Annotated in this window: 49 protein-coding genes and 3 pseudogenes; 28 read left to right on the top strand and 24 right to left on the bottom strand. The window is 50.9% G+C overall.

Annotated features, from left to right (window positions below; translation table 11 throughout):
* The 7 genes from otnK to NH461_RS25585 all read left to right on the top strand — a co-directional run bounded on the left by otnK (position 1) and on the right by NH461_RS25585 (position 7675).
* Entirely contained in the window at positions 1 to 1260 is a 1260-nt protein-coding gene (gene otnK / locus NH461_RS25615; RefSeq protein WP_261604663.1) for a 3-oxo-tetronate kinase, read from the top strand.
* Entirely contained in the window at positions 1253 to 1885 is a 633-nt protein-coding gene (locus NH461_RS25610; protein ID WP_261604662.1) for an aldolase, read from the top strand. Before otnK ends, NH461_RS25610 begins: the two co-directional genes overlap by 8 nt.
* Positions 1885 to 2661, top strand: coding sequence for a 2-oxo-tetronate isomerase (gene otnI / locus NH461_RS25605; RefSeq protein ID WP_261604661.1), 777 nt, complete (start codon positions 1885 to 1887; stop codon positions 2659 to 2661). The genes NH461_RS25610 and otnI overlap by 1 nt, the downstream gene beginning before the upstream one ends.
* Before the next feature lie 39 nt (positions 2662 to 2700).
* A complete protein-coding gene (gene denD, locus NH461_RS25600; protein ID WP_261604660.1) occupies positions 2701 to 3669 on the top strand; it encodes a D-erythronate dehydrogenase in 969 nt (322 codons plus the stop codon).
* Complete coding sequence (locus NH461_RS25595) at positions 3669 to 5159, top strand: GntP family permease (RefSeq protein WP_261604659.1); 1491 nt, start codon at positions 3669 to 3671, stop codon at positions 5157 to 5159. Before denD ends, NH461_RS25595 begins: the two co-directional genes overlap by 1 nt.
* A 571-nt stretch (positions 5160 to 5730) precedes the next feature.
* Complete coding sequence (locus tag NH461_RS25590) at positions 5731 to 6366, top strand: recombinase family protein (RefSeq protein ID WP_261604658.1); 636 nt, start codon at positions 5731 to 5733, stop codon at positions 6364 to 6366.
* 100 nt (positions 6367 to 6466) lie between these two features.
* Positions 6467 to 7675 carry an IS256 family transposase gene (locus tag NH461_RS25585; RefSeq protein ID WP_261600374.1) on the top strand — a complete coding sequence of 403 codons (1209 nt, stop codon included), beginning with the start codon at positions 6467 to 6469 and terminating at the stop codon, positions 7673 to 7675.
* A 53-nt stretch (positions 7676 to 7728) separates the two neighbouring features.
* On the opposite strand, the gene NH461_RS25580 is transcribed toward NH461_RS25585, so the two are convergent.
* The 4 genes and pseudogenes from NH461_RS25580 to NH461_RS25565 all read right to left on the bottom strand — a co-directional run bounded on the left by NH461_RS25580 (position 7729) and on the right by NH461_RS25565 (position 12419).
* Entirely contained in the window at positions 7729 to 9417 is a 1689-nt protein-coding gene (locus NH461_RS25580; protein ID WP_261604657.1) for an AIPR family protein, read from the bottom strand.
* A 239-nt stretch (positions 9418 to 9656) separates the two neighbouring features.
* A pseudogene (locus NH461_RS25575) lies at positions 9657 to 10052 on the bottom strand (DUF4113 domain-containing protein); the annotation flags it as partial.
* 208 nt (positions 10053 to 10260) lie between these two features.
* Entirely contained in the window at positions 10261 to 10767 is a 507-nt protein-coding gene (locus NH461_RS25570) for a hypothetical protein (RefSeq protein WP_261604656.1), read from the bottom strand.
* 35 nt (positions 10768 to 10802) lie between these two features.
* Positions 10803 to 12419 carry a DUF6035 family protein gene (locus NH461_RS25565; protein ID WP_261604655.1) on the bottom strand — a complete coding sequence of 539 codons (1617 nt, stop codon included), beginning with the start codon at positions 12417 to 12419 and terminating at the stop codon, positions 10803 to 10805.
* Positions 12420 to 12592: 173 nt separating this feature from the next.
* On the opposite strand from NH461_RS25565, the pseudogene NH461_RS25560 reads away from it, so the two are divergent.
* The 3 genes and pseudogenes from NH461_RS25560 to NH461_RS25550 form a co-directional block, all read left to right on the top strand.
* Positions 12593 to 12697 (top strand): annotated as a pseudogene (locus NH461_RS25560) (helix-turn-helix domain-containing protein); the annotation flags it as partial.
* Between the two features lie 234 nt (positions 12698 to 12931).
* Positions 12932 to 13891 carry an Abi family protein gene (locus NH461_RS25555; protein ID WP_261604654.1) on the top strand — a complete coding sequence of 320 codons (960 nt, stop codon included), beginning with the start codon at positions 12932 to 12934 and terminating at the stop codon, positions 13889 to 13891.
* Between the two features lie 18 nt (positions 13892 to 13909).
* Positions 13910 to 14209 (top strand): annotated as a pseudogene (locus NH461_RS25550) (sigma factor-like helix-turn-helix DNA-binding protein); the annotation flags it as partial.
* 40 nt (positions 14210 to 14249) lie between these two features.
* Here NH461_RS25550 and NH461_RS25545 read toward each other — a convergent pair.
* From NH461_RS25545 to NH461_RS25520, 6 genes are all read right to left on the bottom strand, one after another.
* On the bottom strand, positions 14250 to 15281 hold the full coding sequence (locus NH461_RS25545) for an IS630 family transposase (protein WP_261604653.1): 1032 nt from the start codon (positions 15279 to 15281) through the stop codon (positions 14250 to 14252).
* A gap of 100 nt (positions 15282 to 15381) precedes the next feature.
* The gene (locus NH461_RS25540; protein ID WP_261604652.1) at positions 15382 to 15993 is read right to left on the bottom strand and encodes a hypothetical protein; all 612 of its coding nucleotides are present in this window, start codon (positions 15991 to 15993) and stop codon (positions 15382 to 15384) included.
* Positions 15994 to 16384: 391 nt separating this feature from the next.
* Positions 16385 to 17791, bottom strand: coding sequence for a hypothetical protein (locus NH461_RS25535; protein WP_261604651.1), 1407 nt, complete (start codon positions 17789 to 17791; stop codon positions 16385 to 16387).
* Positions 17792 to 18036: 245 nt separating this feature from the next.
* Complete coding sequence (locus NH461_RS25530) at positions 18037 to 18150, bottom strand: DUF4113 domain-containing protein (RefSeq protein ID WP_410000153.1); 114 nt, start codon at positions 18148 to 18150, stop codon at positions 18037 to 18039.
* A 363-nt stretch (positions 18151 to 18513) separates the two neighbouring features.
* Positions 18514 to 19986 (bottom strand): Fic family protein, encoded by a 1473-nt coding sequence (locus tag NH461_RS25525; protein WP_261604650.1) that lies wholly within the window; start codon positions 19984 to 19986, stop codon positions 18514 to 18516.
* A 397-nt stretch (positions 19987 to 20383) separates the two neighbouring features.
* Complete coding sequence (locus NH461_RS25520) at positions 20384 to 20587, bottom strand: hypothetical protein (protein ID WP_261604649.1); 204 nt, start codon at positions 20585 to 20587, stop codon at positions 20384 to 20386.
* Positions 20588 to 21184: 597 nt separating this feature from the next.
* Between NH461_RS25520 and NH461_RS25515 the strand changes: the two genes are divergently transcribed.
* A complete protein-coding gene (locus NH461_RS25515) occupies positions 21185 to 22393 on the top strand; it encodes an IS256 family transposase (protein ID WP_261600374.1) in 1209 nt (402 codons plus the stop codon).
* 134 nt (positions 22394 to 22527) lie between these two features.
* On the opposite strand, the gene NH461_RS25510 is transcribed toward NH461_RS25515, so the two are convergent.
* The 6 genes from NH461_RS25510 to NH461_RS25485 all read right to left on the bottom strand — a co-directional run bounded on the left by NH461_RS25510 (position 22528) and on the right by NH461_RS25485 (position 28107).
* A complete protein-coding gene (locus NH461_RS25510; protein ID WP_261604648.1) occupies positions 22528 to 23592 on the bottom strand; it encodes a DUF6765 family protein in 1065 nt (354 codons plus the stop codon).
* Between the two features lie 9 nt (positions 23593 to 23601).
* Positions 23602 to 23871, bottom strand: coding sequence for a hypothetical protein (locus NH461_RS25505; RefSeq protein WP_261604647.1), 270 nt, complete (start codon positions 23869 to 23871; stop codon positions 23602 to 23604).
* On the bottom strand, positions 23868 to 24533 hold the full coding sequence (locus NH461_RS25500; RefSeq protein ID WP_261604646.1) for a hypothetical protein: 666 nt from the start codon (positions 24531 to 24533) through the stop codon (positions 23868 to 23870). The genes NH461_RS25505 and NH461_RS25500 overlap by 4 nt, the downstream gene beginning before the upstream one ends.
* A 969-nt stretch (positions 24534 to 25502) precedes the next feature.
* Entirely contained in the window at positions 25503 to 26744 is a 1242-nt protein-coding gene (locus tag NH461_RS25495) for a YEATS-associated helix-containing protein (RefSeq protein ID WP_261604645.1), read from the bottom strand.
* Between the two features lie 55 nt (positions 26745 to 26799).
* Positions 26800 to 27339, bottom strand: coding sequence for a M15 family metallopeptidase (locus NH461_RS25490; protein ID WP_261604692.1), 540 nt, complete (start codon positions 27337 to 27339; stop codon positions 26800 to 26802).
* A gap of 171 nt (positions 27340 to 27510) precedes the next feature.
* A complete protein-coding gene (locus NH461_RS25485; protein WP_261604691.1) occupies positions 27511 to 28107 on the bottom strand; it encodes a recombinase family protein in 597 nt (198 codons plus the stop codon).
* Between the two features lie 469 nt (positions 28108 to 28576).
* On the opposite strand from NH461_RS25485, the gene NH461_RS25480 reads away from it, so the two are divergent.
* The 5 genes from NH461_RS25480 to NH461_RS25460 all read left to right on the top strand — a co-directional run bounded on the left by NH461_RS25480 (position 28577) and on the right by NH461_RS25460 (position 33884).
* Positions 28577 to 29269, top strand: a complete 693-nt coding sequence (locus NH461_RS25480) for a hypothetical protein (RefSeq protein WP_261604690.1) — start codon at positions 28577 to 28579, stop codon at positions 29267 to 29269.
* Between the two features lie 1146 nt (positions 29270 to 30415).
* Positions 30416 to 31138, top strand: a complete 723-nt coding sequence (locus NH461_RS25475) for a hypothetical protein (RefSeq protein WP_261604689.1) — start codon at positions 30416 to 30418, stop codon at positions 31136 to 31138.
* A gap of 142 nt (positions 31139 to 31280) precedes the next feature.
* Positions 31281 to 31979 (top strand): hypothetical protein, encoded by a 699-nt coding sequence (locus NH461_RS25470; protein WP_261604693.1) that lies wholly within the window; start codon positions 31281 to 31283, stop codon positions 31977 to 31979.
* Complete coding sequence (locus tag NH461_RS25465) at positions 31976 to 32494, top strand: metal-dependent hydrolase (RefSeq protein WP_261604688.1); 519 nt, start codon at positions 31976 to 31978, stop codon at positions 32492 to 32494. The genes NH461_RS25470 and NH461_RS25465 overlap by 4 nt, the downstream gene beginning before the upstream one ends.
* A gap of 196 nt (positions 32495 to 32690) precedes the next feature.
* Positions 32691 to 33884: a diaminopropionate ammonia-lyase gene (locus tag NH461_RS25460; protein WP_261604687.1), complete on the top strand. Its 1194-nt coding sequence runs from the start codon at positions 32691 to 32693 to the stop codon at positions 33882 to 33884.
* Positions 33885 to 34000: 116 nt separating this feature from the next.
* Here NH461_RS25460 and NH461_RS25455 read toward each other — a convergent pair whose 3' ends face one another.
* Positions 34001 to 34492 (bottom strand): Lrp/AsnC family transcriptional regulator, encoded by a 492-nt coding sequence (locus tag NH461_RS25455; RefSeq protein WP_261604686.1) that lies wholly within the window; start codon positions 34490 to 34492, stop codon positions 34001 to 34003.
* A 331-nt stretch (positions 34493 to 34823) separates the two neighbouring features.
* Here NH461_RS25455 and NH461_RS25450 point away from each other — a divergent pair, with 331 nt between their 5' ends.
* From NH461_RS25450 to NH461_RS25425, 6 genes are all read left to right on the top strand, one after another.
* Positions 34824 to 35630 (top strand): Asp/Glu racemase, encoded by an 807-nt coding sequence (locus tag NH461_RS25450; RefSeq protein ID WP_261604685.1) that lies wholly within the window; start codon positions 34824 to 34826, stop codon positions 35628 to 35630.
* Positions 35631 to 35656: 26 nt separating this feature from the next.
* A complete protein-coding gene (locus NH461_RS25445) occupies positions 35657 to 36838 on the top strand; it encodes a M20 aminoacylase family protein (protein ID WP_261604684.1) in 1182 nt (393 codons plus the stop codon).
* An 86-nt stretch (positions 36839 to 36924) separates the two neighbouring features.
* Positions 36925 to 37962, top strand: a complete 1038-nt coding sequence (gene dctP, locus NH461_RS25440) for a TRAP transporter substrate-binding protein DctP (RefSeq protein ID WP_261604683.1) — start codon at positions 36925 to 36927, stop codon at positions 37960 to 37962.
* A gap of 164 nt (positions 37963 to 38126) precedes the next feature.
* Complete coding sequence (locus NH461_RS25435; protein ID WP_261604682.1) at positions 38127 to 38669, top strand: TRAP transporter small permease; 543 nt, start codon at positions 38127 to 38129, stop codon at positions 38667 to 38669.
* A complete protein-coding gene (locus tag NH461_RS25430; RefSeq protein ID WP_261604681.1) occupies positions 38666 to 40006 on the top strand; it encodes a TRAP transporter large permease in 1341 nt (446 codons plus the stop codon). Before NH461_RS25435 ends, NH461_RS25430 begins: the two co-directional genes overlap by 4 nt.
* Before the next feature lie 78 nt (positions 40007 to 40084).
* Positions 40085 to 41260: a M24 family metallopeptidase gene (locus NH461_RS25425; protein ID WP_261604680.1), complete on the top strand. Its 1176-nt coding sequence runs from the start codon at positions 40085 to 40087 to the stop codon at positions 41258 to 41260.
* A gap of 272 nt (positions 41261 to 41532) precedes the next feature.
* On the opposite strand, the gene NH461_RS25420 is transcribed toward NH461_RS25425, so the two are convergent.
* Entirely contained in the window at positions 41533 to 42552 is a 1020-nt protein-coding gene (locus tag NH461_RS25420; protein WP_261604679.1) for a hypothetical protein, read from the bottom strand.
* A gap of 626 nt (positions 42553 to 43178) precedes the next feature.
* Between NH461_RS25420 and NH461_RS25415 the strand changes: the two genes are divergently transcribed.
* The 5 genes from NH461_RS25415 (at position 43179) to NH461_RS25395 (ending at position 48385) form a co-directional block, all read left to right on the top strand.
* Positions 43179 to 44678, top strand: coding sequence for a tyrosinase family protein (locus NH461_RS25415; RefSeq protein ID WP_261604678.1), 1500 nt, complete (start codon positions 43179 to 43181; stop codon positions 44676 to 44678).
* Positions 44679 to 44729: 51 nt separating this feature from the next.
* Positions 44730 to 45551 carry a DUF2182 domain-containing protein gene (locus tag NH461_RS25410; protein ID WP_261604677.1) on the top strand — a complete coding sequence of 274 codons (822 nt, stop codon included), beginning with the start codon at positions 44730 to 44732 and terminating at the stop codon, positions 45549 to 45551.
* Between the two features lie 483 nt (positions 45552 to 46034).
* Positions 46035 to 46535, top strand: a complete 501-nt coding sequence (locus NH461_RS25405; protein WP_261604676.1) for a hypothetical protein — start codon at positions 46035 to 46037, stop codon at positions 46533 to 46535.
* Positions 46528 to 47265, top strand: a complete 738-nt coding sequence (locus tag NH461_RS25400; RefSeq protein WP_261604675.1) for a hypothetical protein — start codon at positions 46528 to 46530, stop codon at positions 47263 to 47265. The genes NH461_RS25405 and NH461_RS25400 overlap by 8 nt, the downstream gene beginning before the upstream one ends.
* A 157-nt stretch (positions 47266 to 47422) precedes the next feature.
* The gene (locus NH461_RS25395) at positions 47423 to 48385 is read left to right on the top strand and encodes a reverse transcriptase family protein (RefSeq protein WP_261604674.1); all 963 of its coding nucleotides are present in this window, start codon (positions 47423 to 47425) and stop codon (positions 48383 to 48385) included.
* 166 nt (positions 48386 to 48551) lie between these two features.
* Here the strand turns inward: NH461_RS25395 and NH461_RS25390 are convergent, their stop codons facing one another.
* The 3 genes from NH461_RS25390 to NH461_RS25380 all read right to left on the bottom strand — a co-directional run bounded on the left by NH461_RS25390 (position 48552) and on the right by NH461_RS25380 (position 51893).
* The gene (locus tag NH461_RS25390; protein ID WP_261604673.1) at positions 48552 to 49859 is read right to left on the bottom strand and encodes a type II toxin-antitoxin system HipA family toxin; all 1308 of its coding nucleotides are present in this window, start codon (positions 49857 to 49859) and stop codon (positions 48552 to 48554) included.
* Complete coding sequence (locus NH461_RS25385) at positions 49860 to 50111, bottom strand: helix-turn-helix domain-containing protein (RefSeq protein ID WP_261604672.1); 252 nt, start codon at positions 50109 to 50111, stop codon at positions 49860 to 49862. It lies immediately after the preceding gene.
* Between the two features lie 135 nt (positions 50112 to 50246).
* Positions 50247 to 51893, bottom strand: a complete 1647-nt coding sequence (locus NH461_RS25380) for a competence protein CoiA family protein (RefSeq protein WP_261604671.1) — start codon at positions 51891 to 51893, stop codon at positions 50247 to 50249.
* A 545-nt stretch (positions 51894 to 52438) separates the two neighbouring features.
* On the opposite strand from NH461_RS25380, the gene NH461_RS25375 reads away from it, so the two are divergent.
* On the top strand, positions 52439 to 53659 hold the full coding sequence (locus NH461_RS25375; RefSeq protein ID WP_261604670.1) for a PD-(D/E)XK nuclease family protein: 1221 nt from the start codon (positions 52439 to 52441) through the stop codon (positions 53657 to 53659).
* A 66-nt stretch (positions 53660 to 53725) separates the two neighbouring features.
* Here the strand turns inward: NH461_RS25375 and NH461_RS25370 are convergent, their stop codons facing one another.
* From NH461_RS25370 to NH461_RS25360, 3 genes are all read right to left on the bottom strand, one after another.
* Positions 53726 to 54694 (bottom strand): ParB family protein, encoded by a 969-nt coding sequence (locus NH461_RS25370; RefSeq protein ID WP_261604669.1) that lies wholly within the window; start codon positions 54692 to 54694, stop codon positions 53726 to 53728.
* A gap of 8 nt (positions 54695 to 54702) precedes the next feature.
* A complete protein-coding gene (locus NH461_RS25365) occupies positions 54703 to 55902 on the bottom strand; it encodes an AAA family ATPase (protein ID WP_261604668.1) in 1200 nt (399 codons plus the stop codon).
* Positions 55903 to 56591: 689 nt separating this feature from the next.
* Complete coding sequence (locus tag NH461_RS25360) at positions 56592 to 57671, bottom strand: replication initiation protein (protein WP_261604667.1); 1080 nt, start codon at positions 57669 to 57671, stop codon at positions 56592 to 56594.

The raw sequence follows: 57671 nt of genomic DNA, 5'->3' as shown, positions 1-57671 counted from the left end.
ATGTTATTAGGTGTCATCGCGGATGATTTCACAGGCGCCACGGATATTGCAGGTTTCCTGGTCGCCAACGGCATGAAGACCATTCAGCTGAACGGTGTCCCGCAGGCACAAGCTGCGGTTGAGGCGGATGCGGTTGTGATCAGCCTGAAAAGCCGCTCCTGTCCGGTCAACGAGGCCATTGAACAATCGCTCAGTGCCCTGAAATGGTTGCAGGATCAAGGTTGCCGGCAGTTTTACTTCAAATATTGTTCGACCTTCGACAGCACGGCTGAAGGCAATATCGGACCGGTCACCGATGCGCTGCTCGATACGTTGGGGGAGTCATTCACGATTCTCTGCCCGTCGCTGCCGGTCAACGGCCGCACCGTCTATCAGGGCCATCTGTTTGTTCAGGGCTCCCTGCTTAACGAGTCAGGCATGCGCAACCATCCGGTCACGCCGATGAAAGATGCCAACCTGATGCGGCTGATGGATGCCCAGGCAAACGGGAAAACCGGACTGGTCGCGTACCACGACATTGCACAGGGAGCCGCTCAGATCGCCGCCCGCTTTGAGGCGCTCAAGCAGCAGGGCTGTCGTTATGCCGTCGTCGATACGCTCGATAATACCCACCTGGCCTCGATTGGTGAGGCTTGCCGAACACTGAAACTTATCACGGGCGGCTCAGGCCTCGCAGCCGGGATTGCACACAACTGGACGGAGTCGCTGTCTGATCAGTCCGAAGCGATGCAAGCCGGGCAGCCGGCACCCGGGCCTACCGTGATTTTATCCGGCTCCTGCTCGGTGATGACCAACCGTCAGGTGGCAGCCTACCAGTCACAGGCGCCGCATTTTGCGCTGGATGTGCAGTCGTGTCTGAGCGAGCCGCACTATGTCGATACGGTCTATGACTGGGTCGTCTCTCACCTGGGCAGTACACTGGCCCCGATGGTTTATGCCACCGCCGAGCCGGAGATCCTGCACGCTATTCAGGCAGCGTATGGTGCCCAGGCTTCAAGCCAGGCAGTCGAGCAGTTCTTCCATCGCCTGGTCCAGCGCCTGCAACAGCATGGTGTCACCAACTTCATTGTCGCCGGCGGCGAGACATCCGGTGTGGTGACCCAGAGCCTGAACGTCAAAGGCTTCTACATCGGGCCGCAAATTGCACCGGGCGTGCCGTGGGTCAAAGCAACCGATCAGCCGCTCTCGCTGGCACTCAAATCCGGCAACTTTGGCGATGAACAATTCTTTACAACGGCACAAGGGTTTATCCATGACTGAACAACAATTAAGAGCGCAGATGGTGAGCCTGGCACGCTCGATGTTCGAACGGGGCTATGCCACCGGCGGTGCGGGAAACCTGTCGCTGAAACTGCCTGACGGCAACTTCCTGGCCACGCCGACAGGCTCCTCGTTCGGCCGCCTGGATGCCAACACGCTGTCTGTGGTAGACATCGACGGGAACCACCTGTCAGGGGATAAACCGTCGAAAGAAGTCGCGTTCCACCTGGCCATCTACCGCAACAACCCGGCGTGCAACGCCATTGTGCACCTGCACTCGACCTACCTGACTGCGCTGTCCTGCCTGGAAGGGCTGGACCCTGACAATGCGATCCGTCCGTTCACGCCATACTACGTTATGCGGGTGGGGCAGTTGCCGGTCATTCCTTACTTGCGTCCGGGGGATCCGCAAATTGCCACCGAGCTGGCCAACCGTGCCGGGGATTACCGGGCATTCCTGCTGGCCAACCATGGCCCGGTGGTGACCGGGACGGATTTATGTGACGCCGTGGATAACGCCGAGGAGCTCGAAGAGACCGCCAAGCTGGCGCTGATGCTCGACGGCAAAGCAATTCGTTACCTGACGGCGGCTGAAGTAACTGATCTGAAAGGGAGAGGGAAGTAATGGCCCGTTTTGCTGCAAACCTGACCATGCTGTTCACTGAGCAGCCGTTTCCGGCGCGCTTTGCGCTGGCGCGCGAAGCCGGCTTTCAGGCGGTGGAATATCTGTTTCCGTATGCTTATGAAGCCGACGAGCTGGCCGAGCTGCTGCAAGAAAACCAGCTGGAGCAAGCACTGTTTAACATGCCGCCGGGCAACTGGGGCAGCGGCGAACGCGGCATCGCCGCCTTGCCGGGGCGTGAAGCCGAATTTCGCGACAGCGTGGCGACCGCACTCCACTATGCCAGGGTGCTGAAGTGTCCGAAAGTTCACGCCATGGCCGGGATTGTTGACGCGCGCTACAGCGATGAGCAGCACCTGGAAACGTTTGTGGCCAACATCCGTTATGCCGCAGACCAGTTTGCCGAGCATGGGATCACGCTGCTGATCGAGCCGCTCAACAGCCGGGATGTGCCGAACTACTTGATTGCCCATCAGCGTGAAGCAGCAAAGATCATCGCGCGGATTGATCGGCCGAATGTGAAGCTGCAGTTTGATGTCTACCACGCCCAGATCATGGATGGCGATCTGACCACGATGATCGGGGATTTAGCGCAGACCATCGGTCACGTCCAGATTGCTTCTGTACCGGACCGTCATGAGCCGTCAGAAGGAGAGGTGAATTACCCCCATATTTTTGCCGCGCTGGATCAAGCGGGCTACAGCGGCTGGATCGGCTGCGAATACAACCCGAAAACAGGCACCAAAGAAGGCCTGAGCTGGGTAAAACCGTACCTGTAACAGGAAGTACAAATGAGATATCACGACAAGGATAATCCTATGAACATCGTAATTACCGGTGGCGCCGGATTTTTAGGCGCCATGCTGACCCACACCCTACTGGACCGCTACCCGGACATTGCCTCACTGACAGTGGTTGATCGGGTGCCGTTGCCCGAAACCGCCCTCACTGACGCGCGCGTGACCTCTGTGGTTGCCGACATCACCAATGCCGCTGATGTCGAGACCCTTGTGGATGCTGACACCACCCACGTATTTCACCTGGCGGCCATTGTGTCGAGCCACGCAGAAGAAGATTTTGATCTCGGCGTTCAGGTCAACCTCACCGCAACGCAACTGCTGCTGGAAAAATGCCGCCAGGTCAACCCGGCGATCCGTTTTGTCTTCTCCAGCTCACTGGCTGTCTTCGGTGGTGCATTACCGGCTGTGATTGAGCCGATGACCGCCACTCAGCCGAGTTCGTCATACGGCACTCAGAAAGCCATGTGCGAGCTGCTGGTCAATGACTACGGCCGCCGGGGTCTGGTTGATGCCATCTCCGTGCGCCTGCCGACCATCTGCATTCGTCCGGGGACGCCCAACAAAGCTGCCTCTTCTTTTGTCAGCGGGATCATCCGCGAGCCGCTCAAAGGCGAGCGCTCCAACTGTCCGGTGGCGCAGGATCTGCCGCTGTGGATTTCCAGCCCGGCGACGGTGATCAACAACATTATTCACGCCAGCCAGCTACCCGCAGAGTCCATCAAGGGTTTCCGTACCTTCAACCTGCCGGGGATCCAGGTGACACCGGCCACTATGCTGGCAGCGATGGCAGACGCGGTGAGTCCGGCACGGGTGGCGCTGGTCAGCAACGAGCCGGATCCGGCCATTGCGCAGATTGTGGCGAGCTGGCCGCAGGCATTCAACAATGAGAAAGAGCTGGCGCTGGGCTTTCAGGCAGACAGTGATTCTCAATCGGTCCTGGCGATGTATCTGAGCCAGTATCCGGTCTCACAAGCGGAGGCGGTGTAATGTTACCTATTTCAGTGATTGGTTTGATTATTGCGGTATTTGTCCTGATTTTCCTGGTCCTGCGCACCCGAGTCCACGTCCTGATCGCGATGCTGGCGGCTGCCTGTATTGCCGGCCTGATTGGGGGGCTGAGTGTTGATGACACCATGGCCGCGATCAGCAAAGGCTTTGGCGGCACCCTGGGCGGGATCGGGATCGTGATCGGTCTCGGCGTCATGATGGGGGCGATCCTGGAAACCTCCGGCGCCGGTGAATCCATTGCCTACCATTTCATCAAGTGGCTGGGGAAAAAGCGGGAAGAAATGGCGCTGGCCATTACCGGTTATATTGTCAGTATCCCTGTGTTTGTCGACAGCGCACTCATTATTCTGTATCCGATTGCCAAGTCGCTGGCGAAAACCTCACAGCGATCAATCCTGACCCTGACCGTAGCACTGGCCGGTGGTCTGGTGGTGGCGCACCACTGTATTCCGCCAACACCGGGGCCTTTGGGTGTGGCCAGTATTTTCGGCGTCGACATCGCTTCCATGCTGGGTCTGGGCCTGCTGATTGCGCTGCCCTGTATCTACGGCATCGTCCTGTACGCACGCTGGCTGGAAAACCACTTCCCGGAGTACATGACACCGCCGAGCCTGGCGCATGAGTCCGAAGATCTGAAGCAAGTCCATGACAACTACATGGCGTCGAAGGCCTCGAAAACCCTGCCTTCGCTGACCAAATCCATTATGCCGATTGTCGTGCCGATTTTGCTGATCCTGGTGAAGTCGCTGATGTCACTGGCTGAAAAGCAACTGGGCATGGAAGGGCTGTCGGCCAGTGCTGTGGGGGCGACCATCAGCTTCCTGGGTCACCCGGTGATTGCCCTGTCGATCAGTACGCTGCTGGCGGTCTACACGCTGACACCGTACCTGGATAAAGCCACCACAACCCACAAACTGGAAGAAGGGATCTCCACTTCAGGGATCATTCTGCTGGTCACCGGTGCCGGTGGTGCACTGGGCAGTGTCCTGCGCGAATCGGGCGCTGGTGCTGAGATTGCCAACCAGATTGCGGCGCTGTCGATTTCACCGATCATGATCCCGTTTATTATCGCCACTCTGGTGCGCGTCATTCAGGGCAGCGGGACGGTCTCGATGATCACCGCAGCCTCGATTTCTGCCCCGGTACTGGCGGAAATGGAAGGGATCAACATGCTGTTCGCGGCATCAGCCGCCACCATGGGCAGCCTGTTTGCCGGTTACTTCAACGACAGCCTGTTTCACATCGTCAACCGCCTGATGGGTGTCACCGAGGTCCGTAAGCAACTGGTGATCTGGACGGTCCCGACGACGATTGCCTGGGCGATTGGTGGCGCACTGGTGATGATCATGAACCTGATGTTCGGGACACACGGCAGCTGGTTTGATCCGGTGGTCCCGGTGGGGGTCCTGGCAGGTTGCATTTATTTTGTAAAGTCGCAAAGTAAGCCGATGGTGGAGAAAGCTGCATAAGCGTTCAACACACCATGCCTTATCGCGAACATTAAGCAAAGCCCGCCGGTGATACGGCGGGCTTTTTGATGTCAGCACTCGGGATCTCTGTCCTGAAATCAACGCTGGACACATTCCCGGGGCAATCAAGCCAGGCACTCCCATAACACCCCAATCACACACATCCAGCACACAAAATGATGTGTAGATCTTCCAGCAAGGAAGCCGCGGCTGAACCACCTTACCTGTTAGAACAAAATAGGGCCGAAAAAATCGGTAGTACAAAACAGAGCAACCAAAAATCGGTCGTACAAAATAGGGGGCTATTTTGTCCGTCAGTAGACGAGTAAGGAAAAATTTCACGTACCCATTGTGGTCATTTTCACCTTACCGTTCGGCTAGCAAAAACCAGATCAGGGATCAAGCTGATTCGGATTGATTTTAGTAGGCTCAGCTTAACCATTAGGGTATACCCCACTGCGACCACCTAATTACGGCACAAAACCCTTCACGCGACCATTCAAATGCGATAGAATAGTTTGAGACCATCTATATGCGATATTCAGGACATTTTTGACACAAGGACGCGCCGATGTTCATCCGGGCTTACCTGCGGGCCTCCACCGACGAGCAGAATGCCGAGCGGGCCAAAGATACCCTCAACCGCTTTGCCACCGATCACAACCAGCGGATCGCCAGCTACTACATTGAGAATGTAAGCGGCGCCCAGCTCGAGCGCCCGGAGCTGCAACGACTGCTGACCGACACCCAGGACAACGACATCCTACTGGTCGAGAATATCGACCGCCTGACCCGCCTTAACGAGAGCGACTGGAAAAGCCTGAAGCAGAGCATTGAGCAGAAAGGGCTGCGGATTGTCAGCCTGGACGTGCCGACCTCCTGGCAGGCCATCGACAGCGCGCGGATGACCAACAACGATCCGATCATCAAAGCGGTGCTCGATGCCATCAACAACATGCTGATCGACCTGATGGCCGCCATGGCCCGCAAGGACTACCTCACCCGGCGCGATCGCCAGGCCCAAGGGATTGAGCGCGCCAAGGAAGAAGGCAAATACCGCGGCCGGCAGGCCGACCCCGAACGCCACCGCAAAGTGCATTACTACCGCCATGAGAAAGGCCTGAGCCTGAGCGAAGTCGCCGAAGCGACCGGCTACAGCCGATCGCAGGTGTGCCGGATTTTAGCGAAGGGTACGGAAGCGGGGTGAGGTTTCACTCCGTGTTACTAGACGGGGCAAAACCGCTGAGTGGTAGTGTTCAAAGTTTTGTGTCTTTTCCTACACTTACTGAAAAAGGGAGAGACACATCATGGCTGATAAATACGAAATCGATATCCAGGCCTTTGCTAAGGCACTCCAATCCGGTCAAAATCTCAATGGCAAGGATGGCCTGCTCACGCCGCTGATCAAGCAGATCACTGAAGCTGCTCTGGGGGCAGAGCTGGACGAACACCTGACTAAAGAGACCTCGACCAACCGCAGAAATGGCTCATCTAAAAAGACCGTCAAGACATCTTCTGGTGAGTTTGAGTTGGAAACACCGAGAGACCGAAACGGCTCATTCGAGCCGCAGACGGTCAGGAAATACCAGACCCGCCTGACAGACGAAATGGAAGGTAAGATCCTCTCCCTGTTCGCTCTGGGTAACAGCTATCAGAACATCCGAGAGCATCTCTTAGATCTATACGGCATGCGCATCTCAAATGGCACGATCAACGCCATCACCGACCGCCTAGTGCCTGAACTCAGAGCATGGCAGGAAAGGGATCTGGAGCCGCTTTATCCCTTCGTCTGGTTAGATGCAATTCACTATAAAATCAAGGAGAACGGTCGCTTCATCTCCAAAGCTGTATACACCATTTTGGGCCTGACCGTTGAGGGCAAGAAGGAGCTTCTGGGACTGTATCTGTCTGAAAATGAAGGTGCACATTACTGGCTCAGTGTATTGACCGACTTGCAGAACCGCGGCGTTAAAGACATTCTGATCGCCTCAGTTGATGGCCTGAAAGGCTTCCCTGAAGCAATCGAAACCATTTATCCCGAGACAGAGGTGCAGGTCTGTGTCATTCACCAGATCCGCAACTCCATGAAGTACGTCGCTAGCAAAAACCAGAAGGCCTTTATGGCCGATCTCAAGTGTGTCTACAAGGCTGCAACACAGAATGCTGCGGAGCAGGCGCTGGACGAGCTGGAAGCAAAATGGGGCAAGCAGTACCCGTTAGTCATCAAATCCTGGCGCAGCAAGTGGGACAATCTGTCGGTATACTTCAAGTATCCCGAGCAGATCCGGCGGGCCATCTACACTACCAATGCGGTTGAGGCGGTGCACCGGCAGTTCCGCAAGCTGACTAAAACCAAGGGCGGATTCGCCAACGAAACCAGCTTGCTGAAGCTGCTCTATGCGGGGATGTTGAAGGCCTCCGAAAAGTGGACGCATCCGGTTCAGAACTGGAACCTGACACTATCCCAGTTGAGCATCCACTTCCCGGACAGGGTCGATCAATATGTGGATCTGTGACTTACACTGACACAGAACTATGAACACCCTCCGCTGAGTTTAACACGTCATTTTTATATTTTATTTTTTAGCATACTTGTAAATTCTCTACTTCTGCTTGCATCATTGTTACTATAACCACTATCCTTTCTTGTCTTTGCAATTATCTTGCATGCCTCTATACAAAACGTTCTAAATTTATCAATATCATCAAGAATTGGCATAATCAAATCGTGTTTTTTAAATTCCTTTTTCAATATTAAATAGGTCAGGAATGCAACATGATATTTAAATTGCTTGTATTCCTTTTTTAAACTCCTTCGTTTAAACAACAACTCCAATCTATTCATTACTAATGCTGACATATAATATTGATACAAGTTTTTAGTCGAAGCAAACAAAACCTTATTATTACTTTCCATTAACTCACCAAAGTATCTGTGTGTACTTTGCGGTTGTTCTAGTATTATTGCAACATGTGATTTGACAAGACCTGCCAGTGTTACCACTTGGAAAGGTTTAATTTTAGGATTACCAAGATATTCTTTAGATCTCCTTTCATAATAAATAGGTCTTTTTAACTCACCTTCTTTTGCTTTGAAAAACTCTTCTAAGTCCTTATGGAATGGTTTTAATGATTCAAAAGCTTCATCTTTAACTTCAGTCTGTCTGTTTGTTGCTCTAATTATCTTATTGATCACTTCTTGATCATTGGTTTCAATTATTTTTACTACTATATGTGTTTCTTGTGATATATCCTCCTTGTTCTTATAAAGGATATGGCTAGATTGGCAACCATTAACAATTTGGAAATCAGTAAGTTTAAGCTTTGAACCAACTTTATCTACTTTTTTTGCAATTATTGTTATACCATTATTAAGCAATGGCAGAAGAGATTGGAAACTCATGTCCTTCAAAGTTTCGTTTATCTCTTTGTTAACCTTATTTTTTCCTTGGTAGTCCCTAACGTTATCGTAAAACAACCATTTTGACAAATTTCCATCTTTATTTGTTATTAGGTCTATATAATTGTTTACGGGCATACTACCTATAAAAGATTGCCTTACATTTAATTTGTCTGGCATATCTGGCAGAGCCACATGATTGTTAAATGGTACTTCCTTTACAGACTTTCTACTTAGTTCTCTATATGTAGCTTTGAGTCTTTCCGCATCATAGAATTCAACTTCTGCACTATTTCTAAATAAGTGCCTACCATCTAAATCTCTAAGTTCTCTTCGTACTTTACCAATAATTGGTTCTGGTTCTTTCCATTCTCCTTTTGTTACAAAAAACAGTTGTAGTAATGGTGGTTCATCAAAGTCTATAGAACAATTATAAATGTGTTCTTTTAGCTTTCTTATTAATTGAATGTCTTCATTTTCTGGCATTGAAGGTTCTTCATCAAAAAGACTTTTTACACCAAAAATAAAGTTACCGATTTGCTCACCCTTGAACCTTTCAGAATTCTTAGATTGAACCAAAGCAAATACAACATCTAATGTACCATTACGTTCTCTGAGATAGTCAATTTCTTCTACTGTCTTGACAATTGTACCATTTACAATAATTGCAGCACCATCAATAGCAATATCATCTTCCCCCCCTGTAGACAGATCCTCTATATTCAAATCCCTAGGGTAGAGTTTTGATATCACATTAAAGTTTGCAAACTTTTCAAACTTTTCGTCTTCATGTAACTCAGTATATCCATTTGATTCAGAAAATGCGGTTATAAAACCCTTTAAAATTTCATCTTTCATATAATTATTTTCCTAATTCTGCATGATTATATTCAACGCATCCGACTTTTAAACCTATCTACAAAAACAGCGATGAACATTATATCCAGTTATGTTAAATCCATACGATTCAACATTTCCATAAAACCTACCTGTCACGAGCAACAAAAGATACGCAACTGATCACACTTATGCACTTTTGATAGTATCCTTAACAAGCCGTAGATTGTGACAAGGTCACTCAGCAACGATGAGAAAACTCAACACCGTATCACCGGCAGATCCCGCCATTGGGTGGTGTACTGTGGTGACAGGAACTCGCGACGCATCGCCCACTTGGGATTAATACCCTGGGCAGCCAGGAACAGCGTATCTGAGCCGTATTTCTGATTCAGACCATCGAACACCTGCATCAGGGCCGGATCGTTCGGAGCCGGGTTGAACAAATCCGCCTGGGCATGGCGGTCGTCTTCCAAATCAATCAGCCCGACTCCGACCTTGTAATATCGCACACCCGGCACAAACAACTCCTCGACCGCCCGGGCCGCGACCTGAGACAGCAACCGACTGTCATCCGTCGGATACGCAAACCGGTACTGGAACCGCCGGCTCACCGGTTGTTCGTCATAAGGCGAGTTGCCGGCGAAGATCAGCATGTGCGACAAGAAATGGGGTGTGAATTTTCACCGCAGAAAAATCGCAATCTGCGACTGACCGATCCGGTTACAGTCCTGACTCAAACCCATAGTGAACTACAGTCTATAACGACCCGCAGGGGGCTCCGGCCGGACTGGGCTACGCGGGAGATCACCAAGCCCAATAGGAACCGCCAGCGAAAAGAAAATCTTTCGCCACCGATAAAACTCACTCTTCTTGGTACCTTTCTGTCAATTCTCTGAACACAGCGCCGTAATGATTATCAAAATACTCATTCACTTCTTCCCGTTCCTCAGAAGAATTGAAGCACGACAAGTATAATTGCCGGTCTTGCAGCAGTTTAGAAATCACCTGATCCGAAGGATTCTCAATACTCAGTCTCTGAGCCGCCATTCCAAGGGCATCAAAAAAGTCCCCGACCAATGTGCTTGCCTGGTGCACATAGGCAGACCGGATCTGCGGTAAAAGTGACAGTGCCGATTCCTCACAACCCAGCAAGCAAGCTATCGCCGACGGGCTGTCATAAGAAGCCTGGAAAGCATGCGGCAAAATTTCCCGATAATCAGCCTCTTCGTCCCAATTCAGCAAGAATAAAAATTCACGCTGCGCCCGCTGCTGATAACGCCTGGCTAATGTACCCAGTAAACAGTCAGCCTGCTTACTGAGCGCGTTACTAAAGAGTAATTCATGTACTTCCAGCACATTATCAATCATGCCGGCTGGTAACTCCGCCTCACTCAAAACCACCGTCAAATGACAATACTCCCGGTAAAGGCCAACGTTATCCAAAAGCAACAGTATCTCGGCAAGTTGATTTTCCAGCTGCCGTTCGCCATCAGAGCGGCATGCCGAATCAGCGCTAAAAGACGCTCTCTGTCTTCTTGTAATGGTCGGCTTTGAGAATGATTTAGTTCAGTAAGCAGCATATCCCTGAATTCAACCATATAGCGCCGGTGCGCAGCCCGACATACTGAATCAAGGCGCCGGGCTAATTCATCCAACTCATAATGATGTAGCTGCCTGTAGATTTTACGCCCCTGGTGACTAGACTCACTGTCGGGCACCAACGGCCTGCCCCTTACCTGGTCAATATAACCCAGGGCCATTTCCTTTAGCGTTTGCCGGTGTGATTCCCGGGCAGCTTTTTCCCTGAGATAGCGATCAACAGCTGCCCGCATCTTGCTTTCAGCCTTTGCGACCACCAACCCGACCCGTAAAGCCTGCGAGGTTGACAGCTCGTTCAGGTAATTTCCACGGCATTGCCTGATCAGCTTCCGACACCGCTCGGCCAGCACATCAGTCATATGCTCGCTGCGAAGCAAGCACCGGAGCGTGCCGAGCTCCTGCCTGACAGCCTTCATTACGGAGGCTTGCTGCATGCGTTGATGTTCTTCTTCACGCCGGGCAATGGCCTGACGAGCCGCTTCCAGATGATCTTTTGCCTGTTGCAACTGAAGTGCGGTTTTTACCCCGTACGGCAGCCTTGCTTCAGGAGCGAGGGACAGCGAATGCATACTCATGATTTCTCGCTGATAGCTGATATCAATCGAGCCAAGGGAATCATTGACGGCAAAGTGAGGATAAACCACTTCCAAGTGTAAGCTCCCCGCTTTGTCGCTTTGTATCAATGCCGCTTCGGAAAGCTCAAAAGCATTGAACTGGGCCCCGCCTCCCCCCAATGTTTCCGGCGGAGCATCTTCCCGGTAGTTGGCACCGTAAAGCAGCAGGTGAAAAGTTGAACGGTTCTTCTCCTGGCAGTCCGGACTGAACAGCCACACCAGGTTATAACCCAGCCGGCGATAGGCACGCTGGCGTTCCACCGCCGTTTCGGGATGGAGCCACCAACGGGTCAGCTCAAAAACCCAGTGGTTGCCGTCCCAATCGCGACAGTAAATATCCGGCTGCCGGCGGATATTGGTATCGTGATCCTTGCTGAAGATATAGCGCTCCGTTGTTACGGACTCCGCATCAATACGCGGATCGCGGGATAAAATCTCAGCAACCTTTTCCTTGTGGCTCAAATGCCATTGTCCCTCACCGCGAAAGACTTCGCTGTACAGCTTGCGCTGTTCGCTATCAGGATGACAAAAAGGGCAACCTTCGGCCTGTTGCTTATATTCGGGATCTTTAGTGAAATGCCGGAAATGGAGGCATTGTGTTCCTCCATTTCCGCCGGCCAGACGCACCGGTACCCGGCAGTGAGCGCAACGGTAACTACTATTGTCCTCGGCGATCTGATGCCGGATAATACCATTGGTTAAATCCGAACCTTTTTTAATCTGTTCGATTAAACGCCAGGCCAGAACCGGACGGGAATGATTACCCGACAAAATCTCCCAACCGCGATGATACCCGCTTTGCCCCATCGATAATCACTCCCTGTCACGCCTGGTTACTAACCATAACGAACTAGTTTTCAGTTAGTTATAATTACCGCATCCGCCACACAATATGCAACCAGCATCAAACAGACTTCACCGAACTGTGAACAAAGCGTCCTTGACTGGAATCTAATCATTCCCGCACAGGTACTTTCTTGTACCGCCATGAGAAAGGCCTGAGCCTGAGCGAAGTGGCCGAAGCGACCGGTTACAGCCGATCGCAGGTGTGCCGGATCTTGGCGAAGGGTTCGGAAGCGGGGTGAGGGGGTCACACTTCCCCTTTCTCATTCACATCAGCCAACTCGTCCTTTAAGGGCGGGTTAGCGTGTATGAGATGAAGGGTAAGCTTTTGATATGACAGATACAAAAAAGCCCGCTATTCGCGGGCTTTCCTGATAGAATCGTTGCAACTTAGTTCGCAGGGGCTGTCTTTCGAGAGCTTACCTGAAAAGTATTCCAAGTGCTTACATGGCAATTCTAAGAGATCGACCAACATAATGCAAGCTGCAGACTACCAACAACTTCAACATGATATCTCGCTACCGCGGCTATCCAGTTACCAGCATTTCTTTCAGCCCGACGAACCCAAAGCGCTCTATGGTTACTACTGTTGGAACGAAGCCATTTCATCGGCTTTTTTCAGGTTGATTGGTATCGTCGAGATCACGCTCAGGAACAAAATACACCGGGCACTCAGCCAGCACTATCACAATGGCCAGTCTAACGGTTCCGAGCTGAGCAATGACTGGTATAATTTTTTGGATCTGAATGCTCACTCAGAAAAGAAGATTTTGGCTGTCACGCACAGGTTTAAAAAAGGGAAATGGCACCCCAAACAGCCTGCACTCAGCCATGATGATGTTATCTCGCGCATGACCTATGGTTTCTGGCCCAAAGTGTTCGATATCCGACAGGACAAACAAAACAATGCAGTGCCATGGGGGAAGATCATTCCCAATGTCATTCCTCACCACCGCCAAAAAAGTGAAGGGTATTGGAAAAAAATCAAACACCAGGACATTCTTTACGCCCGATTAGAGCTGATTGGTTCACTGCGGAATCGTATTGCACACTTTGAGCCAATATGGAAACAGGGCGATCTGTTCGAGGAAACCCGTGAACGTCAAAACAAAAAGCCCAAATTAATCATACCAGCACCAAGTAACGCAGCTGAAGCCATGGAGCGGCTCATTCTGCTTCACAGCAGAGCCCAAGAGCTACTCGGCTGGCTTTCACAAACACAACTAAAAAGCTATCAGCACAGCTACATCTACCGTCAACTGAACTGGCTATTAAGCCAAGACGGGATGGATATCTATATTCGCCAACATAGCCAAAAGCAGTTGAGCCCAACAGTCTTTAAGCGACAATTTACATCCATCATCAAGCAAGAAAACACGGTGAGCATTGTAAAAAATGGCAAGGTTTCCGGCGTATTTTATCCCTCAACATCCTAAGCTGACACAACGCGGATGACCCACAACGATCCGATCATCAAAGCGGTGCTCGATGCCATCAACAACATGCTGATCGACCTGATGGCCGCCATGGCCCGCAAGGACTACATCACCCGGCGCGACCGCCAGGCCCAGGGGATTGAGCGCGCCAAAGAAGAAGGCAAATACCGCGGCCGGCAGGCCGACCCCGAACGTCACCGCAAGGTGCATTACTACCGCCATGAGAAAGGCCTGAGCCTGAGCGAAGTGGCCGAAGCGACCGGCTACAGCCGATCGCAGGTGTGTCGGATTTTAGCGAAGGGTTCGGAAGCGGGGTGAGGATTCACCCCGTGTTACTAAATAGCTGATCCTAATAGTGCTACATTTTGATAATCCCATGCCCGCCTCCTGGAAATGGTGATACGTTGTCCATGAAGAGCTTCACCTGCCGAAGAAGTTGCCACATATAGCTACATTTGTGGTTCCGTGTGATGGTTTCATGCAGCGCATTCCACAGCCGCTCGATAACATTGACCCAAGGCGAATAAACAGGCTGAAACAGCAAAATGAACTTGGGATTTTGTTTTAGCCAGGCTTGTGTTTTTCGGCTCTTATGAATGATGTAGTTATCCAGGATAAGTGTGATCGTTTTTGCGCCACGATAGTGGCGCTTGAGTTTCTCTAACATCGCGATGAATAACTCTGAGTTTTTGCTACAGCTGCTGACATATAACACCTTGCCTGTTGCCGAATGAAGCGCTCCCGCAAGATAGTGTTTTTCATTTTTTCCCGGTGTCGGGACGCGTTTTTGCTGGCCTTTCATCACCCAATCAGCACCGATTTTAGGGTTTAAATTGATATCAACTTCATCCTCGTAAAAGACAGGATGTCTTGCAGAGCAATTGGCTAAGGCTTGATTGATTTTATCCATCTTTTCAGTGCGATGCGGATCTCTGATACAGAGTGTTGGCGCTGCTCGTCGCCAAACAATGCCAGCTTTAGGTAACCAGCGACGGACAGTTGAGGCGGCAACGGATGAACGAAACAATTTGTTCAATTCCAGTGTCAGCAGCTCGGTACTCCAGCGGCTTCGCTGATATCCTAAATCCTGTGGTGATAGCTGAATCAGAAGTACTAACATAGAAAGCATTTCATTCATGGGTAACAGCGGTGGACGGCCGGTATCCATTGATTTCAACCCGTCCATACCACACTCAGTAAACCAGTTAATCCAGCGTCCGATAGAGGAGCGAGCAGCACCAGTCAGGGCATGAACTTCAACGATAGACTTACCATCATGCAGGGCAAGAAGTGCAATTAATCGACGGGCAAAACCTTTATCTGCTGTTGATTGAATCGCTTTGTGCATTCTTCGACGTTCCGGACGTGGAATCGGTGCTATGATGGCCATTGCTCAGTCCTCTGCGTGGATATGATTTGGTGTGGTAACTGATCAGATCGCACAATTTGGACTGAGTTCCCTTCCCTGAAAGATCTACTATTAGGAACAGCTATTTAGACGGGGTAGATATTTCATTCAAAACATCACGAATACGAGATTCTCTTTGATCTTCTGTTGCAGCAGATTTCAACTCATGCCATGAGTCAAATTTGGTGTGTTTAGAAATGTATAATTTCCATTCATCAGATTCTAAATCAGTTTCTGATGACAATGGTAAATTAGCTGATTCAAAAAGATCACTATGACGAGTAAAAGAAGAATTCCGGGATAAAAAATCGTCGGATATTAAATCTTCTATATCAATAGAAAACTTTAACTTTTTTGATCCAATCCTGTTACATGTAGAACAAAGAGTAAACTCACCAGAGTTTAAAACCCATAAATGCGATTTCATTCTTTTTGTAATTATTTTATTGCAGCAATAGCAATATACTTTTGGGGCGCTTATTTCTTTCATTTTTTTGCCATAACAAGCCTTACAAATAGCGTGTCTGTCATCATCTTCATTTAGGTAATATCGGTTTTGTTTTTTATGACTTATAGTTTTTCTACAAAAATAACAAGATGAGTGTTTTGTAGAAGAATAATAGTAAATCAAAACAATAACAGATATCACACCTAATAAAAGCTTCAACCCTAATTCAAAAGCTTCATAATCCATAGAAAACCTCTAATGAACATTACATCCAGTTATGTTAAATACATACGGTTCAACACCTTCTGAAAACCTACCTTTCAAGTGCCACAAAAGATACGCAACTGATCACATTTATGCATCTTTGATAATCAGCTTAACAATCCGCAGGTTGTGACAAGGTCACTCAGCAACAAAGAGAAAGCTCAACACCGTATTACCGGCCAATCCCGCCATTGGGTAGTGTACTGCGGTGACAGACACTCACCATGTAGGCGACACAAGGACGTAGGGACACCATGAAAAAAACCTGAGTAAAAGGACATAAAATAGATGAATTAGCAAGTTTCACCCCGATATTATTCGGGGCGATTAACTAATATCTTAACTATAAATAAGATGGCTATATTATAAATATCTATTCAGTTACTTCTGTGTTTGAATTTTGTTTTTTTGGAACCTTAGCTTTATTTAATGATTTACCTGAAATTTCCATCTGACTTGAGCCAAAAGGTAGTTTAATCTTTTCAGCGCTACGTACTAAAGCGGAGGCTAGTTGATCTGCTGGGTGGTCTATGACTTGATTATCCTGATTTCTGTCTTGAAACAAGCCATCTGTTAAAGAGTTTAGTAACCGTTCAGGAACGTCTCCATCTTTCTTGTCGTTCCATTCTAAGCACATCTCAACAGCCAGATGAGCACGATTAAGATCACGAACAAACTGCTGATTTTCCAATTCTTGATGAGCTATCTTGTTAGCCCAAGAATTGAACCATTTAATTAAGTATAGAATTGATGAAACGAATAATGTCGAGCCTAGGAAAATCCTAATATACAAAAACCAAATATACTTTTGATCTATTCCTATAGCCAAACTAATTCCAGATTCAACTGATTTTAAATTAGTTGAATCTGGTATTTTTGTTAATATACCATCAATATTTGAAGAAATAACACTCCTCGTTTCTTGTAATTCATATACCGTAAACAACACAGTTAAAAAGCCAACGATAACAAGAATAAATGAAAAAATTAAAGTTCGATTAGTGTATACGCCCACACTGGGTGAGAAATTAAACTGCCTTGCCTTTTCTTGAACATCCTCAAGCATTGAAATTGTCGTTTTTCTTCTAGCCGTAGTATTGTCAGCATCATCAATCTGCTGTTGACGCATATCAAGCTCTTTATTTCGCTCAGAATATTTAGTTTCAAGCTGTTCTTTCTTAGCACGATAATCTGCATCTAGTTTTTCTTTTCTTTCATTAAACTTATCAGATTGTTCATTTATAAAATTTTGCTTATCACTTTCAACTTTTTGAGAGAATTTTTGCTGCTCACAAATAAGTGATGCATTAAGGCCTTCTAATTTAGTTAATACTTGATGATGAGCAGAAAACACATCGGATTGCACATCTCCAGAAGGATTCACTGATATTTTTGAAAGCAGGATTTTTTCAACATGTCTAAGCAACATCAAAACATTTGGTGTTAAAGATTTATTTGGCGTAGCAATCAAATCAATTAAAGTATCTGCTCTTCTACGGTACGATATTGTGCAATTAACAATGCTAGAATCTGATATGGTAATGGTATTAATCGTACTTGAAATGTCCTCCCCATTTTTTATTAATTTCAGAAAATCATCATTTAACGTACCTTTATCATTAAAAGATGATTCACTTATTACAAAGCTAGTGTTGGCTATATTAATCGAAACTTGAGTATTTCCACTAAGTCCAAGTTCTTCTTTTTTTAAAAATGTCTCGTCGATAAACACACGAAGCAAGTAGTTATCACTAACTCTGGGTATTGAAAACTCAGCCATTTAGTTCCCTTTAATTTTAATAAATCTTTATAAATCAACATTATAGGTGTTTATGCTACCTTTCCACTAATATTAAACACCTTCAAAAAACCTACCCGTCATGTGCCACAAAAGATACGCAACTGATCACACTTATGCATTTCTGATAGATTGCTAAGCAATCAGCGTATTGTGACAAGGTCACCCAGCAACAATGAGAAAACTCAACACCGAATCACCGGCCAATCCCGCCATTGAGTGGTGTATTACGGTGACAGGCACTCGCGGCGCATCGCCCACTTGGGATTAATACCCTGGGCAGCCAGAAGCAGCGTATCTGAGCCGTATATCTGGTTCAGGCCGTCGAATACCTGCCTCAAGGCCGGGAAGATGTGTGAGATAAAGCAGGTTACCCACCGGGCGTTTCAGGGGAGTGTTGGTTGAATCACGAAAAGAGGCGTTAAGCGAAGTGCAAGCAAATGCTGGCTTGGTCCCAACTATCCACGGCCTTGGCACCTCAGCCAAGTTATACCGACCCGAAGCGACTGGGCTCAGGCCTGCTATCCACAATTTCCGGGGATAACCCTCAGCGTTTGTAAGAAGTGCCGCCGCAACGGTTATTCCGCCTGAATCACCCATTCTTTGATTCAGAAAGGCATCGCGTTTTTCCCCGGCATATTACAATCCGGACAATATCTGTATCGGGTGCCCGAAAAAGCTCATGGAGCTGGTCGATACGGAGCTCAGTCGCTCAAGACTTCATCGGCGATCTCATTAATCAACGACACTTCCTCAACACTGAGTTCCATTCGCTTGCCTTTGCGACGACTCAATTGACCGTCATTTTGCAGCACAAAGGTGACCACGGCACGCAGCTCATTGGCACTCAAATCCAGCGCCTGATCCAGTTGCTGGTAAAGCTTATCGGCCAGCTGCAGCGTATCAATCTCTTTGGGCAGAATCTCAGTGGTGACCCGGTTGATGACATTGGACAGCCAGGTGGTGTATTCGGTTACATCGAGATCGCGGAAAAAGTCCCGGTTTTCGGTTTCGATGAACAGTTGGTGATTGTCCAGAATATACTGGGTGATCCCCTCGATTTTGGCGGAGATCAGATTCAGGGTGTCATAGTAGCTGTTAATTTCCGCCAAAATACCGTTGGAGACCGGCAGCACCAGCCCTGGCGGCAAAATCTGGTTGCGGGCCAGCGCCTCCTGAATGATATAGCGCGACAGGCGGCCGTTACCGTCCATGAACGGATGGATGTAGACAAAGGTTGCACTTAAGATCCCGGCCTGGACCGTGGCCGGGATTTCCGACTGCGCAAGACACTCATACAACTCGAACCATCCTGCCATCAGCCCTTCGACATATTCAGGCCGGGCGGTCGGCAGCTCGACACTGAACTGACTACCGCCGATCCAGTTCTGCTCCAGACGATAGTCCGTCTCCGGACGGCGCTCTTTGATGATCGCCTGAATGGTGATCAAGTTGTCTTTGGTCAGCGGCGACTTCCCTGCCCGCAACAGCGCCTCGTTAAAGCGAATAAACTTGCTTTTGGAAAACGACTCTTTCTCGATCTCGCCTGATGCCCGGGTCTCCCGCGAGACCAGGTAGCGCGACGCCCGCGCAATCGTCTCGGCATCCCAGGTATTGATCACCGCATTGGTTTTCTCGCCCAGCTGCTCGGGCGTGGCCGCGGACAGTGCCGGCGTTTTGCGCACGATCGCGGTATAGGCTGCCGTACCGATAATGTTGTTCTTTAACCGGTGCCGGGTACTGTTCACCGGCGGGCAGGTATAGTACTCGTCTTCATTGAGGATTTTGACGTAGGGAACCGGGCGGCAGTCTTCCAGCTCCAGCGGCTCACCAGACAGCCATTCACACAGAAACCAGACAATCCGTAACCACTTCGAGGTCGGCTTGTCCCTGACGGCCTGCTCGACATGGGTGCGAAAATCAGGGTTGGCACTGAGCGCCCGAAAATAGGCCACCTCGACCCCTTCCCGCTTCAGGGCCACCACGGCATGCAGGGCAGGATTTTCATTGGCCGGCCGTTCGATATTGAAGTTTTGCAGAACCGTATTGTGGGTGATCCGGGTATCGGCGCCCCGCGTTCCGACCAGCCCGCCGGTGTAGGATTTCAGGTGCCGCTCAATGACAGCCAGACCATAGTGCCGGCGCAGCCACTCGTAGCCGATCGGATTTTCTTTCATGCCTACCCTATCTCAAAATCATTCTATTCCTCCAGATTATACTCATTAATGAATCACATTTGATGCAAAATCATAAATCCTAAGCCATCGATTTATCATTTTATGGATACCAATGGCCAAAATTTAGCATTTTAGGGATGAATAGAATGATTTATGCCAATGGATCCCAGGCCATTAAGATTTGTACGACATCGGACGGCGCTGCGCATGATGGTCGCGAAACATCAGAGGGCAAAAACAGGCGACGCTCTGCAGGGCGGCATGATCCTTGAAGGTGAGGTGTTCTCAGGGTGACCGAAAGATCAGCGATAGACAGCTCATCAGGAGAAGCGAAACAGCAACAACAGAGACTGGCAATACCGGCAAACTTCGTCGACAGTCTCTCAATACGGAAAAGTTAAGTCAGTCGGTTGGTATGCTCAGCTACATAGCGATGAAACGGTCCGTGCTGCACGCGTTTCAGGTTCAATACATATTTTAATTCTTGCCCCATACCGACCAAAATCTCACGGTTGCTTTGAGACTGACTTTTTTCCACTTTTTTAAGGTGGTAATTCAACTCATGGTCTTCTAAAAAATTCACATAATCATGATCATTCATGTTCTGATCCTTCTTTTATGGACATGATTGCCCACTAAAAATTTAGACGTCACTGACCAATCTCTCAATGATAATTCAATCATTAGCGCACAAATTTCGCCGCCTCACATAGTCACTCAGGGTGCTCGGCGCGGCATCGATCAGCCCACCCCGCGCTAAAAAACTGCGAACGCTGAACACACCGCAGCGACGAACATGAGCCAGGCATAGGCTGACCGCCATGTTCTGGCCGGCCAGGGTGCGCAGCGTTCATTTCACCCTTGCCGGGCAGGTTATTGCGGGCAAAGGATCAGAAGGCAGCGGGAAGACGATGCGCAAAAACCGCCGGGAGAAAACCCGGACCATGAAAACAAGGCCACAGTGTTAGCGGCACTTTGCTGCGTACGGCGAAAGCTCTGCCAGCCCTGATTGTGATCCGAAGGGCCGAGACAATTGCGCAGCGCTGTTTTGGCTCGGCCGAACCACCAAGCTCAGGGAGGTATGTGAGATAAAGCAGGTTGCCCGCAGGGCGCTAGAGAAAGAGAGTATTTAAAACGGGGGTAGTGTTCAAAGTTTTGTGTCTTTTCCTACACTTACTGAAAAAGGGAGAGACACATCATGGCTGATAAATACGAAATCGATATCCAGGCCTTTGCTAAGGCACTCCAATCCGGTCAAAATCTCAATGGCAAGGATGGCCTGCTCACGCCGCTGATCAAGCAGATCACTGAAGCTGCTCTGGGGGCAGAGCTGGACGAACACCTGACTAAAGAGACCTCGACCAACCGCAGAAATGGCTCATCTAAAAAGACCGTCAAGACATCTTCTGGTGAGTTTGAGTTGGAAACACCGAGAGACCGAAACGGCTCATTCGAGCCGCAGACGGTCAGGAAATACCAGACCCGCCTGACAGACGAAATGGAAGGTAAGATCCTCTCCCTGTTCGCTCTGGGTAACAGCTATCAGAACATCCGAGAGCATCTCTTAGATCTATACGGCATGCGCATCTCAAATGGCACGATCAACGCCATCACCGACCGCCTAGTGCCTGAACTCAGAGCATGGCAGGAAAGGGATCTGGAGCCGCTTTATCCCTTCGTCTGGTTAGATGCAATTCACTATAAAATCAAGGAGAACGGTCGCTTCATCTCCAAAGCTGTATACACCATTTTGGGCCTGACCGTTGAGGGCAAGAAGGAGCTTCTGGGACTGTATCTGTCTGAAAATGAAGGTGCACATTACTGGCTCAGTGTATTGACCGACTTGCAGAACCGCGGCGTTAAAGACATTCTGATCGCCTCAGTTGATGGCCTGAAAGGCTTCCCTGAAGCAATCGAAACCATTTATCCCGAGACAGAGGTGCAGGTCTGTGTCATTCACCAGATCCGCAACTCCATGAAGTACGTCGCTAGCAAAAACCAGAAGGCCTTTATGGCCGATCTCAAGTGTGTCTACAAGGCTGCAACACAGAATGCTGCGGAGCAGGCGCTGGACGAGCTGGAAGCAAAATGGGGCAAGCAGTACCCGTTAGTCATCAAATCCTGGCGCAGCAAGTGGGACAATCTGTCGGTATACTTCAAGTATCCCGAGCAGATCCGGCGGGCCATCTACACTACCAATGCGGTTGAGGCGGTGCACCGGCAGTTCCGCAAGCTGACTAAAACCAAGGGCGGATTCGCCAACGAAACCAGCTTGCTGAAGCTGCTCTATGCGGGGATGTTGAAGGCCTCCGAAAAGTGGACGCATCCGGTTCAGAACTGGAACCTGACACTATCCCAGTTGAGCATCCACTTCCCGGACAGGGTCGATCAATATGTGGATCTGTGACTTACACTGACACAGAACTATGAACACCCTCAAAACGGGAGGCAAATGCCTCCCGCTCCTTGAACTCGCTCCCCTCTATCGAGTGACAAATTTTTACTGGCCGGATAACCAGAACCACTCACCCAACACTATGATTAAATCACCATCAAACCATGCGCTGGCAGTAACTCACGCAGTACATACCACCGATGATAAGAAGCGGCCTGGTAAAATTGATAAATCGGGTGTGACAGCGCTTGTTCACTCGATTGATATGCAAGCTCGTCAAAGCCATCATTCCAGTTCTGATAATCAGGTATCTCCTCAGCCTGATTCAAGAAATCCCCTAAAGCTACGGCTTGCTGCCAAGATCTGATTCGCGCCTCTTTTTTCCCTTGTACCTGCAGAATACTTCTGACTTTAGGTGCTAAAACTGACCAGGATTGAGCTTGACCAGGCTCACTCCAGTCCCTGTTTTCTTGAGCAACTTGAGTGAACAATTGATGGATTTTCTCTGCATATTCCAAGAAGGTTTCCGTGTTATCTCTCCACCCAGAATTACCATGAGATTCATACTCGAACCGCCAGCGGAGATAAGGACGGTCGGGAAACGTAACTACCCCGCCATGCCCTAAGGCTCCCGAACACTCTTCCGCCAGATGAGATTTAATATTGCGAACAATAGGATTGAAACGAGCAAAAAAAGAATTTTTCTTATCGACGATATATGCCTTTATCTCATCGTCGACTCCTTGAAACTCAAAAGAATCATTCACAACCCGATTCCAGCGCGAGCTGACGCCGGAGAATCCATAATGCGCAAACGTGTCAGCATAGACATGAGACATGATACCTAACAGCGGTAAAAAGTATGGCTTCCCGGTTTGAGTAAGGTGGTTATGACACATTTCCCGAGCAATCGAACTATCTTTACGGCAAACCAGCCGCTCAGTGAAAAGGCGACCTTCATTGCCAGGAAGAAAATGAAACGGAACCCAAACGTGACGCTGAGACTCTCTGTCAATGTTTTCAAAATCAGTTGTGTGGTGAGCCGTGGGCTCCACACGGCAACAAGAAGCGTCCTCCAATTCTATGCCTTGTTGTTGGGCATTATCGTCAACAAACTGCGCAGCTGTCGCTATTGTTCTGGCCGCCTCTCGTTTCAACCCTGCAGCACGAGCCAAGCAGTAGGTTCCATAGTAGTGCATGTCAATTTGCATAGTTCTCTCCTACTTCACAGCATCGACAATATCTTTTGCCAGCTGCCAAGCTTCCAATCCCAGGCTTTTTACCTCAGACTCAAATTTAGCTACATTCCAGTTATTCGCTGTTGCGGAGGAAATCACCTGAACTAGTTCCGGATATAGAGGATGATTCTGGAGGGACGGACTTAATTTTTTCAGGTCCAGGCTGGTATTCAATAGCAACTGTGCTTCACGATCCGAAAACTTCTCATTGGTTCGATTGACCGATTTTTTAATTCTATCTCGCATACTCATTTCAGCTTCTCCAACTTATCTTTAGTTTTGGAATCAAGCTTTCGGACCTCATCAAGGCCTTCGCTTGCTTTTACCGACAAATCACTGAGCTTCTGATTGATGTCACTTCGCAAGCCATCCCACCCAGCTTTTTCCAGTAACTCGTTCTGTACATCCTGAACTTCTCGAATACTATTCAAGTGAGCCGAAATCGTTTGATTGCCGAGGTGCAACAGGTCAAAGCTCCGTTCTATATCTTCAATCAAGCTAGACTCAGCTTCTTCTAATGGTTGTATTAATTCACGGCGCTTGCTTTCTATCGCTTCAACGGCAGCATGAGACCACTCAACGATACTACGCAATTGAGCACGGCGATTCGGAGACGGTGTGGTTATGAAATCACCTGATAGGTCATCATAAATTACCTCTCCTTTTGCCATCGGCACCAATTTCCCTTCTGTAATCCAATCTTCCAACATAGCCGGCACCCACTCATTATTGAGGTAATCTTCACGTTGTTTCTTTAAAACTGAGACGTGTTGCTTTACCAAAGTAATATAGGTTTTCTCAACCCCGACCAAATCCTTTTCCATCTGATAAGACAACTCAACGACTTCTTTCGGAACCGTCGCCGTACAAGCACTCAGCCCAAAACATAGAAGAGCTACCAGAACAAATTTCATATTACGCCTCCAAGCACGCTTATCAGATCGTGATTCACTGTAACCAAACGCATATATTTAAAAGGGAGGTAACTCAAAGTACAGTAAATTAGAGCGTTGCAAGGTGCCTTTATGAGAGATCACTCAAAGTTGCAGATTATGATTGCATGGACCCTTAAAGAGCAGCTACAACACCTCAGACGATAAACACTTACCACCACGACCAGCACACCCGCCCCGCGCTGATGCTGCGAACGCAGAACTTACCGCGACGACGGACATGAGCCAGGCACGGGCCTTTACCCCCACCATTTCGCGGGGCACCAGGGTGGGCGGGGGACGTGGTGGCACCGAGGCGCTTGCGCCAGGTGATTGGCCGGCACGGCCAACATGCCGGAACGACCCGCGATGACAGACGGCCCGGTGTATGCGAACGTGACCGCATGAAAACACGCCGTTTGTGTTTTGATGCGCCGAACAGCCCGGCCGGTGGCTTGCCCACGGGCCGATAAACATCGCCGGCTTGCCGGCAGCCTTACAGCCCGCCGTTCAGGGCTGCGCGATAATTTAACATAATGCTTTTATGCCTGAATTTGCCCAGCCGCCGACAGCTTGCCTGGCGCCAGCAGCGTAGCAAGTTCGCATAAATTTCATTATGTTACAATTTGAGCCATACCCCGAGCTCGGGGGTAGGGTTGGTAACAGAGCTTTTGAAGGCCCTGCAGTCGGCGGTTTTCAGCCCGGGTTTTGCGGCCATGACGTTGCCCTGGCGGTGTGATGCCTGTATGACGTGTGACCGCGAGGGCGATTGAGCGTGATGGCCGCAAAACATCAGAGGGCAAAAACGGGCGACGCTTTGCAGGGCGGCATTATCTTCAGGGAAGGGTTGTGCTCTTAAAACTACCTGAAAACAAGCAAGCAACAATAACGCGCAAAACCTGATTAGCTTTTTGACATAATCTCGATTCAGAAATGTCAGATTCATCATACTTATAATCGGGATGGTTTTGTGTACCGACTAAATGCTGCATTATATGCCACCGTTCTATCAAGGTATTCTTTAATTTCATTATCCTTAAATATAACCTTAATACTTTCTTCATCACCTATTATTGATATTGCATCATTTGTTAACTTTATGATTTCATTCTTATCCTTATTTAGATTTATCGCATAACAGATGATGTTCACATAAATACAAACAAAATCACTATTATCAATTTCAAAATCACCATCATTAATAGACTTCAACAGTTCATCCAAACATTCATATGCTCTAACAAGATATGATTCATCACGAGTAACAATACTTAACTGCCTATAACAGTTACCCTTTAAAATATAAGTATCAACGTTTGTCGGATCAAAATAAGTACTATCCAAAATATCTATAGCCTTCAGCAAGTACGACTTCATTTTAGACTTGGTTGAAGGTGGTAAATCATCTTTAACATCACAACTTAAATCACCACCACCTTTCAAATCCAAGTATCTTTTAAAAAGGTGGTACGCATTTAAATGAGCTACATATCGCTTATCTATTAATGATCTCTCCCTTGCACTTTCTAGTTCTTTTTCCGCCCTTGACAACTTACCCTCTAACTCATTGTTTTTTCTTTGAAAACCCTCAATCTCAGATTCTATTTTTTTGTTTTCGACGATTATTTTAGATTGCGAACTATTTAACTCTTTCATTTTCTCAAAAATTGTTTTATTTCCAATCTTCACAATAAAATTTTTAGAATATATTGCGGCAATCAAACATAGTCCAATCAAAGAAAAAGACTCAATCCATTTCATATCCACAATATGATTTAATGGTTCACCGGTATTATCAGAGTCCACAAATACATTTATACTACCTTGCGACAATAAACCTAAAAAAAGGGGAACTAAATTTGAAGAAATAACTCCGAGAAATATATATGGATTTATTTCATCCACTAAGTTAATCTCATCTGTAAAAATACCATCATTTGATTTTTCATCTAAACTACTTAACTCATAGTGCTTCCGATTTAAGTAGATTAATGAGTAGCCTCCTATCCCTCCCCATATACCACATGTTAAAGTTATGGTCAGAATTATGACAATTGACTTTACACCATTACCTTCATTATTAAGAAGGTGTTCATAATATACCCAATGAAAACCATACATTATTAACATTGAAATAAATACCCAAGACACCACACCTGATAGGCAATATTTCACTTCTGATTTATTAGACATATAACTAACCAACTCATAATATTTAATTGATTTTTAAAAGTCACCTGTTTATATTTCACGATTCAAATCTAAGTTTCATTTGATTATTTATTTCAGATAAACTATACACTCTCCTTGGGTTAGACTCATTTCTCATTTGTAAGTGAGGCCAATCTTTAAATGAACGCCAAAAACCACCGGAATTAATTCCTGCATCTCTCGCACGTGTTGCATAATTAACATATCCATTCATGCCATTTACTTTTTTCCTAGTTGACCATTCAGATTTACCATCAACGAGCCAAAAACAATCTATGGCCTCTCCCCATTGATGCCACGAAAAACCAGGAATAGCATTAGTGACATGCCGTCCAGATTGCGGCCCAACACTCTCAATACAGTGCGCAAGAAAATCTGCGCCTTGACTACGTAACTGATTTATCTTCGAATCAACTTGGAAGGTGCTGCGAGACTGACGCCATAGCTTAGCTTGATCAAATGGGCTACGTATTGTAAAGAATGGTCGCATTGGATAACCCGATAAATCGCAATCATCTAACAATGAAACTACTTTTTCTTTAAACTCAGGAACTAAGTCATTTATATCTCTTGACATATAAACACCAATAATTGAATACATAGAAATGATAAAAAACTCTAAGTATCGATGAATATAAATTAGTACACCAATGCCTGATTTTAAAACATTCCCACTCGATTAAATTATTAGTTTTAAGATTTAACTCTTCCCAATAAAACATATATTAATACTTTTGTGTTATAAAAATCATAACCCTCGCCGTTTCACATAGTCACTCAAGGTGCTCGGCGCGGCGTCAATCAGCCGCGCGGTTTCTCGGATCCCCAACCCCATTCCGAGATATTTCTCGATCTGCTCGCGCCTGGCATCAAGCTTGAGGGTTTTGGCTTCCCCTTTCGGCCGCCCCAATTGATAGCCGGCCGCTTTCCTGGCCGCTAAGGCCTCCTTGGTACGCATGCGGATAAACTCGCGTTCGATCTCGCCGGCTAGGCCGAGCATGGTGGCGATAATTTTCGATTGCAGCGAACCGTCGAGCTGCATGTTCTGCTTGGCAATATACACACGGAGCTGTTTCTCCATGCACAGCTCGAGGATTTCCAGTACCTGCAACGCCGAACGGGCCATCCGGGTCACTTCAGAAAACACGATGGTATCCCCTTCTGTCATGCCTTCGAGCAGCGCACCCAGCTTTCGCTGCCGCCACTTTTTGGCGCCGGACACCGAATCTTCAACAAATACCAAGTCAGCCAACCCGGTTTTGTTGGCATACTCCAGGATCCCGTGTTTCTGGTTCAGCACATCCTGGCTGTCAGTCGAGACCCGTAGATAAGCGTAATTGGCCATGTCACGCCCTTATCAGTCCAATAAATTGTTATACCGAGAGTGGCGGTTCAGAGATAAAGTGCAATGAAGGAGCAAGCAAGATCCGAGAGGGATCATATTTTGGCGGCGGCAACATCGTCATCGTAAGCATGGGAAAGCAGGCTGTATATCGATACTCAGCGCATGTTTTAAGAAGTTACAATCGTCAGTGATGAAATGACCAATCGCTAAATACAGCGATAGATCACACAATGCGCGTGGTAGAAATCCGGATGTGTCGTACGATTATCTATACAGACATGTTTTGACATCCAGGAGCCCTCATGCCCAAACAGCTATCACTCACGCTTTTAGCCGTTTTGCTGGCAATTCCGTTGATTTACTGGCTTCAGGATCTCACCCAAAGCGGTATCGTGTTGGTTGTCCTTGTGGTTTACGCCTGTATTCATTGTGCTGCGTTTCTGCTTGGGAGACTCAGAAGGAGACAACCATGAAAAAGATACTGCCCTTTCTTTTTATCCCGGCTCTATTTTCCTGTTCCGTCAATAAAATGACCCGTGAGCCTGCCAGTAGGATCTCAGGGTTTAACTTCAGCCAGACAAGCCAAGTAATGGCGACTTATGCCCTACTGCCACGAGGCACCAACCCCGAAGCCGGATATGCCGCTTACGGTTTTGTACTGTCGCCTTCCAGTGGTCAAGAAAGTCGGGATAAGCTGGCACAACTTTGTTATCGCATGACCGAAAACCTGAACCCCGATACAGACACGGATTTTCCTCTCCCCTCACGAGTTCCGACCTATTGGCTCGTGAGACAACAGACGGAAAGTCACTCCTTTTGCTCCACGGCAATCCCTGACTACGATTACGAAAGAGCACGAGATTTAACCTCTGCTGCCGGCCTCAAAGGAAGCGGCCCCTTCCTCGTTGCCTGGCAGATCCCTTTCAACTCGCAAAACCAGTTGGAGATTGATCTGGGCGCCCTCACGCCTGAGCAAATGGGTGATGTCGTTGAATGGTGGAAAGATAAAGTCGTGCAAAGCCCTTCAACCTGGCAAGAAGGATACAACTTTGAAATTCTGCGCTGGAAGCTGGTCGCCTTTATCAATACCCGCAGCGACGGAATATTGAAAGCATTCACATTCATTCAGGACGGACAATCCATTCAGTTGGCAGCCCGCTGAATCTATCGGAGATACACTGATAACCCACTTCATCACGAACTCGCCATGAAGACACAGACTTATTGATGTTTAACATGTGATTAAATAACCAAAGTTATAGTGCGCCAAAAGGATCTGATTGATCGACCCACTCTGAAAATAACAAACCCGTCATTTCATCCCCACCCGAGATCACCCGCGCGGTCGGGATTCAAAAAACTGTCACAATTCCAAGCTTGGTATGGTTGAGGGATCGAAAACCGGCCAGAGGAAAGCCTTACGACAGAACGCACTCAGGGACGAGCAGACACGGTGAGCTGTTGACGCAGCGGGCCGTGATCAAGAGATAAGAAATCAGACCTCTTCATTGTGCCGCTTTGCTGCGGTCGCATCAACTCGTCCGCTTTGAACTGACTCTCAGAATTTCAGGAAACCTGTTTTTCCTGGTCGTTGCGGGCAGACCAACGCCAGCGACTTTAAACAAGTGGGCGGCCTCCGGGTTCGGAGAAACCAACAAGCAGGTGACAGCAAGGTGTCCGTCTTGACGGGGACGCGTGCTCCTGTGTGGCGCAGTCACGGGAGCCGATAAGCAGGTACAGGCTGACGGGTGATAACCACAGCAGCCCGGCTGTCAGGTATGACTCAGGAATAACTTACGTAAGTTACATCACTTAAACAACTTGCGTAACATCCGAGCGCAAACCAGTCGGGAAACGGGAGAGAGTAACGCCTCGACCTGCAGCGGTGTTGGCGGACCGTGCGACTATGCCCAGCCCAAACTAATCTGTCGCAGAACAACCGCACCTGATAAAGCACCACGCTGAAAAGCCACACAAGGATCCTTGATGGGAAGGGGGTTGATGCCAACGCAATTGTCTGGCATCACCCAGCCCCCGTCATAGAACCCTGTTCGAGAAAAACGACCGGTATTCTCGAACACATCCCCCTGAGCGATGCCCTATTCCCTCAAAGCAAAACATTTACCCCTATGTGCTGCGCAAAATTTTTTCGCGCTGTACGGAAATAACAGCGGTTGTTCGTACACCTCCCGGCGACCGACAACATAATTACACCGTCACTTGAAGTCACCCGAAAGCTGCAACCCCCGATATGATCCCTTGGCGAAATTTTGCTAATTCTGCTGGCAATACCCCGCAGGAATAAGCAATGCGATTTCTCAAACTCCGGACCGATCACAACCGTACCCGCCGGGACGGCAGCCGCTACGTCACCCCGCTGATCGTGGATGCGCCGCGCCGGTATGCGCCCAGCCACAGCCGCAAAGAAACCAGCCTGCGCCGGACCCGGTGCCAGCTGATCACCGGTGCCCATGACGCCGGCAAAAGCCGCTGGCTCACCCGCCTGCGCGACAACCGCCACGAGATCTGGGGGCGGCAACCGCAGCCGGTGCTGCTCGAGGGGCTGATGCCGCTCTCGAGCTGGGTCGAAATCAAGGGCATCGAAGCCTGGTATGCGACCTTTACCGAAGAAGCTGAAACTCAGACGCCCTGGGCCCGGCTCAACCTGCAGCAGAAAGCCGACTTGCTGGCTGACTACCTGCTCGACACCCAGGCGCTGCTGTTTATCGACGATGCCCACAAGCTCACCGGCCGCAAGGCCCAGATCGCCCGCAAGTGCATGCTCTCGGCCAAATTGTGGCTGATTTCTGCCAGCGAGGAAGGCAGACTACCGCCCTCCATCCGGCCGATCATCGAACGGCGCGATCCGCAACGGACCAACCTCGAGAGCGATGTCAGCTACGACACCACCCGGGCGCTGATCTGGTTCCTGGTCGCAATGTGCATTATTTCCGGCGCCTGGGAAGCCGGCGCGGTGATCGGCGGCCTGCAGATGCTCGGCACCGGGAGGCGTTCGACCCGTGCCGAATAACCACCCGACTCCGCCTCACCCGATCATCCGGGCACTTGCCGTACTGGCTGTCCTGCTTCCCATTACAGCCCAGGCCGCCGAACCTCAGAACCCGGACCGTCCGGCAGCCACGCCACAAACACAAAATCCAAAAGGATGGGGGATCAGCCTGCCCTGGCAGCAGCCCGAAGAAACGCCGCCGGATATCCGCCCGTTCGAGCTGCCGACCCTCAAAGGCACCCCGCCCAACTTCCACACCCCGATCCCGGCGCTCAAGAGCGCGCCGGTGATTGACCCCGATGCCATCTTTACCGTCATCAACCGCTGCTATCCGGAGAAGAGCAAGTTCAACATCGATCTGAAAATCGTCGCCGGGGTCCGCTCCAACGTCGACCAGTACGACCGCAGCGACTGGCCGGAGATCACCGATCACTACATCGGCCTGGTCGGCGAGATGCCGCTTTACTCCAGCACAGAGCAGTCGCGGGAGCGGGAATGGGAGCACAAACGCCGGATCAGCGTAGCCCAGAGCGTCGCCCGTTTTGCCGAAGCCCTGGCGAACCGCAACCATGCCTACCGGGAGATCGGCCTGTACCTGGCACTGGAAGCCCGGTCCCAGGCCCGGGTCAAGCAGGGGATCGCCAACGTCACCGAGCAGGTCAGCTACCTGGAGAAAGTCGCCGCCGCCCAGCGTGATATCCTCAAGTTCGAGGCGCAAATCGTTGAGCAGCGCCTGGCGCTGAGCTCGATGTGCGACAACCAGCGTATCGACCAGGTCAACCGGTACCTGCAGCGCCTGGCTTACCTGCCGCCGCCCTCACCTCCCGAACAGACCCCGCAACCAACGGAGGCCCGGCCGTGAAGTGGTTCAACCATACCCTGATCGCCGGCGCGGCCTGCGCGGTGATCTCCCCGCCCCATGTTGCCGCCTGCGTGGCCGGCGCGACCGCCCCGGACTGGATGGAATACCTGGCCAAAGCCGGCGGGCGCCACATCAAGCACCGCGGGCCGACCCACATTTTTACCCACTGGCTGATCGCCGCGCTGGCCTTCACCTTTGTCTGGGATTACCACGGCCTGCTGACCGCGTTCGCCTGGGGCGGGGTGAGCCATATCCTCACCGATGCGATGACCGTAAGCGGGGTGCCCTTCTCCCCCTACAGCGACCGGCGATTTCATCTGTTCGGCGGCCGCTTTCGCACCGGCGATCCCATCGAGTACGCGATTGCTGCCCTGGTGGTGATCGCCTGCATTGGCCTGAGTCACCTCACCGGCGGCAGCGGGTTTGCGCCGTTCTTCTACGACTGGGGGGGGCTGTACCAGGAAGGGCTGATTGACGGCGCGGAATGGAAGGCGAACCGCTTCCGGTTGATTTAAAGCACACCCTTCAGCGCAGGGGTGAGGAATATCCGCATTCTGCTACCAAATTGCGCAATATCTCCGCCCCATGAGGCTCCAGAAGACACATCTTCTGCAACCATCCTCGATAAACTGAAACTATCTCAAGCCAGAAGGCATGCCTGACCGAAAAACCAATTGCAGGCCATCTCAACCAGACGAAAGGAGCGCCATTATGCAAATCGTGCATGGCACACTGACACATTTTGCCAACCCCGGAGCACACCCGAATAACGTTTATTCCCCTGAGCAACAAGCGGTATTAAGTGTGGCCAGCGCAGCGCAAGCCATTGAGGAGATCCAACGCTGGCCGGGTTACGCGGTGACCCCATTGCATTCATTGTCCCATTTATCTCAAGCCGCAGGGATCGACCGCCTGTGGTACAAAGATGAGTCGCAGCGGTTTGGTCTCAAAAGCTTCAAGGCTCTGGGCGGGGCTTATGCCGTCGCACGGCAACTCCAGGCGGTTCTCAAAGCGCGCTACGGCAAACAACCGACCATTACCGAGTTGTTGAAGGGCCAGTGGCAGTCTGAAGCCGCAGAGGTCGTGGTCAGCTGCGCCACAGACGGCAATCACGGCCGCTCTGTTGCCTGGGGGGCACAGCTGTTCGGCTGCGGCTGTGTGATCTATATTCACCGGGATGTTTCGGAAGGGCGCAAACGGGCCATGGAGCAATACGGCGCAGAGGTGATCCGGATCAGCGGCAACTATGATGAATCGGTTCGCCTCGCCGATGAAGAAGCCAGAAAACACAACCGGGTGATCGTCTCTGATACTTCTTATGAAGGCTATATGGAGATCCCCAAAGACGTTGCCCTCGGCTATACCGTGATGCTTGGCGAAATCGTCGACCAGCTGGCCGGAGCGATCCCGACCCATGTGTTTATCCAGGGCGGTGTCGGGGGGCTGGCCTCGGCGGTGTGTGGCTATTTCTGGGATCTGTGGGGAAAAAAACGCCCGCGCTTGATCATTGTCGAGCCGGAGCAGGCCAATTGCCTGCAGCAAAGTGCCCGCGCAGGCAAACCCGTCGTGGTTGACGGCGATCTCGAAACCTTAATGGCCGGGCTGGCTTGCGGCGAAGTCTCGGCACTGGCCTGGACCATCCTTGCCAACGGTGCCGATGATTTCCTGACACTCAGCGAAGCGGCCATCGGCCAAACCATGCGCCTGCTGGCCTCCGGGTATCACGGCGATCCGGCAATTGAGGCCGGGGAATCCGCTGTGCCGGGTCTGGCTGCCGCGCTCATCGCCCGCGAGAGCAATCAGTTCGCTCAGGCGCTCGGCCTGGATGAATCCAGCCGCGTGCTGGTGATCGGAACGGAAGGGGCGACGGACCCGGCGTTGTATCAGCAACTGATCAGCCAGTAAGCCGCTCCGAATCGACAGAGAGCACGGGGGTCGTGCTCTCTTCACCTCGATTCGCTTCTCTTCAATGCAGCGGCGTGGCAGAACACCACACTGAACTGCATCGAAACAAACCGCAATTAATCACCCTCTTCATCAATCGGGATGGTCAGCCCGACCTTAACCGGATCCATCACCACATTGGTCTGAAAACTCTTGATATTGGCATTGTCAAAAAATGCTTCCCGCGTGAACTTATCATACCCCGCCATATCTGCCGCGGTGACAATCAGGATGAAGTCTGAACTGCCGGTTACGTAATAGCATTGCTGGACCGAGCGGTTCGCCGTCATCTCTTTTTTGAAGTTATGCATCAGATCGACCCGCTCACGTTCAAGCGTTACCTGAACGACAAAGGTCATCGCCTGCCCGACTGATTTGGGATTCACGACCGAGATATCGGCCTGGATGACCTGTTTCTCCCGCATGCGCTTGAGCCGCCGCTGAACCGCAGCCGGCGACAATCCCACACTTTCAGCAATTTGTTCTGAAGTGATGCGGTTAGACAACTGGACAAGATCAAGAATTTTACGGTCGAAGCTATCGACCACGGGTGGAGAAGCGTGCGCCATTTCTGTCAGGATCCTTTGAGCATAAATGTAGTATTGAACGGCGCCAAAGCCCTGGGCACCTGAAGTGCCGGGGATCAGCTTACCGCCTGTTTCCTTGCCAATCTCACGCACTATATCGCAGAAAAACGCGGATTATCATCATTATTCAAAATGTTTTTGAGGAATTCCCTCAATCCAGTCAAGGCATCATGACCTTGTAAACGAAATGTAAAACTTCGTTTCGACACCTTATCGATAGAAGGGTCATCGCGTCAACACGCCAGACAAATGCGTTCAGTCGCGGGCCTTCCGTCACCGGAAAATGTTGTGTTGCTAACCTCACGGGGTGCCTATGAGAAATGAACGGATCGAACCACACTTTGCGTTAGAGCACCTGGCCCCGGCCGGACGCATTGGGGTGATCACCCTGGCGACAGATTTTAATATCGAGCAGGATTTACGCCGGCTGTATCCCGAAACGGTACACATGTTTACCAGCCGCGTTCGCAATGTAAATCCCCTGACGATTGAAAACCTGCGCACCATGGCACCCGGCATCACCGCCGCGGCCGACGCGATCCTGCCGGGCACCCGGCTGGATGCCATGATCTATGCCTGTACCTCGGGCACCATTGCGATCGGGCAAGCCAATATCGCAGCGCGCATCCATCAGGCCTGTCCGGGAACGGCGGTCACGGATCCGGTCACCGCGGTCTTTGCCGCGCTAGCCACACTGCGGGTCAAGCGCCTGTCCATCCTGACCCCTTATACCGACACCGTGAATCACGATGTTGCGGCGTATTTTCATCAGCAGGGGTATGAGGTGACGAACATTGCCGGGTTCGGTTTTGAAGACGACACGGCCATGACCTTTATCGATCCGCGCGACATCAAACGGGCCGCCCTGCGCATCTGTGATCCGAACGCCGATGCCCTGTTCATCTCCTGCACCGCCCTGAGGGCAACCCCGGTGATCGCCCAGATTGAAGCCGCCCTCGGTAAACCCGTGCTCAGCAGCAACCAGGTTCTGGCCTGGCATTCATTAAAACTGGTCGGATACGCCGAGCCGATCCACGGCTTCGGGTCGCTGATGGAAAGGCACCTGGGCGCACCGGCTGAAACGCAGCCATCGTGCGAACACCTAAGCGACGCCCAATAAATCTCTTACCAGACGGAGCTCAGAATATGTTGTTACTCCCTCCACAACTCATCACTGACATGACGGCCTGGCGCCAGCACCTGCACCGCTTTCCCGAATGCGGGTTTGATGTCCATCTGACGGCTGACTTTATCGCGGAGAAACTCCACAGCTTCGGCATTGAAGTGGTCCGCGGGATCGGGCAAAGCGGGCTGGTCGGGATCCTGCGCCAGGGGAGCAGTTCGGCCAGCATCGGTCTGCGGGCGGATATAGATGCCCTGCATATCCGGGAGCAAAATACGTTCTCCCACTGCTCGCAACACGACGGCAAAATGCATGCCTGCGGACACGACGGGCACGCTGCGATGTTGCTGGGTGCCGCTTGTTATCTGGCACAACACCCGACCTTCGACGGCACGATTTATTTTATCTTCCAGCCCGATGAGGAGCATGGCTGCGGGGCCCAGGCGATGATTGACGACGGGCTGTTTGAGCGCTTCGAGATTGACGAAGTGTACGGCATCCATAATTTCCCCGGCCTTGCCGAAGGCGAACTCATGGTCCGCCCGGGCTCCCTCATGGCCAGCGAAAGCAGTTTTGAAATCACCATCACCGGCGTCGGCGGACATGCCGCGCTGCCGCATCAGGGCATTGATCCGCTCGTGGTCGGCGCCCAGGTTGTACTGGGGCTGCAGACCATTGTCTCGCGCAACCTCAGTGCGATTCATGAGACGGCGGTCGTCTCTGCGACTGAATTTATCACCGACGGCACCGTGAATGTGATCCCTTCGACCGTCACCATCAAAGGTGACTGCCGCTGCTTTACCGAAAGCGCCCTGGCCCGGATTGAGCAGAGCATGGCCCGGATCGTGGCCGGGATTTGCCAGGCCGCGGGGGCCGAATACCAGTTCAGCTTTACCAATACCTTTTATCCCACAGTCAACAGCCCGGCGCAGACCCGGTACGCCGTTGAAGCGGCCCGGCAGGTTCTGGGGGAAGATCGGGTACATGCCGATTGCGATCCCCTGACCATCTCCGAAGACTTCTCCAGCATGCTGCGGGTCAAACCGGGCTGCTATGTGCTGCTCGGCAATGGCACGGAGTCCGTGGGCGGCTGCGCCCTGCACAACCCCCGCTATGACTTTAACGACCGCATTCTGGAATTCGGCGCACGGTACTGGATCCAGCTGGTGACCAACCGCCTGAGCCCGATAACCGGTAACCGGTAAACACCACTTTCACCACCGCAGCCGGCACAGCGCATTTGCCTGTCACCGGCTGCCCCATGGCAAGCGACCCAAAAAGGAAGAACAGGATGAAACGCTCTCTCGTTGCACTACTCAGTTTAGGGATGATGTTCAGCGCACAGGCTGAAACGTGGAAGTTCGCTTCGGAAGAAGATAAGAACGATGTTCAGGATGTCTACGCCAAGGCATTTGCCGACACCATCAAACAAGAATCCGATGGTGATATCCGGGTCCGTATTTACTACTACGGCCAGTTAGGGACGGAAAATGATATCGTCGAGCTTGCGGCCAAAGGGACCATCCAGTTTGTCTCGGTCGGCGCCGGTCATCTGGGCTCTTACGTCCCGGAAGTTCAGGCCGTCAGCCTGCCCTATGTGCTGGGCACTAACGAAGCACTCACGCACAAGGTCCTGACCCAGAGCCCGACGATCTACAACCACTTGGCACCGAAGTTTGAAAAGTCCAACCTCAAACTGCTGTCGATGATGTCGGAAGGCGAAATGGTCTGGGGCGGCAACAAGCCGATCCGCTCTCCGGAAGACTTCGCGAACCAGAAAATCCGCACCTTTACCTCGACCATTCCGGTCGAAACCTATAAGGCTTTCGGGGCAACCCCGACCCCGCTCTCCTGGGGGGAAGTGTACGGCTCGCTGCAATTAAAAACCATCGACAGCATGGTGAACCCGATTTACTTCATCTACAACGCCAAGTGGCATGAAGTGCAAGATTACCTCATGTTCCCGGGCCAGCAGTCCTATATCAGCACCGTCTCAACCAACAACCAATGGTTCCACAACCTCTCTGCCGACAAGCAGGCCATGATCAAAAAAGCCATCAAAGCAGCCGATCAGGCCGCCTATGCATACCAGCTGCGGATCAACAAAGAGCACCTCGAGAACATTCTGAAAGAGCGTCCGGACATGCAGATCATTACGCTGACCGAGAGCGAACGCGAGCGCTTCAAGACCCTCAGTCAGCAACTGTTTACCACCTATTATGACGTGGTCGAAAACGCCTATCCGGACGCAGAGAAAGCCGCAGCGCGTCAGGAAGCCGAGGCCATCCTCACCGGCCTGCTCAATGATGTCAAAGTGGCGGCTCGCTGACCAAGGGCCTGCTGAATACGATGTCCCCTCGCGGCCGGCGCCTACCGGGCTGGCCGCGATTCAGACCTTTCCCGTCACTGACGTCCTGCATCAGCAGTCTTGACCAGATCGTGGATATCAAAGCCGAGTCAATCCGGGCCAAAGCGAACAAGGAGCGTATCGATATGAAAGGAATACTCCATCAGATCAGCCAGGTGACAGAAACGCTGGAGCGTGTGCTGATCACCAGTTTTATTCTCATCATGATGATGAACTCAACGGCCAACGCCATCGGCCGTTATGCCTTTAACCAGAGTCTCTTTTTTGCCGAAGAGCTGAACCAGTTTTTAATCGTTGCTGTGACCTTTATCGGGTTTGCCTATGCCGTCCGCAAAGGCCGCAATATCCGCATGACCGCCGTGTATGACGCCCTCGACCCACGGGCCCAGAAACACCTGACCACGCTGATCGCCCTGATCACCTCACTGCTGATGTTTTACCTGGCCTACCAGTCCTTGCTCTATGTCGCTGAGCTGAAAACAATGAACCGCCTCAGCCCGGCGCTGCAACTGCCGGTCTTCTGGGTTTACGCCATCATCCCGGTCGGGTTCGCCATTGCAGGGCTGCAATACCTGATGAGCCTGGCGATGAACCTCATCCACGATGATATTTATCTCTCGTTCGACATGATCGAAAATAAACAGGAACAGGCGAGGGAATACTCATGAGCAGTATCACGCAGTTTTTATCCGATGTGATCGCCGGCGAGCCTGACATTTACGTGATCACCTTCACTCTGGTGGTCGTCATGGTCGTCTTCCTATTCCTCAGCTTCCCGATGATTGTGCCGCTGGCAATCGGGGCGCTGATTGGGCTGATACATTTCTCGCAGGTTGATCCCCAGGTCCTGATCCAGCAAATGGTCACCGGGATCTCGCCGAATGCACTGATCGCGGTCCCCATGTTTATCCTCGCCGCAGACATCATGACCCGCGGCCATACGGCACATAACTTACTGGGGCTGATCCAGGCCTTTGTCGGCCATTTACACGGCGGGCTGCCGATCACCACCTGCATCAGCTGTACCCTCTTTGGCTCGGTGTCCGGCTCCACCCAGGCCACCGTAGTGTCGGTGGGGCAAATCATGCGCCCGAAGTTGCTGCAGGCCGGCTATAAAGACAGCTTTGTCATGGCGCTCATCATCAATGCCAGTGATATTGCTTTTTTGATCCCGCCGAGCATCGGCCTGATCCTGTACGGGACCCTGGCCAACGCCAGCGTGGGCGAACTGTTCATTGCCGGGATCGGCCCCGGGTTAGTGCTGGCGCTGCTGTTTTCACTCTTCAGTTACGGCTACAGCGTGAAGCACAGCGACAGCCTGAGCCTGGTCGAAAAAGCCTGTACGGCCGAAAAGATAGCGGCCATCAAGAAAGCCATGCTGCCGATGGGATTTCCGGCCCTGATCATCGGCGGGATTTACTCCGGCATCGTGACACCGACCGAAGCGGCCTCCTTCGCCGTGCTCTACGCCATCATTATTGAATCGGTGATTTACCACAAACTAACGCTCAGCGATATCTGCGATGCCGCGCTCAATACCGGCTTGATCACCGCCGTCGTCTTTGTGCTGGTTGGGGTCGGCCAGGCTTTTTCCTGGTACATCTCGTTTGAGCAGATCCCGCAAGCGCTGTTGGCACCGCTCAACCTGGAACACGCCTCCCCTGAATATATTTTGTTTGTCATCGCGGTAGCATTTTTCGTCGGCTGCATGTTCGTTGACTCCCTGGTCGTGCTGCTGATCTTAACCCCTATTTTCATGCCCATCATTGAGGCCGCAGGACTGGATCCGGTCCTGGTCGGGGTTATGGTCACCCTGCAGATGGCCATTGGCTCTGCCACCCCGCCGTTCGGCTGTGACATTTTCACCGCCATCGCCATCTTTGAAAAACCATACATGGAAGTGATCAAGGGCACGCTCCCCTTCTTCCTGATCTTGCTCCTGATGTCAGCGCTGCTGATTTATTTTCCGGGTATCGCCCTGATGCCGCGAGATCTCTTGTTCTAACCCCACAGACAGGCGCAGCGGGAAGAGAAAATCTCATCCTCTGCCCGTTGCGCCGGCATGTTCGTAAGGATAAATATCATGCACACCCTGATCGCCCCCCAACGGGGTTTTGAATTTGCAGAATTTGAGCAACGCACCAACCAGCTCCAGGCGCAGATGCACGCGCAGCGGCTTGATGCCGTCTTCTTTACCACCGAGCCGGAGTTCCGCTATTTCAGCGGCTTCAAAAGCCAGTTTTGGGAAAGCCCGACCCGGCCCTGGTTTTTAGTGGTCCCCGCGGCCGGAAAAACCATTGCCGTGGTCCCGGAAATCGGCGTCGCAGGATTTGAGCAGACCTGGCTCGAAGATGTCCGGAGCTGGCCTTCCCCGCGACCGGAAGATGACGGTATCTCGCTGCTGGCAGCCACCTTAAAATCTCTGGCCGGGCGGCACCACCGCATCGGCGCCATGCTCGGGCCGGAAACGCACCTGCGGATGCCTGCCGCCAACTACGCGGCGCTGCAACAGCAGCTGAGTCAGCATCAGATGGTCGATGTGTCCTCAGCCGTGCGCCGCATCCGCAGCATCAAATCCCGCGCGGAAATCGAGAAGATCCGCTTTGCCTGCCAGGTTACCGCCGCCGGGTTTGACTATTTGCGCCGTCACCTCAGCGCCGGGATGACAGAGCGTGACGCATGTAAAGCCATGCACCTGGAAATGCTGCGCCTGGGTGCCGATGCCTGCCCGTACCTGATCTCCGCCTCCGGCCAGGGAGGCTATGACAACATCATCATGGGGCCCACGGATCGGGTCCTGGATGAGGGTGATGTCCTGATCATCGATACCGGGGCCACCTTCGACGGCTACTTCAGCGACTTTGACCGCAACTACGGCTTCGGCCGCATGCCCGCCGAAACCTTACGTGCCTACGACGCAGTCTATGAAGCCACCGAGGCCGGGCTGCATCTTGCCGCGCCCGGCGTGACCACCGGGGAGCTCTGGCAGGCCATGTGGGCCGTGCTGGAAAAATCAGGGGCTCTGGGTAATGACGTCGGACGCATGGGGCACGGACTGGGGATGCAGCTGACCGAATGGCCCTCGCATGTCCCGCAGGGCAATGTGGAGCTGAAGCCGGGCATGGTGATCACCCTGGAGCCGGGCATGGCATTTGCCCCGGGCCGGATGATGGTACATGAAGAAAATATCGTCATCACCGCATCCGGCTGCGAACTGCTGCACGAGCGCACCTGGCGCGACATGCCGGTGATCGCGTAGCGAGGTTACCATGGACACAGGGGCGCATCGGTGTCACCGCAGCGCCCCTGTCGAACACGTGAAACAGCCCTGAAACCGATGGGAATTTCAGGCTGAAATTATCACACAAAGGCAATTTATATCAATAAGTTATACGTAAATCCGGCGTGGGTAATGTCAAGGGATTTAGGGAAGAGAGGGGAAGTGTTGGAGAGCCACGAATCATTACCATGATCATTTAAACGACCACATAGCGTGGTCGTTATACTTAATCGCAGAGAAGAGAATGTAGATTAATCGTTTTTCTCAACAGTCCAAATTTCAGAGTTGCCGCCATCTACAGAGACTACCCAGTATGTGTCACTGATACCAACTGGTTTGACAACAATCGGTGTTGATGCACCGACATCAATACGTAAGTCACCTTTGTCACCCATACCGCTACCGTCCACACCAAGTATCCCCCAGTCATAGCTACTACCATTATTAACTGTCAGGTGACCATTGAAAGCAAAAGTGTAGCCTGTGGTATAACTCTCAGCAAAAGCGTAGGTATCTTTTCCGTTCGTGAGGATTGTCTTGCCTGCGACATCCTCGACCGTGAATGCGCTTGACTCAACCAATTTCCCTAGTGTGCTGCTTAGCTCTGACTTGACGGTACTTTCATCAAGAAAGCCAGGTTGTACAAAATTAAGGTTACTATTGGTGTTAGCCAAAACGATGTTGTTATAAAGTGCGGTGTCTAAAACAGTTGAAGCGGCTGTGCCAGGAGACTCGATTAAATCTTGTATAGTTTTCCGAAGGTCGACACCGTTGCTGTTAAACAGCAAACCTGTTAAATCAATTCTCTCGGAATCACTGCTTCGGTTTATGGTTTTCAGGATTGTGGCGACAGTTATAGGGTCGACACTAACAGTGTTTGTTGATGAAACTTGAAGATGGTATGGCGTTGTATGAGATAGTGGTGTTTCTACCATACCAATCATGATCGCTTGATCAGTTAGCGTAGGTTCATTATTTTCGTCACACTTACCGATATAGAACTCTACTGATTCATCAGGCATCGCTTTGTAATGCCCATCTTCGTCGGTACAGCCCGATTGCGTTGCGGACGCATAATAAAGCCCTTTTACAGGCTCATCTATAAATGTATATGTAGTCGGTGCGGCATTATTCGTGCCTGTGTTAGTGCCTGTGTTAGTGCCTGCCTCAGTACCTGTGTTTGTGGCGACGTCATTACTACCGCTGCTTCCATTACACCCCATTAAAAGCGCTACCGATAGAAAAGAGAAAGCAATTCCAGATTTATTCATTAACGGTTTCCATCCAACTGTTTGTATTTGCTGCAATTGTGCCTTTTTCGACAATATAAATATGTTAAATAAGTTGAGTTTGTCATAAATTGCATTGCGCTTGACTGCATTTACTACCTACATCACATTAAATGTTTGTTGTTTTTAGCTTATTGGCCGTGAGATTCAGGGCAAAGTCTGATGCAACTTTTCTATGTTGAAAATAGGAAATGCTTTACCTTGACCCATACACTCTTTCATCCGAACCTTACCAGTTAGATCAAAAGATCGAACTGGCTTCTGTCCAAAGCTATCCCCAGCCCCCAAAAACTGGCGATTTCACCCTGAAACAGCCAATTTAAACCATTAAAATTCAACAATTTAGCCATGAAATCGGCATGGTGAATTTCAGCCCAGCCGCTGCGCCCGCTTTACCATGCCGGAGAAAATAACTTCACTGATCTCGGCCGGGAAAACGGACAGGGTCAGTCCCTTTGTCCTCCCGGTAACGGCGCTGCCCTCGACACAATATGACTTGATCTGGAAACGATTTGGACTAGCTTTATAGTCACACCCACGTCAGCAGGTAGTGGCTGCAGTTTAGTCGATGGTCGCGACGTCCTTATCCCTATCACGGAGGAATCACCATGTCGCCCAGACTTCGCACTAACGTCGTCGACCAATGCGCCACCAACCCGTCCGATCCGCTTTACTGGTATGAAAAGGCCGTCAGCCTGATGCGCGGCCGGGACGTCTCCGATCCCACAAGTTGGGGGTGGTGGGCCGCCGTACACCAGTACTATTTCCGGTCCCCGTTCTGGCATGCCACCTACGACAACGGCAAGCCGTGGGTCACGGGCCTGGAGAACGAGATCAGCCCCAGCGACCGGGAGTTCCTCGCCAAGTGTCCGCACGGCTCATTTTATTTCCTGGCCTGGCACCGGCAGTACCTGCTGGCTTTTGAAAATGCGATCCGCGCGGTGCTCAGCGAGATGCCGGACGCACCGGACAACTGGGCTCTGCCTTACTGGGACTACACCACCTCCGGACCTACCAATATGGTGATCCCCGAATCGTTCAAAAATCCAAACACCGCCCTTTATTTCCCGGGCAGGCTTCACAACAACCTGGATTTTTACGAGGGCACCGTCGAGAGTGTCAGCGACGAGCCGTTCTTTGAATTCGGCGGCAGCCGGGACAATGACGGCGGCTCACTGGAAGGCACCCCGCACAATGTTATTCACAACGGTGTCGGCGGGGCTATGGGCAGCACCCTGACCGCCGGTCTGGATCCGCTGTTCTACCTGCATCATGCCAATATCGACCGCCTGTGGGCGATCTGGACCGAGCTGGGCGGCGAGGTGCTGATTGACAACCGTCCGCCTTATCCCGGTGTCGAGTATGCGTTCAAATGGTTCCACAACGGCAGCGTCAAAGATGTCAGCCTGCTGCTGGATCAATTCTCCGAGACCGACAACATTGTGATCCGAACGCCAGATGACCAGGTTCTCGAAACCATCAGCTACACCTATACGTCGGCAAGCGGCTTGTCGCAGTTTATCCGTGATGTTGAAGCGAGCAGAGCACCGGAAGTCAGCGTCGCGGCCCTGACTTCCAACCGGGAGGTGATGCCGATGGCCATTAAAAAAGCCAGTGATATCGATACCCTGATTGTCGGCAACATGAATCAACCGATGACGATTTCCGACCAGGCCAAATCCGAGACACTGCACCTGCTCGAGGAAAAATCCTTCCGCAATACCCTGAGCCTGGCACAGGCGACCAACACCCCGACCCAGATCCGGGCCGCCAAAGTCAAACTCGAGGGTGTGGTCACGGATGGGATCCCCGTCAACTACCGGGTGACCCTTATCGAACATGATCCGGACGGCCGGGCGACAAACCAATGGGATTTGGGCGTTGTATCTTTCTTCGGCTCGACCCAGGTCAACGGCAAAACCCAGCTGTTCGACGAGGCGCCGATGTCCACCACGGTCCGAGTACCGAAAAAACACGTCCTGGCGGTCTGTCAGCGCCTGCTGGACAAACGCTCCCTGACGGTACAGCTGACCCCGGACGGTGAAACCACAGATTGCGGGGTTGTCACCATCCAGAAAATTTCGCTGGAATTCCATTCGGTATCCTGACCCCACCGGGTGCGGCCAAATCCGGCTGCACCCGCACACTGAGAGCATGCGATGATTCGACTCACCAGACCATGGGGATTGCCCCGCGCCCGGACCGGCGGGGCGATTACTATGCTGAACACCCTCGGGATCGATCCCGACTATATCGGCAAATACAAAATCAGCGCCGGCCTGTTTGTGGCCCTATTTGCCGCGGCCTGGGGCACCCTCGCTTACCGCGCGCTGGCGAACAGCCCGCATACGGCGCACACGATGGAGAGCCACGCCATACACCAGACGTCTCACGGCGAGCTCGCAACATTGATACTGATGATCGCGGCAATGATGCTGCCGATGATAGCCGGCCACCTGCTGCACATTGCCCGCTCGCTGAATGCCCGGCACCGCCTTCCGGCCATGGTGCTATTTTTCGCTTGCTACAGCGGTGGCTGGGTCATTCTGCTCTCAGGCATCACCTGGTTGGCCGGCACCGTCACCGAAGCCGCAGACCTCTCTTCAGCGGCCCTCAGCTGGACTGCGATCGCCCTGTTTTTCGCTGCCGGATACTGGGGACAACACCCGGCCAATAAGGCATTCAGGAGCCGTTGCGGTCGGTTGGGCGTGGTGCATGTATCCGGGTTCCGGGTCTATCGCAGTATCATGACCTATGCCCGGAAAACCTGGCTACAGTGCGCCCTGGAATGCGGCCTGGTGATGATTGCCATGGTACTGATGATCGGGCATAGCCTGCTGCTGATGGTCCTGATGACCGCGATCCTGCTCGTCGACCGCTACCTGGTGGTGATCCGGTTCAAAAGCATCAGCAACGGTTGGATAGCCATCGGGGCCTGGCTGCTGCTATCCGAGCTCACGGCCCTGCCGCACCCGTTCTGAACTGCATCGCTGAAGCATAAAGAGAGGGAATAGAAGGGCAGGTGGCCGTGAACGCTGATTCGCCTGAAACTTCTGGCGATTTCAGGCTGAAATTATTCACATAAATTGATGAATATCATAGGGTTAATCGTGGAATTCGCGTGGTGAGTTCCGGGGGATTTCGGGGAGGGTTAGAGAGCCATGACGCGGGCAGGGCGCAGGGTAAATTAAAATTGATCCAAAGTAAGTTAGCCCACAGGTTTAAAACGGCCGTAGGGTGGTGTTGAGCTTGTGAAACGCACCGTTTCTCTATGCTAATACGATGGTAATAGGTTGATTTAGTTCGTTGAACCGTTGGCCATTAAGGTGTAGATTTTGTCATTAACACGCGATTCGCGTGTTTCCTACCTCAAATCATTCTACGGGCCTAGTAACACTGGTTCAATTTGGTTTAGGTAGAGAGCTGTCTCAAAAATCTTGTGGGTATATAGAAGAGCATTATTGATGCGATATGTGGGTAGCGAACTAGAACGATTGGCACTGAACGATACAGATCCTAACCATGCAGATTTGTTAGGAAGAAGTGCATTCAATCGGTACTACTACGCAGCTTTTCTTATTACTAGAGAAACACTTGGATTTATGAAACCCAACTGGAAAGGAACTGCGCATGCTGAAATTCCGAAATTGTTGGAAAATGGCCTGCGTAAGCCAGCTAAAGCAGCTTTGACGAAACAAGTAAGGTCAGGGTTGCTTGATAGAGGTGATGAGAGTCGATTGCTGGGAGATTTGAACGCCACCGGGAATCAATTAGCGCAGTTGCTAAAGCTTGCATACGATGCACGAATTTTAGCCGACTATGAGCCAGAAATTAAGACAACAAAAGATGGTGGTGTTATCTATTTGAGCACGCATAAATTAACCACAGCACGTCAATGGCCAAGCCAAGCGGAAAGGCTCTGTGCGAAGCTCAAGCGAATTTGGAAGGAGATAGGCCTTGTCTAATCAACCTGCGATCCATAATTTAGACGAAATACAGGCTGAGTATTTTATTTCCGATGTCATTGTTCGAACGTCTGATGGTTGCGTCGTTCTATATGTGCCAAAAGACAAGATCAGTGAAAGGGCTCAAAAAGGATTTGTGTCGCTAAAGCAGCTGGATAATTTGCAAAGAAAGCTAAAACAAGAATACGACGTAGATAGTGAGTTAATATTATCGGATTCAGATAGTCTAGCAAAGATGAGCGAAGGTTTTGAAACATTGCTGAAAACAACTTTCCCCGACATTATCGATGGGGCGCAGGTTTATTTTTTAAATTCTCAAAAGGTGAGTGTAACAATTAAATTTTCTGATGCTGTGGAAATCAATAAAAAGGAAACAATTGAAACCTTTTTAAAAACAATTTTAACCTCAGCCAAAATTGAAGTGCAGTCGCTACAGTGGGATGAAATTGAGCTGCCTTCATTAATTGAATTATTAACGGTTACAAAAAAGTTACAGCCTGTGAAATTGAAACAAGTATATGACTGTTTACATGAGGGTTATCCATCATTACAAGAAAACTGGTTGAACAAACAACTTGATAAGTTAATTAAAAAGCGATTTCTTGTGCGAGAGCAGGCAACAGAAACATATGCATTGACAGCTCACGGCTTGAACGTCTTGCCAAAGATAGCGAGCCGCAACAATTCAGACATTGTACGCGCACTTGATTTAGGAAGAAGAAAATGGTGAAATTCAACTACGGAGCGGCGAAGAATTGTCGCGAGGGTGTGTATCATGCCCGTTTGCGAAGGCTAGACACAGAAACACCGATGGACAAACGTCCATCCGTGCTTCGCCCGGCTGGACGTTTGTCCATCGTTGTAAATTTTATGAAAAGTACAGTGTCATGAATGCCGCGCCGCTCCTAGTTTCTTTTCATTCATTCCAGAAATTCTTAGCTGCCTTACCTGAAAAGCATCGTGAGAATTATCAACAGGAAATAGAAGAACTGTTTTTACAGCAGCTCCCTCCTGTAGCCTCAGAAACTTGTTTAGCTGTACTATTTGGCTATTCACTTGATTTTGTATATGCCTTGTCCAAAAAACAACACAAGTTCTATCGAAGCTTTAAGATTCAGCAAGGCAAGAAGGTTCGTACTATCCACTCGCCAAGAGTTGCATTAAAGGTGGTTCAAAAGTGGTTCGGGACTCATCTAAGTAGTGCTATCTCATTTGAACCTCATGTGTGTGGCTTTGTGAAAGGTAAATCTTTTGCTGATGCGGCTATAATCCATCAGGGAGCTAGGTGGGTCTACTCAGTCGACATTGAGGACTTTTTCCCTGCAATTACAATTTTAAAAATATCAGATTCTTTAGAAACCATTGGTTACTCCAAAGAATCAGCAACGCTACTCGCTAATATTTGCTCACTTAACTTCCGACTAGCCCAGGGTTCTCCTGCGAGCCCAGTGATTTCAAACCTCGTCATGAAGGATATAGATAGGCAGATAAAAGAGCTGGCTGATCAATATGAATTGCAGGTTTCACGTTATGCGGATGATATAGTTTTCTCGGGTAAAAATGTGTTCAACGAAGATATTTCCCATGAAATAGAGTCTATTTTTGAAGCATCGCCATTTTCACTTAACAAAAATAAAACTTATTTTTCTGACTCTGAAAAAGGGCAAAGATTGAAAGTTCACGGACTATTAGTTAAGGAAAATAAAGTTACATTAACCAAAGGCTATAGAAATAAAATCAGAGCATATCGCCATATGGTTGAGAAAGGGAAAGTTTCTGAAGACGATATGCCAAAATTAAAGGGACACCTAAAATTTGCAGAGTTTATTGAGCGTAAGAACCAAGTTTAGCTCGGTAGCGATGTGCTTATTAACCTATCCTTGTGCCATTAAAGTAAAAGATCTAACACATTTCTATCCAAAACTCCCCCCCGAAACCCTGGCGATTTCACCCTGAAATCGCCAATAAAAACAACTTAAAATCAATATCTTAATGATGAAATCAACGTGGTGAATTTCAGTCCATCCGCTGCGCCCGTTTCAGCAGGCCAGCGAAAATCGCTTCGCTGATCTTGGCCGGGAAATCAGCCGGAAGCGATGCCCGCACAGATGCCACCGCCGCGGGAACTTTGTCCCGCACCTCATCCAGGATCGCCTGCATCGCGGTTTCATCAAATCCGGCGGCACGGGCCGTGGCCAGAAAATGACGCGGGAAAATGGAATACCACTTGTAGTGTCGCCCCTTGCTGCCATGCAGTCCCATCGCCATTTTCACCTTGCGCTCCGAGAGCCCCGCGCCGCCCATCACCGGATAGACCGACAGAATGTCATACAGCGGGGTCAACCGGAAAGCACCGTCCGGCAGCAGGTAAACCGAGAAGTTCTTGGCGTGGCCGTCGGTTGCGGCCAGCAGCCAGAACACCACCTGGGCGCGCATGAACGTCGCCCGATCCAGCTCCGGATGCACCGATCCGAGCAGGTAAGTCATGATCTCGACAATCCCCGGACCGCCGTCGCTTTCATATTTCAGGCCCGGCGAAACCCCGAGCACCTGGCAGAAATCTTCCTGCGGCAGGCGCATGATCCACTGACCATCGGACGCCAGGCGGCGATCAAAGCGGGTGACCGACAGCGCCCGGATGTCGCCCACGGTCAACATCTCCGCCTCGGCAACCGGCAGCCCCAGCGCGGCCGCCAGGCGCAGGCAGACCAGCTCGTTCTCGACGCTGGCACTTAAATCGATGGTGTGGGATGGACTCTGTATCGCGCCGATCGGCAACTTGAGAATGTGCGTGGTCGGGGTGCTACCGAGCGGCAGGTACCACTGGCCGTTTTGCCGGAGCAGGGCAGTTTTCTCCTGCGCGCCGGCAATGGAGATCCGAAAGTCCGCTTCACTACTGATCATCCCGAGCGGCGCATCCACCCGGTAGCCCAGCAGAATATTGCGCAGGGCCGTGTCATCCAGCGCCTTGCAGTGGATGGTGCGCACCGCTTCCGGCTGACGCCGGGACGGGTAAATCTGCAGCGCGCCGACACAATCCATCCCGATCTCGGCCAGTAAGTCGAACGGCTGGCTCGAAGCCGCATGATGGCGGGCAACAATCCGCTGGCGGATCTGCATGTTGTCCGGCAGCAGGTTATCAAAAAAGTTATAGACCACTTCCCCTTTAAACCGGCGCCGACCCAGCGGCAGCGACAGCGAGATCGGACGCGCTCCCGGCGTATTCAGCCAGCTCTCGTCATACCCAAACTCATGGGCACCGGACGGCGAGCGGTGCAGGGTGCCGATCGGGTAGCCGTTCATCGCGATGGTGAGATCGGCCATTTACCACTCCTCCTTCCACTGCGTGGCCGCCGGGGCAGCTTCACCGCGCGGGCGGATCTCCAGCTCCAGATCCAGCGCTGCCAGCAGCTTGAACAGGGTATCGAGCCGGGTTCCGTCCGGGGCGTTTTCGAATTTCGAGACGGTGTCCTGGCGCAGCCCGACCTTGCGGGCAATCACACACTGGGACTGGCCCTGCTGCTTGCGTTGATCCTGCAGCAGATGACTGAGCTGATGGGCGGAAGTGACTTTCATCGGCGGCTCCTTACACGCGATAACCGGTAAAACTTATTTTACACGGCATGGCGTGTAAAAACAAAAATACACGGAGTTGCGTGTAGAGCAGGCGTGTGCGCGGCAGCCAATCGTAGAGGAGAGCATGACCATTTTTCAGAAAATTATATTCTCAGCCATATCATCAAGAACATGCTCATGCTTCGTGGGCCAGAAAGCACTGTTCTTCTTTAATCTCTGACTAATGAAATCAGGAAGATCCAAGCCTGAAATTTCTTTTACCTTATCATTGGGCAGCGACTTAATTTGGTTACAATAAGAGTTAATTGCCTTGATAACTATATCGAAATTTTCTTTTTCGAATTCAATGGTTTCTAATGTTTTACGCTTCTCATCGCGTAATAACTCAAGATCTTTTTGCATTTGCCAGGTCGCATGGCGGACATCACTCTTAGCCTCATGGTACTCACGAACCTGATCCACCTTATCTCCATAACTGGCGAGCAAGTTAAATGTACTGCTGATCTCATCAAGTTTGCGAGACTTCATCTTGACTTCCTGCTCTATCGTTCCCGCCTTGTCTTGTAGCACTGCGATAGTGGCCTCTAACCCAGTCTTAGAGAGGCGCAATGCGGAGCTCTTCGAGTCAAGTTCACGACTTACAGTACGTATCTTTGCCATAAGTTCTCTGTACTCCTGTCGCCTTTCATTCACGTACTCATCGGCTTCAGAGCGTTTCATCTTTGAAAAATCAGTGGCATCGTTCCTGAACTTTTGTAAGTCTGCTATCGCCCGCTTATACAACACCCCACCATCAACCAGAATGTTATCAACGTACTCTTGCCGAAGCCTGTTTTTCTCCAACGTCAGCTCTTCCGTTATCGTGGACCAGGCCGTTCGCTTCATTGTTGAAAGCTCCTTCTCCATCTCAGCCCGAGCTTGGTTGTATGCGTCTATTTTACTGGCGTTCAGCATTTCAAATTCTTGTTGAACAACGGCTTTACGGCGCTCAAACTCAGCTATTGACAGCTTTAACTCAACAAGAACTTTCTCTTGCGCTTCTATATTTAATCGACGGTTATGCAACCGTTTCTCATAATTTATCTCGCGCTCCTTTAAGTCACGCTCTTGATTCTGAATCCGCCTTTCTATAACATCCATCGACTTCATCGAATTTCTGAGTACCCGAGAACGCTCGCGGGCTTTTCTTTGCTTAACTCGGGCACTCTCAGCCACCGCCTCATGAAGGTCGTTAAACGGGCTTAGAGAAAGCACCTTAAACATGCAACCCCGGGTGGAATTGAACACATCTAGGTCACTGTGAAAGGACACATCCACTTCGATAATGTTCCGCCCTGACTGGCGAGCCTCTGCAACTTTAGATGCGTCGCACTGATGCTTATTTGCAATCTCAATCCAGTAGCGTTCACTGCCAATGTCAACGATTAGATCAGGAACTCTATTATCATCATGTATTTCAACCCGAACCGAATCCGGGTTTATCTTTACGATTTCGCACTCTTCCAGAGGAACCCACCCATTTTCCAATGGATGAGGTATTTCCCCGTTATGACTGAAAAATTCTTTGGCTGTTAAATGAAGCTGCGTTTCATATGCGCCCGCACATTCTGTCTTGCCGTAATGCGAAAAGTACCATCGCTTCACCTTACCTTTGTTAGCAATCAACCTTGCATTACAACAAGCACACACCACATCATCTTGCAGCCCACTTTGTACACTCTCGATGGATACAACTTCCTTGGTATTCTTGTGAATTGCGCGAGTTAAATGTATGTCAGCCATGGTGCACCCAGCTCATGAGGTTATGTCTAAAACGTGTTGGAATTTAATCTATCTACGACAACTTTAATCATCCCGAGGGAATGAGGCCACTGTCTCACTCAAGATATTTATCTGTTACCTCATTCCTGTGATGGTATTGACGGTTACTGGATCACTGATAAAAGATTTACAAAGAAAATAATAATACCCGTCATCCTGCACTAACGAGGAGCCGGGAATGCGGCAGAGTGGGGCAAGCGGCCTACAGAAGCTCAACACCAGATTCTCTGACACCTGAAAACCCTGGCGATTTCAGGCAGAAATTATCACTAGAAAATTAGGTATATCATTGGGTTAAGCGTGGAATTCGCGTGGTGAAATTTAGGAAGTTTCGGGGAGGAAGAGGAGGTATTGGAGAATCATTGAGCGGGCAGGGCTACGAGTTATCTTTCTCAGGTGCATGAGAAAGACGGTTCAGACGCAAAACCTTGACTGACACAAAATATCTCTCAAGAAATGTATGACATAGTATGCACTACCGTTATTTCACGACACGTAGGCAAGACATGGACCCTTTAAAATCCTCTAGTATTGCGAATTTTTTCCGGCTCCCCTCTCTATTACGGGACAGATACCAGAGCCCGCCAGGGTTTAATCTATTCAGCGTGTTAAGAGGCAGCACAGACGAAGTCCGTCTTCACTCGCGGTTTATTGCCGAACTGCTCGATCCGAAGGGTAGCCATAACATGGGCCGCCGATTCCTGCAGCACTTCCTTGAGACCCTGAAAATCGACGACTTCGACATGCAGGGAGAATGCTCGGTGGAAAAAGAGTGGGATAATATCGATATTTTGATCCGTAATCAGGCCAACCAGGCCATTATCATCGAAAACAAAATCCATGCCGGCGATCAGGAAGAGCAACTTGCCCGCTATTACCACACAATCAAAAACGCCCGCGTGACCGATGAGAGCATTCATCTGATCTATCTCACCCTCAACGGTAAGGAGCCGACGGAGCAAAGCCTCGGAAATATCCCTGAATCATTTCTCCATTCCGAGCATTACCACCTGCTGAGTTACGCTGATCGCATGCAAAAATGGTTGAAAACATGCCAGAAAGAAGCCGTCAATCACCCAGCTCTTAGGGAGAACATCGGCCAGTATCTCGAACTCATCCAGCAACTAACGCATACCGGACAAAACGAGCACTACATGAACGAACTTAAACAGTACCTTCAGCAAGAAATTGTGGCTGGCAATAGCCCGATTGCCCTCATTGATGATATCCAGCAGGCAAAAGTTAAATTTCATGCGGAACTCATCTCACAGCTTGCGAGAAAAATAGAGGACCGCGTTGTAGATCAAACCACTGCGGAAATCGAATCAAGCACATCAAGCCAGGAAGACGCAGAAAGCTGTATTAACGGCGGAACTTTCGGTGTCTGGTTCTATCCGGACAAAGACGATACCCGGTATTGTGTTGGGGTAGAAGCCTGCGGCGGCTCCCTTTACCTGGGCGCTTACTGTCTGAGAGACGAGCATCCGGCGCTCCATCAGGCACTTGCCTCCTGCTTATCGGCGCAATGCTCGGAGCTTGAACGCAGCACGAAATATATGCCTAAATGGAAATATCACCGTGACCTCATCGTCTTGCAAGAATCAAGCGATCGGGTGATTCGGCTACTCATGGATCAGGAATTTACCAACCAGCTATCTGGAGATCTCGCCGATGAGATCGGCAACTATATCCAGGTTCTTCGCCAACATTTAGCGCAATATCTCTGACAAGCGGCTTCCGGCTCCAAACGCACAAGGCGGCCCGGAGGCCGCCTTGTCAACGTAAATGAAAAACTACTCCGCCAGGTGCTTGGCCAGTGTCTCGCCAATTACCTGATCCAGCTCTTTCTGCACCGCTTTCGGCAGGCGACTGAACTCGTAGCTGAAGTTGCGATCCTTGCTGCGCTTGCGGGCAAACATATTGGCATCGTCAAACTGCCACAGCGGCTCAATTTTGGCTTTCTTCGGCGCCGGTTTGGCCAGTTGCTGATCCGCGGCCCGGCGGTACGCTTTCATCAGCGCCGCTTTGACTTCATCCGGGGCCAGTTCCGGCGCCAGCTCGTCGTGATCGACCATCACCTGGGCAATCACATCGGCAATATCCAGTCCTTTGCCGGCGATGGCTGTGGCGATCTCCAGCAGTTGTTTGTAGTCCGGGTAGGCCAGCTCGGCATGGTCCGGGAACACCTGCAGCATCTCGGCCGGCACCGAGGCCGCCTGGATCGCCCGGGTCACCTTGGCTGCCGACAGGTTCTGGCTGGCAGCGATCTCTTTCTGGCTCATGCCGCCGTCACGCAGCACCAACAGGCGGATCCCGATTTCACGCAGGTTGTGCTCGCGGGCGGTCTGGATATCAGCCGCCAGCTGGCGGGCATCGTCACTGCTGAGCGCATCCTGGGTCACCAGGACCTCCAGGCCGGTGCCGGCAAACAGCGCGGCGGCCCGGCGGCGGGAGCCGTCGAGGATCTCGATTTTGTCGCCGACTTCGCGGCCGATAGCCGGGAAGAACTGCTGCAGGGTGAGGGTGCGAGTGATATCGGCCACCGAGGCTTCGGTCAGGGCGTCCTGATCGCGGCCGTTGGTGGCGAGTTCCACAAAGGTTTTATCTTTCAGCGCATCCGCCGCAATGGATTTCAGGGTGAACGTGGCGCTCTGCCCGGAAGCCAGGGTAAAGGTGCGCGTTGCGCCCGCAGGCGCGGCCGGCGCGCTGTCAAAAGTGGTACCGCTGAGTGTACGGCCAATGGTTTTACGTTTAGTTGTCATGGTGGACCTCAGTTGGCACGAATAAATTCAATGCGATCAAATACTGCCTTGGCAAAATCTTCCGCGGCGACACGGGCATTTTTCAGCGCTTCGCTGCTGCCGACATAAGTGGCCGGGTTGGCGGAGATCACGGTGTCGAACGACTCGCCGCAGCGCTCGAAACCATCGAGACGGGGCAGGGCGACATCGAGCATATCACCGCCGAAGATCTCCTTGGCCAGGCTGTGACACAGCTTGTGGTCGGCCTTGTTGGCCAGTTTCGACATAAACCCGATATTGCCCTGCACCCGCAGCTCGGTGCCGGAGTGGCTGATCATGCTCATCAGCTCCGGCAGACGGTTGAGGTATTTCAGCGTCGAGTGAAAATCGACCTGAGCCGGCGGGATCGGGGTCATCAGCAGATCGGACGATGCCAGGGCATTGGTCAGGAAGGCATCGAGGTGCGGGCCGCTGTCGACGAAAATAAAGTCATAGTCGCCCTGGAGTTTGTCGATCACATTGTCGCGCAGCACGGTGTGAACATTGCGCTCCGGCAGGTGCTCGGCACACAGCTCTTCCCAGCGTGAGGCGATAAAGGCATCTTCAATCGAGGCCGGGATCACATCGACCCCCGGCACCCCGGAGCTGATCACGAACTCATCGAGCAGCTCCTCGCGGCTGATATCCTGCAACATCGCCTGGGCGGCCGTGGTCTCGACCGAGCCGACCGCCTGGGTATGGTTGAGGAACATGGTCGCCGACGACTGAGGATCCAAATCAATCACCAGGATCCGCAGATCTTCCTGCAGCAAATGCGGATGGGTGCGCAGGCCGTGGGCCAGCGACACGGTGCTGACGGTTTTCGAGACCCCGCCTTTGAGGTTGCCGACAAACAGGGTGAATGCCTGCGGATGACGCCGGCGGTATTTCGGCACCTCGCGGTGCTGGTAAATATCAATAATGTTCTGGATCGACATCGCGTATTTTTCCGAGGTGCCGGCTTTGCGCTTTTCAAAGCAATAGCCGCGCGCCTCCATCTCCCCAACGGTTTTATCCACAATCGCCTTGCTCAGTTTCGGCAACTTGGCCACGGCTGCTTTCGAGTACACCTGGTAATAGGTATCCAGCGCCAGCTCGGCCTTTTGCTCACGGATCTGAGTCGTCAGCGAGGCCAGCATCCGTTCGGAGCGCTCGGCAACCCGGGAAATCAACTGTTTGGGATCATACATTCGATGTCTTCCTTTAATGTGCAGCTTTTTAGCTTGAACGCTATAATGCTGCATATGTGAAAGAAAGTAAATGACTATCAGCTTGATCTGCCTCCAATTTTTATCTCGGCAGTTCTTCGGGGAACACGCAGGTTTACCATGCTTAGAGGCGCTGTAACGCGTTGTGAGCGATGGATCCGGGCTTGGCAGGGGATTTTTGCGGGGGGTGCCTTAAGCTTCTGAAAAAGAAAGAGAGAAAGGATTTTGCCCTGGGCTGTGGGGAAGTGTGTAAATCGAAGATTTTCCACTTATCCACAGTGACTATAAGATCTATATTTCTATTATTACTATAAACACTATTAGATCTATAAGATCTATAGGCGCTGTAACTATCTGATTTTTAAAAATAAAAAAGGCCTTATTGATCACATTTATGGCGTACAGATAACACTTTTCTGGCTTGTTTGATCACATTTATGGCGTTATTGATCTTATTTCTGGTGTTATTGATCCTTTTTATGGCGTACAGATAACACAATTGTGGTGTATTGATAACACATTTATGGCGTCGGTCCTGTGCAACACCATAAATGTGTTATTTATTCGGTGAAATCGCGGGATGTGAGTCTTTCTACCCACCTGAAATCCGGCTGATGCGGATATAAATAACACAATTCTGGCGTCAAATCGCGCTGACGCCAGAAATGTGATCAATATTGCGGGTGCTCGCTCATGTCTTTGAGGGTTTCAAGGCGGGCCAGCATGGCTTCAAAATCTTCATCCTGCGCGCTCTCCTGCGCCTGGCTCCGGGCTGCTTCCTGCTCCCGGCGGGCAATGCTCTGCTCGATTTCATCGGCGGTTTCGAAGCGCTCGACGGCGCGATAGGCATCGGCCAGCCGGCGCAGTTCGGCCACGGTCAGCTTTTCTCCGCCCTGCAGCCGCTTGAGCTCCAGCTTGCGGATGGTTTCTTTGGCATCCTGATCGTTGAGCTCCTGGACGGTGGCGGATTCCAGCCAGCGGTAGAGAAACTCGATACCGACGATTTTGCGTCCGCGTTTGATCAGCTGATAGCCTTTCTCGCCCTTGTCGCTGGTGAGAAACAGCAGCTCCTTGCGGGTCTGCGGGTTGGTCGAAATTTCCTCGATGCTGTCGCGGATGCAGCGTTTCATGAATACGCTGTTGTTTTTGAATGAGCTTTTGTCCGCTTTGAGCCGGCCTTTTTCATCGAGCAGGCCGAACAGGCCTTTGAGATCATCGATGTTCTGCGCCTTCATGGCGGTGCCTTCGGTTTTAAACCGGCTCAGCAGCTCATATAAACGCTTGGAGTATTCTTTCTTGAGGTGGAAGAAGTGCCGGGTGTTGATCAGGGCAAAGCCCTGGTTGTATTCGATGTACTCGGTGCGCAGCTCGTCGTTGGGGATCATCACCAGGTGGCCGTCTTTGTAGGCCAGGCGTTTGAAAAACGGGATGTAGTCGAACTCTTCCTCGCCCTTGTCGGAGAGGGCCCGCAGGCCGACCTGGCGCATCGACAGCCGCTCGGCAACCGGGCTGAGGACCGAGGCGACGTGGCGCGAGTCAATCTCGAGCCATTCCGACAGCTGGCTGCAGGAAAACCGGTAAACCGGGGTGTTGTGATGCCAGTCCGGCTCTTTCATGTGGGCCATCATCAGGGCGAACAGGTCGGCCTCGCGGGCGGAGAGATCCTGGCGGCTGAAGATCAGCTGATGGCCTTTCTTGATGTGCTTGGGCAGGGCCGGGCCAATCGCCGGATAATAGGCTTCTGAATTCAC

The organism is Photobacterium sp. TY1-4 (genome assembly GCF_025398175.1).
Classification (GTDB): Bacteria; Pseudomonadota; Gammaproteobacteria; order Enterobacterales; family Vibrionaceae; genus Photobacterium.
The sequence above is the reverse complement of the archived record's forward strand: the minus strand, read 5'-3'. Positions and strand labels throughout refer to the sequence as shown.

Coding starts and splice junctions, on each gene's coding strand:
- otnK (WP_261604663.1), top strand. CDS start 1: ATGTTATTAGGTGTCATCGCGGATGATTTCACAGGCGCCACGGATATT.
- NH461_RS25545 (WP_261604653.1), bottom strand. CDS start 15,281: ATGGCCATCATAGCACCGATTCCACGTCCGGAACGTCGAAGAATGCAC.
- NH461_RS25585 (WP_261600374.1), top strand. CDS start 6,467: ATGGCTGATAAATACGAAATCGATATCCAGGCCTTTGCTAAGGCACTC.
- NH461_RS25415 (WP_261604678.1), top strand. CDS start 43,179: ATGTCGCCCAGACTTCGCACTAACGTCGTCGACCAATGCGCCACCAAC.
- NH461_RS25595 (WP_261604659.1), top strand. CDS start 3,669: ATGTTACCTATTTCAGTGATTGGTTTGATTATTGCGGTATTTGTCCTG.
- NH461_RS25535 (WP_261604651.1), bottom strand. CDS start 17,791: ATGGCTGAGTTTTCAATACCCAGAGTTAGTGATAACTACTTGCTTCGT.
- NH461_RS25380 (WP_261604671.1), bottom strand. CDS start 51,893: ATGGCTGACATACATTTAACTCGCGCAATTCACAAGAATACCAAGGAA.
- NH461_RS25565 (WP_261604655.1), bottom strand. CDS start 12,419: ATGGGGCAAAGCGGGTATCATCGCGGTTGGGAGATTTTGTCGGGTAAT.
- NH461_RS25460 (WP_261604687.1), top strand. CDS start 32,691: ATGCAAATCGTGCATGGCACACTGACACATTTTGCCAACCCCGGAGCA.
- otnI (WP_261604661.1), top strand. CDS start 1,885: ATGGCCCGTTTTGCTGCAAACCTGACCATGCTGTTCACTGAGCAGCCG.
- NH461_RS25450 (WP_261604685.1), top strand. CDS start 34,824: ATGAGAAATGAACGGATCGAACCACACTTTGCGTTAGAGCACCTGGCC.
- NH461_RS25390 (WP_261604673.1), bottom strand. CDS start 49,859: ATGGCCGATCTCACCATCGCGATGAACGGCTACCCGATCGGCACCCTG.
- NH461_RS25500 (WP_261604646.1), bottom strand. CDS start 24,533: ATGAAATTTGTTCTGGTAGCTCTTCTATGTTTTGGGCTGAGTGCTTGT.
- NH461_RS25430 (WP_261604681.1), top strand. CDS start 38,666: ATGAGCAGTATCACGCAGTTTTTATCCGATGTGATCGCCGGCGAGCCT.
- NH461_RS25370 (WP_261604669.1), bottom strand. CDS start 54,694: ATGACAACTAAACGTAAAACCATTGGCCGTACACTCAGCGGTACCACT.
- NH461_RS25445 (WP_261604684.1), top strand. CDS start 35,657: ATGTTGTTACTCCCTCCACAACTCATCACTGACATGACGGCCTGGCGC.
- NH461_RS25510 (WP_261604648.1), bottom strand. CDS start 23,592: ATGCAAATTGACATGCACTACTATGGAACCTACTGCTTGGCTCGTGCT.
- NH461_RS25435 (WP_261604682.1), top strand. CDS start 38,127: ATGAAAGGAATACTCCATCAGATCAGCCAGGTGACAGAAACGCTGGAG.
- NH461_RS25485 (WP_261604691.1), bottom strand. CDS start 28,107: ATGGCCAATTACGCTTATCTACGGGTCTCGACTGACAGCCAGGATGTG.
- NH461_RS25555 (WP_261604654.1), top strand. CDS start 12,932: ATGCAAGCTGCAGACTACCAACAACTTCAACATGATATCTCGCTACCG.
- NH461_RS25505 (WP_261604647.1), bottom strand. CDS start 23,871: ATGAGTATGCGAGATAGAATTAAAAAATCGGTCAATCGAACCAATGAG.
- NH461_RS25520 (WP_261604649.1), bottom strand. CDS start 20,587: ATGAATGATCATGATTATGTGAATTTTTTAGAAGACCATGAGTTGAAT.
- NH461_RS25515 (WP_261600374.1), top strand. CDS start 21,185: ATGGCTGATAAATACGAAATCGATATCCAGGCCTTTGCTAAGGCACTC.
- NH461_RS25580 (WP_261604657.1), bottom strand. CDS start 9,417: ATGAAAGATGAAATTTTAAAGGGTTTTATAACCGCATTTTCTGAATCA.
- NH461_RS25490 (WP_261604692.1), bottom strand. CDS start 27,339: ATGTCAAGAGATATAAATGACTTAGTTCCTGAGTTTAAAGAAAAAGTA.
- NH461_RS25495 (WP_261604645.1), bottom strand. CDS start 26,744: ATGTCTAATAAATCAGAAGTGAAATATTGCCTATCAGGTGTGGTGTCT.
- NH461_RS25525 (WP_261604650.1), bottom strand. CDS start 19,986: ATGAAAGAAAATCCGATCGGCTACGAGTGGCTGCGCCGGCACTATGGT.
- NH461_RS25395 (WP_261604674.1), top strand. CDS start 47,423: ATGAATGCCGCGCCGCTCCTAGTTTCTTTTCATTCATTCCAGAAATTC.
- NH461_RS25480 (WP_261604690.1), top strand. CDS start 28,577: ATGAAAAAGATACTGCCCTTTCTTTTTATCCCGGCTCTATTTTCCTGT.
- NH461_RS25420 (WP_261604679.1), bottom strand. CDS start 42,552: ATGAATAAATCTGGAATTGCTTTCTCTTTTCTATCGGTAGCGCTTTTA.
- NH461_RS25375 (WP_261604670.1), top strand. CDS start 52,439: ATGGACCCTTTAAAATCCTCTAGTATTGCGAATTTTTTCCGGCTCCCC.
- NH461_RS25425 (WP_261604680.1), top strand. CDS start 40,085: ATGCACACCCTGATCGCCCCCCAACGGGGTTTTGAATTTGCAGAATTT.
- NH461_RS25590 (WP_261604658.1), top strand. CDS start 5,731: ATGTTCATCCGGGCTTACCTGCGGGCCTCCACCGACGAGCAGAATGCC.
- NH461_RS25540 (WP_261604652.1), bottom strand. CDS start 15,993: ATGGATTATGAAGCTTTTGAATTAGGGTTGAAGCTTTTATTAGGTGTG.
- NH461_RS25410 (WP_261604677.1), top strand. CDS start 44,730: ATGATTCGACTCACCAGACCATGGGGATTGCCCCGCGCCCGGACCGGC.
- NH461_RS25475 (WP_261604689.1), top strand. CDS start 30,416: ATGCGATTTCTCAAACTCCGGACCGATCACAACCGTACCCGCCGGGAC.
- NH461_RS25455 (WP_261604686.1), bottom strand. CDS start 34,492: ATGGCGCACGCTTCTCCACCCGTGGTCGATAGCTTCGACCGTAAAATT.
- NH461_RS25405 (WP_261604676.1), top strand. CDS start 46,035: ATGCGATATGTGGGTAGCGAACTAGAACGATTGGCACTGAACGATACA.
- NH461_RS25385 (WP_261604672.1), bottom strand. CDS start 50,111: ATGAAAGTCACTTCCGCCCATCAGCTCAGTCATCTGCTGCAGGATCAA.
- NH461_RS25610 (WP_261604662.1), top strand. CDS start 1,253: ATGACTGAACAACAATTAAGAGCGCAGATGGTGAGCCTGGCACGCTCG.
- NH461_RS25570 (WP_261604656.1), bottom strand. CDS start 10,767: ATGATTGATAATGTGCTGGAAGTACATGAATTACTCTTTAGTAACGCG.
- denD (WP_261604660.1), top strand. CDS start 2,701: ATGAACATCGTAATTACCGGTGGCGCCGGATTTTTAGGCGCCATGCTG.
- NH461_RS25365 (WP_261604668.1), bottom strand. CDS start 55,902: ATGTATGATCCCAAACAGTTGATTTCCCGGGTTGCCGAGCGCTCCGAA.
- dctP (WP_261604683.1), top strand. CDS start 36,925: ATGAAACGCTCTCTCGTTGCACTACTCAGTTTAGGGATGATGTTCAGC.